The 56961-nt window shown below is 69.6% G+C and carries 47 protein-coding genes, 4 tRNA genes, 1 pseudogene, 1 CRISPR repeat array and 1 riboswitch (1 of these 54 only partly in view); of the genes and pseudogenes, 36 read left to right on the top strand and 16 right to left on the bottom strand.

Annotated elements, in window-relative coordinates:
- The 19 genes and pseudogenes from D3A59_RS26975 to D3A59_RS18800 all read left to right on the top strand — a co-directional run.
- Positions 1 to 710: the 3' end of a DUF7017 domain-containing protein gene (locus tag D3A59_RS26975; protein ID WP_157991593.1), read on the top strand. 943 nt of this gene lie to the left of the window's left edge; the window shows 710 of its 1653 coding nt (coding positions 944-1653); its start codon lies off the left edge, out of view; the stop codon is at positions 708 to 710.
- 158 nt (positions 711 to 868) lie between these two features.
- Positions 869 to 2065 (top strand): CRISPR-associated ring nuclease Csm6, encoded by a 1197-nt coding sequence (gene csm6, locus D3A59_RS18885; protein ID WP_157991592.1) that lies wholly within the window; start codon positions 869 to 871, stop codon positions 2063 to 2065.
- On the top strand, positions 2037 to 2984 hold the full coding sequence (cas6, locus tag D3A59_RS18880) for a CRISPR system precrRNA processing endoribonuclease RAMP protein Cas6 (protein ID WP_119156877.1): 948 nt from the start codon (positions 2037 to 2039) through the stop codon (positions 2982 to 2984). Before csm6 ends, cas6 begins: the two co-directional genes overlap by 29 nt.
- Before the next feature lie 142 nt (positions 2985 to 3126).
- The gene (locus D3A59_RS18875; protein WP_119156876.1) at positions 3127 to 4761 is read left to right on the top strand and encodes a Cas10/Cmr2 second palm domain-containing protein; all 1635 of its coding nucleotides are present in this window, start codon (positions 3127 to 3129) and stop codon (positions 4759 to 4761) included.
- Position 4762: 1 nt separating this feature from the next.
- Complete coding sequence (locus D3A59_RS18870) at positions 4763 to 5371, top strand: RAMP superfamily CRISPR-associated protein (RefSeq protein WP_119156875.1); 609 nt, start codon at positions 4763 to 4765, stop codon at positions 5369 to 5371.
- Positions 5368 to 6975, top strand: a complete 1608-nt coding sequence (locus D3A59_RS18865; protein WP_119156874.1) for a type III-B CRISPR module-associated Cmr3 family protein — start codon at positions 5368 to 5370, stop codon at positions 6973 to 6975. Before D3A59_RS18870 ends, D3A59_RS18865 begins: the two co-directional genes overlap by 4 nt.
- Positions 6975 to 8438: an RAMP superfamily CRISPR-associated protein gene (locus tag D3A59_RS18860; RefSeq protein ID WP_119156873.1), complete on the top strand. Its 1464-nt coding sequence runs from the start codon at positions 6975 to 6977 to the stop codon at positions 8436 to 8438. Before D3A59_RS18865 ends, D3A59_RS18860 begins: the two co-directional genes overlap by 1 nt.
- Positions 8435 to 8917 (top strand): hypothetical protein, encoded by a 483-nt coding sequence (locus D3A59_RS18855; RefSeq protein ID WP_119156872.1) that lies wholly within the window; start codon positions 8435 to 8437, stop codon positions 8915 to 8917. The genes D3A59_RS18860 and D3A59_RS18855 overlap by 4 nt, the downstream gene beginning before the upstream one ends.
- A gap of 1 nt (position 8918) precedes the next feature.
- On the top strand, positions 8919 to 10928 hold the full coding sequence (locus tag D3A59_RS18850; protein WP_157991591.1) for a TIGR03986 family type III CRISPR-associated RAMP protein: 2010 nt from the start codon (positions 8919 to 8921) through the stop codon (positions 10926 to 10928).
- Positions 10929 to 11148: 220 nt separating this feature from the next.
- Positions 11149 to 11716: direct repeats of the CRISPR family, unit length 35 nt; unit sequence GTTCTGGCTCCCCGATTTCCGAAGGGGATTGAGAC.
- 102 nt (positions 11717 to 11818) lie between these two features.
- Positions 11819 to 12370 (top strand): annotated as a pseudogene (locus D3A59_RS26970) (DUF262 domain-containing protein); the annotation flags it as partial.
- On the top strand, positions 12351 to 13307 hold the full coding sequence (locus D3A59_RS26965) for a DUF7834 domain-containing protein (protein ID WP_473206071.1): 957 nt from the start codon (positions 12351 to 12353) through the stop codon (positions 13305 to 13307). The pseudogene D3A59_RS26970 and the gene D3A59_RS26965, both read left to right, overlap by 20 nt.
- A complete protein-coding gene (locus D3A59_RS18835; RefSeq protein WP_119156868.1) occupies positions 13300 to 15411 on the top strand; it encodes a DUF262 domain-containing protein in 2112 nt (703 codons plus the stop codon). Before D3A59_RS26965 ends, D3A59_RS18835 begins: the two co-directional genes overlap by 8 nt.
- A 197-nt stretch (positions 15412 to 15608) precedes the next feature.
- Positions 15609 to 16109: a winged helix-turn-helix domain-containing protein gene (locus D3A59_RS18830; protein ID WP_119156867.1), complete on the top strand. Its 501-nt coding sequence runs from the start codon at positions 15609 to 15611 to the stop codon at positions 16107 to 16109.
- Between the two features lie 1161 nt (positions 16110 to 17270).
- Entirely contained in the window at positions 17271 to 18506 is a 1236-nt protein-coding gene (locus D3A59_RS25495; protein WP_157991589.1) for a hypothetical protein, read from the top strand.
- 1 nt (position 18507) lies between these two features.
- Positions 18508 to 18816 (top strand): hypothetical protein, encoded by a 309-nt coding sequence (locus tag D3A59_RS26790; RefSeq protein ID WP_336470425.1) that lies wholly within the window; start codon positions 18508 to 18510, stop codon positions 18814 to 18816.
- The gene (locus tag D3A59_RS18815) at positions 18807 to 19997 is read left to right on the top strand and encodes a tyrosine-type recombinase/integrase (protein WP_240636122.1); all 1191 of its coding nucleotides are present in this window, start codon (positions 18807 to 18809) and stop codon (positions 19995 to 19997) included. The genes D3A59_RS26790 and D3A59_RS18815 overlap by 10 nt, the downstream gene beginning before the upstream one ends.
- Before the next feature lie 596 nt (positions 19998 to 20593).
- The gene (locus tag D3A59_RS18810) at positions 20594 to 20857 is read left to right on the top strand and encodes a transposase (RefSeq protein ID WP_119156863.1); all 264 of its coding nucleotides are present in this window, start codon (positions 20594 to 20596) and stop codon (positions 20855 to 20857) included.
- Positions 20858 to 20937: 80 nt separating this feature from the next.
- A complete protein-coding gene (gene tnpB, locus D3A59_RS18805; RefSeq protein WP_336470424.1) occupies positions 20938 to 21270 on the top strand; it encodes an IS66 family insertion sequence element accessory protein TnpB in 333 nt (110 codons plus the stop codon).
- Positions 21271 to 21704: 434 nt separating this feature from the next.
- Positions 21705 to 22490, top strand: a complete 786-nt coding sequence (locus D3A59_RS18800; protein WP_119156862.1) for a hypothetical protein — start codon at positions 21705 to 21707, stop codon at positions 22488 to 22490.
- 370 nt (positions 22491 to 22860) lie between these two features.
- Here D3A59_RS18800 and D3A59_RS18795 read toward each other — a convergent pair.
- The 7 genes from D3A59_RS18795 to uvrC form a co-directional block, all read right to left on the bottom strand.
- Positions 22861 to 22936, bottom strand: a tRNA-His gene (locus D3A59_RS18795).
- Between the two features lie 66 nt (positions 22937 to 23002).
- Positions 23003 to 24931 carry a SurA N-terminal domain-containing protein gene (locus tag D3A59_RS18790; RefSeq protein WP_119156861.1) on the bottom strand — a complete coding sequence of 643 codons (1929 nt, stop codon included), beginning with the start codon at positions 24929 to 24931 and terminating at the stop codon, positions 23003 to 23005.
- A gap of 208 nt (positions 24932 to 25139) precedes the next feature.
- Positions 25140 to 25215: transfer RNA gene (locus D3A59_RS18785), tRNA-Val, on the bottom strand.
- A gap of 11 nt (positions 25216 to 25226) precedes the next feature.
- A complete protein-coding gene (locus tag D3A59_RS18780; RefSeq protein ID WP_119156860.1) occupies positions 25227 to 25499 on the bottom strand; it encodes an HU family DNA-binding protein in 273 nt (90 codons plus the stop codon).
- A gap of 193 nt (positions 25500 to 25692) precedes the next feature.
- On the bottom strand, positions 25693 to 26559 hold the full coding sequence (locus tag D3A59_RS18775; RefSeq protein ID WP_119156883.1) for a DMT family transporter: 867 nt from the start codon (positions 26557 to 26559) through the stop codon (positions 25693 to 25695).
- 53 nt (positions 26560 to 26612) lie between these two features.
- A complete protein-coding gene (gene pgsA, locus D3A59_RS18770; protein ID WP_119156859.1) occupies positions 26613 to 27179 on the bottom strand; it encodes a CDP-diacylglycerol--glycerol-3-phosphate 3-phosphatidyltransferase in 567 nt (188 codons plus the stop codon).
- A gap of 94 nt (positions 27180 to 27273) precedes the next feature.
- Positions 27274 to 29208, bottom strand: coding sequence for an excinuclease ABC subunit UvrC (gene uvrC / locus D3A59_RS18765; protein ID WP_119156858.1), 1935 nt, complete (start codon positions 29206 to 29208; stop codon positions 27274 to 27276).
- A gap of 100 nt (positions 29209 to 29308) precedes the next feature.
- Between uvrC and earP the strand changes: the two genes are divergently transcribed.
- The 4 genes from earP (at position 29309) to mnmC (ending at position 34056) form a co-directional block, all read left to right on the top strand.
- Complete coding sequence (gene earP, locus D3A59_RS18760; RefSeq protein ID WP_205665228.1) at positions 29309 to 30394, top strand: elongation factor P maturation arginine rhamnosyltransferase EarP; 1086 nt, start codon at positions 29309 to 29311, stop codon at positions 30392 to 30394.
- A gap of 96 nt (positions 30395 to 30490) precedes the next feature.
- The gene (gene efp, locus D3A59_RS18755) at positions 30491 to 31045 is read left to right on the top strand and encodes an elongation factor P (RefSeq protein ID WP_119156857.1); all 555 of its coding nucleotides are present in this window, start codon (positions 30491 to 30493) and stop codon (positions 31043 to 31045) included.
- A gap of 90 nt (positions 31046 to 31135) precedes the next feature.
- On the top strand, positions 31136 to 32095 hold the full coding sequence (locus D3A59_RS18750) for a heme-dependent oxidative N-demethylase subunit alpha family protein (RefSeq protein ID WP_119156856.1): 960 nt from the start codon (positions 31136 to 31138) through the stop codon (positions 32093 to 32095).
- A complete protein-coding gene (mnmC, locus tag D3A59_RS18745; protein WP_119156855.1) occupies positions 32092 to 34056 on the top strand; it encodes a bifunctional tRNA (5-methylaminomethyl-2-thiouridine)(34)-methyltransferase MnmC2/FAD-dependent 5-carboxymethylaminomethyl-2-thiouridine(34) oxidoreductase MnmC1 in 1965 nt (654 codons plus the stop codon). The genes D3A59_RS18750 and mnmC overlap by 4 nt, the downstream gene beginning before the upstream one ends.
- Before the next feature lie 3 nt (positions 34057 to 34059).
- On the opposite strand, the gene D3A59_RS18740 is transcribed toward mnmC, so the two are convergent.
- Genes D3A59_RS18740 through D3A59_RS18715 form a run of 6 tightly spaced genes read right to left on the bottom strand, consistent with a single transcriptional unit; the run spans position 34060 to position 39367 of the window.
- Positions 34060 to 35529: a DNA recombination protein RmuC gene (locus tag D3A59_RS18740; protein WP_119156854.1), complete on the bottom strand. Its 1470-nt coding sequence runs from the start codon at positions 35527 to 35529 to the stop codon at positions 34060 to 34062.
- Between the two features lie 33 nt (positions 35530 to 35562).
- Positions 35563 to 36576: a 2-hydroxyacid dehydrogenase gene (locus D3A59_RS18735; RefSeq protein ID WP_119156853.1), complete on the bottom strand. Its 1014-nt coding sequence runs from the start codon at positions 36574 to 36576 to the stop codon at positions 35563 to 35565.
- Complete coding sequence (locus D3A59_RS18730; protein WP_119156852.1) at positions 36573 to 37244, bottom strand: LutC/YkgG family protein; 672 nt, start codon at positions 37242 to 37244, stop codon at positions 36573 to 36575. Before D3A59_RS18730 ends, D3A59_RS18735 begins: the two co-directional genes overlap by 4 nt.
- A gap of 5 nt (positions 37245 to 37249) precedes the next feature.
- Positions 37250 to 37951, bottom strand: coding sequence for a nitroreductase (locus D3A59_RS18725; protein ID WP_119156851.1), 702 nt, complete (start codon positions 37949 to 37951; stop codon positions 37250 to 37252).
- A complete protein-coding gene (locus tag D3A59_RS18720) occupies positions 37948 to 38382 on the bottom strand; it encodes an acyl-CoA thioesterase (RefSeq protein ID WP_119156850.1) in 435 nt (144 codons plus the stop codon). The genes D3A59_RS18725 and D3A59_RS18720 overlap by 4 nt, the downstream gene beginning before the upstream one ends.
- Positions 38383 to 38425: 43 nt before the next feature.
- A complete protein-coding gene (locus tag D3A59_RS18715; protein ID WP_119156849.1) occupies positions 38426 to 39367 on the bottom strand; it encodes a histone deacetylase family protein in 942 nt (313 codons plus the stop codon).
- 230 nt (positions 39368 to 39597) lie between these two features.
- On the opposite strand from D3A59_RS18715, the gene phaP reads away from it, so the two are divergent.
- Positions 39598 to 40161: a TIGR01841 family phasin gene (gene phaP, locus D3A59_RS18710; RefSeq protein WP_119156848.1), complete on the top strand. Its 564-nt coding sequence runs from the start codon at positions 39598 to 39600 to the stop codon at positions 40159 to 40161.
- Positions 40162 to 40359: 198 nt separating this feature from the next.
- Here the strand turns inward: phaP and D3A59_RS18705 are convergent, their stop codons facing one another.
- Positions 40360 to 41343, bottom strand: a complete 984-nt coding sequence (locus tag D3A59_RS18705; protein WP_119156847.1) for a patatin-like phospholipase family protein — start codon at positions 41341 to 41343, stop codon at positions 40360 to 40362.
- A 315-nt stretch (positions 41344 to 41658) separates the two neighbouring features.
- Between D3A59_RS18705 and D3A59_RS18700 the strand changes: the two genes are divergently transcribed.
- From D3A59_RS18700 to D3A59_RS18650, 11 genes are all read left to right on the top strand, one after another.
- Positions 41659 to 43353, top strand: a complete 1695-nt coding sequence (locus D3A59_RS18700; protein WP_119156846.1) for a nitrite/sulfite reductase — start codon at positions 41659 to 41661, stop codon at positions 43351 to 43353.
- A 26-nt stretch (positions 43354 to 43379) separates the two neighbouring features.
- Positions 43380 to 43874, top strand: coding sequence for a DUF934 domain-containing protein (locus D3A59_RS18695; protein WP_119156845.1), 495 nt, complete (start codon positions 43380 to 43382; stop codon positions 43872 to 43874).
- Entirely contained in the window at positions 43871 to 44632 is a 762-nt protein-coding gene (locus tag D3A59_RS18690; RefSeq protein ID WP_119156844.1) for a phosphoadenylyl-sulfate reductase, read from the top strand. The genes D3A59_RS18695 and D3A59_RS18690 overlap by 4 nt, the downstream gene beginning before the upstream one ends.
- Complete coding sequence (gene cysD, locus D3A59_RS18685) at positions 44629 to 45600, top strand: sulfate adenylyltransferase subunit CysD (RefSeq protein WP_119156843.1); 972 nt, start codon at positions 44629 to 44631, stop codon at positions 45598 to 45600. The genes D3A59_RS18690 and cysD overlap by 4 nt, the downstream gene beginning before the upstream one ends.
- A 2-nt stretch (positions 45601 to 45602) precedes the next feature.
- Positions 45603 to 46913: a sulfate adenylyltransferase subunit 1 gene (locus D3A59_RS18680; RefSeq protein WP_119156842.1), complete on the top strand. Its 1311-nt coding sequence runs from the start codon at positions 45603 to 45605 to the stop codon at positions 46911 to 46913.
- Positions 46914 to 46915: 2 nt separating this feature from the next.
- Positions 46916 to 47716 (top strand): uroporphyrinogen-III C-methyltransferase, encoded by an 801-nt coding sequence (gene cobA, locus D3A59_RS18675; RefSeq protein ID WP_119156841.1) that lies wholly within the window; start codon positions 46916 to 46918, stop codon positions 47714 to 47716.
- A gap of 87 nt (positions 47717 to 47803) precedes the next feature.
- Positions 47804 to 48127, top strand: a complete 324-nt coding sequence (gene fdxA, locus D3A59_RS18670; protein WP_119156840.1) for a ferredoxin FdxA — start codon at positions 47804 to 47806, stop codon at positions 48125 to 48127.
- 85 nt (positions 48128 to 48212) lie between these two features.
- Complete coding sequence (locus D3A59_RS18665; protein ID WP_119156839.1) at positions 48213 to 49313, top strand: NAD(P)/FAD-dependent oxidoreductase; 1101 nt, start codon at positions 48213 to 48215, stop codon at positions 49311 to 49313.
- Positions 49314 to 49440: 127 nt separating this feature from the next.
- A riboswitch (TPP riboswitch) is annotated at positions 49441 to 49542 on the top strand.
- A 45-nt stretch (positions 49543 to 49587) separates the two neighbouring features.
- A complete protein-coding gene (locus D3A59_RS18660; RefSeq protein WP_119156838.1) occupies positions 49588 to 51768 on the top strand; it encodes a TonB-dependent siderophore receptor in 2181 nt (726 codons plus the stop codon).
- A gap of 62 nt (positions 51769 to 51830) precedes the next feature.
- Positions 51831 to 51906, top strand: a tRNA-Asn gene (locus tag D3A59_RS18655).
- Between the two features lie 225 nt (positions 51907 to 52131).
- Positions 52132 to 52207: transfer RNA gene (locus tag D3A59_RS18650), tRNA-Asn, on the top strand.
- Between the two features lie 48 nt (positions 52208 to 52255).
- On the opposite strand, the gene mdoH is transcribed toward D3A59_RS18650, so the two are convergent.
- On the bottom strand, positions 52256 to 54559 hold the full coding sequence (gene mdoH / locus D3A59_RS18645) for a glucans biosynthesis glucosyltransferase MdoH (RefSeq protein ID WP_119156837.1): 2304 nt from the start codon (positions 54557 to 54559) through the stop codon (positions 52256 to 52258).
- On the bottom strand, positions 54532 to 56148 hold the full coding sequence (locus tag D3A59_RS18640; RefSeq protein ID WP_119156881.1) for a glucan biosynthesis protein G: 1617 nt from the start codon (positions 56146 to 56148) through the stop codon (positions 54532 to 54534). The genes mdoH and D3A59_RS18640 overlap by 28 nt, the downstream gene beginning before the upstream one ends.
- A gap of 370 nt (positions 56149 to 56518) precedes the next feature.
- On the opposite strand from D3A59_RS18640, the gene D3A59_RS26960 reads away from it, so the two are divergent.
- Positions 56519 to 56932: a hypothetical protein gene (locus D3A59_RS26960; RefSeq protein ID WP_473206070.1), complete on the top strand. Its 414-nt coding sequence runs from the start codon at positions 56519 to 56521 to the stop codon at positions 56930 to 56932.
- The last annotated feature ends 29 nt before the right edge of the window (positions 56933 to 56961 follow it).

The raw sequence follows: 56961 nt of genomic DNA, 5'->3' as shown, positions 1-56961 counted from the left end.
TGGCGCTCGCGGCGCATGAGCTGCTGAGGAGCCAGGACGACCGGCCGCTCGTGTTCCGACCAGGAGTCGTCGACCATCAGAACCCGCACAAGTCGCTCGCGCATGTTGCGTTCTCGGCAGACGAGGGAAGCATTCTCCCCTATGGGAAGTTTGCAGGCGCGGAGCAGCTACAGCCTGGGCAGGTGGTGGAAGTCGGCTATGTGCAGGGCCACAAGGCCCCGGTCTGCTTCAAGGTCTCGACGGCAGCCGAGATCGAGGACTTCTGCCGCCGGATGTCCAGGGGAGGTCAGTCGACGCGAAGGGCAGGAATTCGGCTTTCTGAGGACAGTGCAGGGCGAGCACGTGTTCATCCCTCCTGCCCTCTTGACGAAGCTTCCATCCAGCCCATCCAACGAAGCGATCGGATGCATTGCCTCCATGTCCAGAGACAAGCAGGGCAAGGCGGGCTGGCGGGCACTCAGCTGGGCATGAGCAGGCAGGAAGTGCGGGAGGCCTGCGGCCGAAAGCACTCCGGTTTTCATGCAAAGACGGAAACCCAAGGTTCCCCTTCTGCTCGAGGGCCAAGGCAAGCAGGCGCAGCCCATTTCACCTGTCATCCGAAATGCTCAAGCTGCTCACGGGAAATGACGACAACCATCGTCGATCCTGCCGGAAACGCACGTTCAAGAATGGTGCCGATACGTTTGTTCCCGGAGCGCAGAGTGCGTTGAAACCGCCCTCTCGCGCACCTCGTCATGCGCAATTCCTGGATTTCACCAACTCGTTCACGCTGTCCGCCTACAGCAGCAGCCGACAACGTTGGGGAACCCTGTAAATTACTCGGGGTTACATTAAGCTACCCCTAGCAACGAAGAAGGGAGAGCAGAGAGTGAGCCTTGATCCGAACCGTCCCCACGACTACCCGCGCCGCGCCTTGGTGTGCATGGTGGGCTTGTCGCCTGCGGTTGTGACAGAGACGCTGTACGCGCTCGTCAAGCAGCAGGAGCCGGCCTTCGTGCCGACCGAGCTGCATGTGATCACCACCACGCGCGGCGCCGAGGGCGTGCACCGGCAGCTCCTGGCCGGCGGCGAGGGCCACTTCCACCAACTGCTGGCCGAGCACCTGCCGGGTCATGCGGTGAGCTTTGATCCTCACCGCAACGTGCATCTGGTGTGCGATGGCGACATACCACTGCCCGACATCGTCGAGCCCGCGCACCAGTGCCTGATGGCCGACACCATCCTGCGCGTGCTGCGCGAGCTCGCCGCCGACCCGCAGTGCGCGATCCACGCCTCGATCGCCGGCGGGCGCAAGAGCATGAGCTTCTACATGGGCTACGCAATGTCGCTGCTCGCCCGGGCCCAGGACCGCATGTCGCACGTGCTGGTGATGCCGGAGGACTTCGAGCATCCCGAGTTCTTCTACCCGCCACGCGTGCCGCGCGAGCTGTGCACGCGCGACAACAGGACGGTCAATACCCGCGACGCGCGCCTCGCGCTCGCGCCGGTGAGCTTCGTGCGCCTGGCTGATGGCGGCGCCGACTGGCTGCGCCAGACGCGCAGCAGCTTCGACGAGGCCGTGGCCTTCGCGCAGCTCGCGCTCACGCCGCAGCCAGTGACGCTGCACCTGCAGAGCGGCACGGTCGAGTCCGGCGGCTGCAGCGCGCGGCTCGAACCCGTGGAAATGGCCTGGTACAGCTACCTGGCTCGCCGTCGGCAGGCTGGCTTGCAGGAAGATGGCCTGCCCTTCGAGGGGGCGGTGAAGCTGCGCCGCGCCTTCGAAGACTGCGCAGGGCTGGAACTAGCCGCAGTGTGCAAGGCCTTCGCGGACTGTGGCTGCCGGGGCGTGCCCAGGTACGACGAGACTCATTCGCGCCGCTCCGATCTGGACCTCGCCTCCGAGGTGCGTGAGGTGGTCTCGCACATCAACCGCAAGCTCGCCGCCGCCTTCGGGCCGCAAGCGGCGCAGCGACTGATGGTGGCCGGCCCCGGCGAGCGCAAGAAGCGCGACGGCGTCTACGGACTGATGAATCTTGCGCCCGAGCTGCTCACTATCAATGCCCGGATCGCTGCCGATGCGCGCTGAGTCTGCGCTGCCGCCTGCGCGCAGCAAGGAATTGGAACGCCAGCTCGAAGGCCTGCAATGGCTGCAGATCGCCTTCGTGCACGAGGTGCAGGGTGACCTGTCTTGGCACGGCTTTGCTGGCAGCCTCTGGCACGGGGTGCTGGGCGCGGCGCTGCATGACATCGACGCCGGCGCCTATGCCGCCCTCTACGGCGCGCAGGACGACGACACGCGGCTGTGGTCGCTTGTGCCCCCCCTCGTCGAGGACGAGTGGGTGCCGGCGGGAGCATGCATGACGAGCCAGTTGCGTCTGGTCGGCCCGCTGATGCCACTGGCCGGCGCTTGCGTCGCCGCATTCGCAGCTTTCGGGCACCGGGGCCTGGGCAGCGAGCGTGTACCGGCCCGGCTGGTGGACGTGCAGCTTCACGGCCCCTGGGGCCCCTGCACGCTCAGCGACACTCCAGCCGCCGTCTGGTGTGGGCTCGACGTCTGGGACGACGCGCAGCATGGCGCCACCGACACGGCACTGGAGTTGCGCTGCCATACGCCACTGCGCTTCAAGCATCGGGGCGAAGTTTGCACAGAAGTGCCCGCGTTCGAGGACCTGCTGCGTCGCGCCATTGCACGAGTCGCTCGGCTGCTGAGCGCACAAGGTCTAGAGCAGCGTTTCATGGCCGAGGGCGAGAAGGCGGGCTGGCTTGACTGGGCAGGCCTGGTACCGCTGCTGCACAGCGAGGCCGTACCGGTGCGGGTGCCGCGCTACTCGGCCCGGCAACGCCGGGAGATGGTGTTCGAGGGCCTGGGTGGACGCTGGCTCTACGGCGCCCCGGCGACCCGGGCCCTGCCTTGGCTGAGGCTGGCGCAGTGCCTGCAGCTCGGCGCCAAGACGACCTTCGGCTTCGGTGTCATCGAGTGCGTCGCGGTGCAGGAGCCGGTATGAGGCGCGGCGGCATCCCGACAACGTTGCCGCGGAGCGAGTGCCGCATCCGGCCCGCACACACTGGAGGCCGCACCGGGACAGGGCCGGCACGTCAGGCCGGCGGCCTCTTTCAAGAGCATTCATCAGGACGCATCCGACAAGAATGAACAAGACCTGCCATTGCTGGGCTTTCGAGGCCGGCTCCATCCAGGGCTACCTGCACGAGACAGGGCGCTTGGTGGACGCAGTCGGCGCAAGCCAGCTCATCGACAAGCTCTGCGGCACGCTCGGCGCGCCGCAGCCCGGCGACGACCTGCTGAGCCTCGTGCTCGAAGCTGCCGGCATAGCGTCCCGCGACGTGAGCTTCTCGCGCCGCGGCGGCGGCTCCTTCATCGCCTTCTTCGGCTCGGGCGAGGCGCGCGAGCGCGCGCGGCGGCTCTGGACGCTCGCGCTGCAGGAAAACGCACCGGGCTTGCGCTGGTCCGAGGGACTGGCCGAACACGAGAGCCACCAGGAAGCCGCCCGCCTCGCGCTCGAGCGCAGCAAGGTCGCGGGCAACTTCGACGCGCCGCGCCTGCCCGAGGCCGGCCCGGGGGTGGCGCGCGTGCCGCGCACCGGACTCGCCGCGGTGGAGTTGCGCCGCTTCGGCCCGCGCGGCGAGGAGCTGCTCGACGCGGCCACCGTGGCGCGGCGCCGCCACGCCCGAGGCAACTCGCTTACGCAGAAGTTCTCGCCGGATCGCGAGCTCGTCTGGCCGCGCAACATGGAGCGCGACGAGGACGCGGAAGGCGACGCGGCGAGCTTCCCCTTCCTGGGCGACGACCGCGAGGTCGCCTTCCTGCATGCCGACGGCAACGGGCTGGGCGTGCTGCTGCGTCGGCTCGCCGACGCTGGCCGCGAGCGACCCGGGGCCTACGTGCAGCACTACGCCGCCTTCTCGCGCGCGGTGACGCTGGCGACCGAGCATGCGGCGCAGGCCGCCACGCGCGCGGTGCTGCTGCCGGCCACCGGCGCCTCGCGCGTGGTGCCAGCCCGCTCGCTCGTGCTCGGAGGCGACGACCTAAGCCTCATCGTGCGCGCCGACCTCGCGCTGCCATTCGCGCAGGCCTTCCTCGAGGCCTTCGAGCGCCACAGCCGCGAGGAGCTCAAGCGGCTGCCCGCCGAGCTCAGGCTCGGTCAGGGCCTCACGGCCGCCTGCGGGCTGGTCTTCGTCAAGGCGAGCCACCCCTTCATGGCAGCCGCGGCGCTGGCGGAGGATCTGTGCAAGCAGGCCAAGGACGAGATCAAGCGCGAGGCTCGCGAGCGCGGGCGCGACATGCCGCTGTCGGCGGTGGCCCTGCACCGCGTGACCACCGCACTGGCCGACGAGGCCGAGGGGCCGGGAATGCACTGGCAGGGCCGGATGGTGCGCGCCGGGCTGCCCGCCTACGTGCTCGGCGAGTCGCGCACCACGCTGCCGCGCCTGCCCGACCTGCAAGCCCTGGCCGCCGCGCTCGGCTCGGCCGCCGCGGCCCGCGGCCCCGCGCGTCGCATGCTGACGCAGATGCACCAGGAACCCTTCGTCGCACGCCGGACCTACGCGCGCTGGCGCCAGATGCTGCGGGACGACCCCGCCGGCGAGGGGCGGCAGCAGTTGCAGCGACTCGACGAGGCCCTTCAGCGCCTGGGCGTGCCTCCAGCCAGCGAACTGCCGCTGGTGCCACACGGCGAGGGTGCTTTCGCCACCCCCTGGCCGGACGCGCTGCTGCTGCGCGACCTGCTCGCTACGCCGCAAGGTCCCGCGGGTGAAGGAGCTTGAGATGAACGGACACAGAACCCTGGTGGTGGAATTCCTCGACACCTGGCATGTCGGCTCGGGCCGCGGGCGCGGCTCGCACCTCGACGCGGCGGTCGAGCGCGACGTGGACGGCCTGCCCTACCTGCCCGGGCGCTTGCTGCGCGGCGTGATCCGGGACGCAGCCGAGGCGCTGTGCGCCTGGGGGCACCTGCAGTCGCAGCAGGTCGCGGACCTGTTCGGCACCCTGCTTCCCGCCGAGGGCGCGAGCGGCCTCGCGCATGCCCGTCCCGGCCGGCTCCAGGTCTCCGACGCGCGCCTGCCGCCGGACGAGCGCGCTTGGCTGGGCAGCGCGGACGAGGAGGCGCAGGCCGCGCGCAGCGCCCTCTTCCTCGAGTCCTTCCAGACGGCGATCGACGAGCGCTACGGCACAGCGCGCAGCCGCACGCTGCGCGGCACCGAGCTGGTGGTGCCGCTGACGCTGCATGCCGAGCTCGGTGTGCAGGGCACGGCCGACGACATCGCACAGGGCTGGGCGCTGCTGGAGCGGTCGCTGCCGCTCGTGCGCGCGCTCGGTGCCCACAAGACGCGCGGCCACGGCCGCGTGCAACTGCGCTGGGGAGGCCAGGCATGACGATCCTCGAATATCCGCTGCGGCTCGAGCTGCTCGACGACGTGGTGTTCAGCCGCCGCAGCGCCACCGCGGGCGGCCACGAGTCGCTGGACAAGGTGCCGGGCTCGGCGCTGCTCGGCTGGGCGGCCGCGCAGCTCTACGAGCGCCTGGGCGAGCAGGCCTTCCTCGTCTTCCACTCGGGCGCGGTGCGCTTCCGTGACGGGCTGCCGTTGTCGCCCGCGGGCAAGCGCTGCGCGCCGGTGCCGCTGGCCTGGCACGAGAACAAGGCCGCGGCCGACGGCGGGGCCCGGCAGGACGGTCGCTGGTTGGCGGAGCGCATCTTCAACCTCGCCGCCGGCGGGCAGGAGCGGATGCCGCCGCTGTCGCAGCCGCGCCAGCTGCGCAGCGGCTATGTCGGCGGGGACGGCGCCTGCATGCGGCCGGCCACGCGCTACCGCATGATGACCGCCATCGGCGAGGCCGGCCGCGCCGCCGAGGGGCAGCTCTTCGGCTACGAGAGCCTCGTACGCGGCCAGCGCTTCGAGGCCCGCATCGGCTTCGAGGACTCGGTGCCCGAGGCGCTGCGCCGGCAGGTGCTCGACTGCTTCGAAGGCACGATCCGGCTCGGCCGCAGCCGCGCCTCGCAGTACGGCCGCGTGCGCGCCGAACTCGGGACGCCGCAGGCCGCCCCCGCCCCCACGGCCGGCGGCGAGCGCCTGCTGCTGTGGCTGATGAGCGATGCGTGGCTGCGCACGCCCGAGGGCCAGCCCGCGCTCGTGCCCGACGCCGAGGCGCTCGGCCTCGAGGACGCGCGGCTCGACCGCGCGGCGAGCTTCCTGCGCACGCGCAGCTACAGCCCCTGGAACGCGCACCGCCGCCGCCACGAGATCGAGCGCCAGGTGCTGTGCGCCGGCAGCGTGATCGCGCTGGAGCGCCCGGGCGGCTTCACCGCGCAGGAGCTGCAGCGGCTCGCCTCGGGCATCGGGCTCGGGCTGGCGCAGGGCCTGGGCGAGGTGCGACTGCAGTCGCCGCTGCTCGCGACGCCGCAGCCCGTCTTCACCGCGGTGTCCGTCCCGGCCGAGGCCGCGCCGACCGTGCCCGCCGCCCGACCCGCCAGCACGCTGATCGGCTTCCTCGCGCGCCGCTCCGGCGCGGCGCAGCGGGGCAGCAGCGCGCAGGACTTCGTTCGGCAGGCGCTGCGCAGCCTGGTCGAGGAGCTCGGCCGCATCCGCGCCTTCGTCGGCTGCGCCCCCGAGACGCCGCTCGGCCCGGGGCGCTCGCAGTGGGGGCAGCTCGCCACTTTCGCCCGCCAGGCCGACAGTCTTGCGGCGCTGCGGCCCCTGCTGCTCGACGAGGCCCACGGCGCCTGCCGCCGCGGCGACGAGACCTGGGACCGGCTGGGCTACCAGCGCGCGGGCGACCCGGCCCGCCGCTCGCTCGGCACCTGGATCGGGGAGCAGCTCGATGCACTCGGGGCCCACCCCGGCCTGCGGGGCGACGCTGAGCGGCTCTACGCCTGGCAGCTGCTGTGCGGCGAAGCCCGCAAGCTCGACCTGCACACCGGCGCCGCGGCGCTGGACACCGCCCGCGACACGCTGGGCGAATCAAGGAAGGAGACGGCCTGATGCGCGCTGCGACTCCCGTGCTGAACCTCTACCGCTGCGTGCTCGAAGCGGCCACCCCCTTGTCCATCGGTGCCGGTCGCGGCGACGGCGTGCAGGACCAGCTCCTCGCGCTCGACGCCAACGGCCTGCCATTCCTGCCCGCCAGCAGCCTCGCCGGCGTGATGCGCCAGGCGGTGGCGGACCTCGACGGCGCCGGGCCCGACGCGGCGCGCGAGCTCTTCGGCTACGCCGAGGGCTCGTTCGGCGCGGCCTCGCGGCTCGAGATCAGCCACGGCCACATCCACGACAGCCTCGACCGCCCGGTCGAGGCGCTGCTGGCCGAGGTGGACGACCCACTGCTGCGCCCGCTCGTCGAGCACAAGCCCCGGCTGCGCCAGCGCGTGCGCATCGGCCACCGCGGCGCGGCCGACCGCACCGGGCTCTTCAACCGCTCGGTACTGCCGGCCGGGCACCGCTTCTCGGTGGAGTTCGCGCTGTGGTCGGCCGAGCCCGCCCCGCGCGAGCACGCATGGCTCGTCGCGCTGCTGGGCGCGGGCCTGCTGCGCCTGGGCGGGCTTACGCGCAGCGGCCTCGGGCTGATGAAGCCCGTGCGGCTGCACCACCGCGAATGGCAGCTCGCTTCGGCCGCAGAACTCGCGGACTTCGCCGTGCTGCCGCGCAGCCTCGCCAGCACCGCGGGCCTACGGCCGCTCGCGATCGCTGCCGTCGACGGGCCGCACCGCCGCGCCGTGCTGGAGCTGGCGCCCGAGGCGGGTTTCCGCTTCGGCGACGGCGAGGTCTCGCTGCTGAAGAACCGCCGGCCCGGCGACAAGCCGGCGGACGACCTTCCCAAGACCGAGGCGCGCGTGCAGTGGAGCGAGGGCCGGGGACGGCTCGGCGAGCCGCAGCCGCTGGTGCCCGCGGCGAGCGTCAAGGGCGCGCTCGCGCACCGGGTGGCCTTCCATGCCGATCGGCTGGAGCGCCGCTGGGCCTCGCCCGCGCGGCTCAAGGATCACGACAAGGCGTTGCACAACCCGACCGTGCGGCGGCTCTTCGGCCATGCGGGCGACGAGACCGCGGACGAGCGGGGACAGGCCGGCGTGATCTGGATCGCCGACGCCTGGCTGCGGCCGCAGGACGTGGTCGCGCAGCGCCAGATGCACAACAGCATCGACCGCTTCACCGGCGGGGTGCGCGACGGGCTGCTCTTCACCGTCGAGAACCTGCATGGCGCCGCGCCCTGCGTGCTGCGCCTGGAGCTCGGCCTCGACCTGCGCCGCGCCCGCGCGCTCGGCGCGACCGCGCGCGACTTCGAGGCGTTGGAGCTGGCGCTCGAGGACCTGTGCCAGGGCCGGCTCGCGCTCGGCGCCGACAGCGCCGGCGGGCAGGGCTTCTTCAGCGGCACGCTGCGGTGGAACCACGCCAGCGCCCCGTCGGCGGAATTCGCCGCCGCCGAGGCGCAGAACCAGGAGGAACAACGATGAGCACCGTGCCGACACTGCTGGAAGACCTGCAGCGACTGCAGCAGGCGGTTGAGCGGGCGCAGGGCCCGTGGCTCGCGCCGCGCGTCGAGGCCTGCACGCTGAAGACCGAGACCGGCTGGGCGAGCTCGGCCGCGGAGGTGATGCAGCGCCTGCGCTCCTTCGGCGGCGAGGGCTGGATCGAGACCACCGCCGGGCTGGTGCTCGTCACGCGCGGCGAGGCGGCGGAGCCTGCTGCACCGGTGCTCGATGCCGAGCTCGCCGACGGCGCGCGCAGCCTGCACGTGCGCCAGGTGAACGCGCGCTGGCGCCTCACCTGGTTCGAGGAGACCGAAGGCGCCACGCACCTCGCCCGCACGCATACGCTGCTCGGCACCGAGCCCGCCGCCGCACGGCTGCGCTATCGCGTCTACCGGCCCGCCGATGCGCAGGCCGCGCCGACGCCCCTGGCCCGCCTCGCGGGCCTCGTCCAGGAGGGATGAGATGAACCAGTCCAGGATTCCCCCTTCGCACGGCGGCCGCTCGCGGGACGAGGGCCGGCCCGAGGCGCCCCGCAGCGGCGGCGCCGCCCCCCGCGTCACCTCGGCCTACAACTTCGCCCCGCTGGCGCGCCAAGTCGTGCTGCCGCACTGGCAGGACCGCGTCTCGCACGACGTGCCGCTGGAGGAGGGCCTCTCGGCCGAGCTCGTCGTGCAGCTCGAGGCGCACACGCCGCTGCTCGTCGGCGCCGAGCGCGCCGGCAGCGGGCCGCAGCACCCGGTGGAGTTCTTCGCGCACCCTGACGGCACGCCCGCGATTCCCGGCTCGGCGCTGCGCGGGATGCTGCGCAACGTGCTGGAGATCGCGAGCTTCAGCCGCCTGCAGCTGCTCGACGACCGGCTTCTGTCGATGCGCGACCTGCACGCGAAGGAGTACACATCACGCTTCGTGAAGCGTGCCGAACACGGCAGCGGTTACGCGGCCGCCTCACGTGCGGGCTGGCTGCGCTTCGACGGCGACAGGAAGCAGTGGGTCATCCACGAGTGCGAGGTCGGGCGCATCGAGCAGTCGGAGCTCGACTGGGCCAAGAGCGCGCTCGAGCCCGGCAAGACGCTGCATCAGCGCCTCGTCGAGGCCTGGGAGGCGGCCGGCCGCAGGGACAAGGACGCGCAGCGCTTCGCCCGTCTGAAGTACGAGGCCGTCGAGGGCAAGGTGGCCTTCACCTTCTACGGCGACCGCAAGCCCCAGCCCTACCGGCACCAGCAGGGCAAGCTGGAACTGCACTACCGCAAGCTGCGCCTGAAGAACGACTGTCCGGACAAAGTGCCCGGCTACCTCGTGCTGACCGGCCAGCCCGGCCGGCTCGACCGCAGCATCGACCCGAAGCAGCACCAGTCGGGCACCAAGCACATGGAGTTCGTGTTCATCCACGATCCGGCGAACACGCGGCAGCATGTCGTCGAGCCCGAGGTGATGCGCGGCTTCCTCTCGATCTACGAGCATTCCAGCGACCTGGAATATCTCCAGAGCCCCGCCTCGCCGCACGCCAAACGGGGCGTTCCGGTGTTCTTCCTGACCGAGCAGGACGCCAAGACCCGGCAGACGCGCGTCGCGAGCCTGGGGCTGTCGCAGATGTACCGGCTGCCGGCAGCGAGCTCGCTCGGCGCGATCGCCGCGCGCCAGCAGGCGCCGCGGCCGCAGGCCGGGCTGCGGCTCGATTTCGTCGAGACGCTCTTCGGCTACGCCACCGAGACCGACTCGCTCAAGGGCCGGCTGAGTTGCGGCGACCTGCGCCTGACGGGCACCGAGCGCGGCGACGCGCTGCTGGCCGAACCGCGCTTCATGGCCGAGACCGTGCTGGGCCAGCCCAAGCCGGGCTTCTACCCGAACTACCTGCAGCAGCCCGGCGCCGACGCGCGCGGCGACGTGGCCGGCGAGCAGCTGACGCCGCTGTCGCCGAACGCGGCGCTGCGCGGCTGGAAGCGTTACCCGGTGCGCCCGCTGGCCGAGGTGCGGCTGCAGCCCCCGCCCGGCCCTGGTCAGGCGGTGAACACCCGGCTGCGCCCGCTCAGGCCCGGCGTGCGCTTCGAGGGCGTGCTGCGCCTGCACAACGTGATGCCGGAGGAGCTCGGGGCGCTCGTCTGGGCGCTGGAGTGGGGCGGGCAGCCCGCGCTGCGCCACGCGCTCGGCCTGGGCAAGTCCTTCGGGCTGGGTCAGGTGAGCCTGAAGGTGGTGCGCGCGAACGTGCGCAGCAACGATCCCGGGCGGGAGCCTCCGCCGCTGGAGGCCTGCCGGGGCAGCTTCGAGCGCTACATGGAGGAGCAGGTGCCCGGCTGGCTCAGGAGCCCGTCGATGACGGAGCTGCTGGCGATGGCCGACCCGCGCCTGCCGCAGGCCAACCGCACCACGCTCGCGCCGCTGAAGCTGGAGATGCAGGGGGCGAACGGCTTCGCGGAGGTGAAGAAGCGCGACCAGCGAGCGGCGCTGCTGCCGTACTCCAAGCTCAGGGCCTGAGCGGGCGGGGCGCAGCGCCCGCCGGCCTGCGCCCTTCCTGCCAACAGGAGACCGTGAACGGGAACCGTTCGCATCGAGCTGTCAGCAGATTGATTTCAAAGGACTTTTCGGCATTTTTCGGGCGGTGCGACAGGGTCGATGCTGAAAAATGCGGCAAACCGGCCGCGCTGTCCGCAAACCCCTTGCAAGTGCTTGATTCCATAGGGGGTTACACGCTAGAGTTCTGGCTCCCCGATTTCCGAAGGGGATTGAGACGTTTGTCGCAGATAGTCGAGGTGCTCTTTTTCGTTCTGGCTCCCCGATTTCCGAAGGGGATTGAGACCAAATCACGGTGTTGGCCCAGCTTCTCATTCAGTTCTGGCTCCCCGATTTCCGAAGGGGATTGAGACGCCTCAAAGAAGCGCGTTGCACGCCTCTTCTGTTCTGGCTCCCCGATTTCCGAAGGGGATTGAGACAGCATCGCCCAGAACTGCGAGAACATCTTAAGTTCTGGCTCCCCGATTTCCGAAGGGGATTGAGACACTTTCTCTGTCTTTGGGAGTTCCGGCTCAGGGTTCTGGCTCCCCGATTTCCGAAGGGGATTGAGACTTGATGGTCAGCTCGCGGTTCTTGGCCGTGGTGTTCTGGCTCCCCGATTTCCGAAGGGGATTGAGACTTGCTGCGCTTCGGATAGGTGCCTTTCCTGGTTCTGGCTCCCCGATTTCCGAAGGGGATTGAGACTCCTCAAGGCGCTTCAGGCGCTCCTCGATCTTCGTTCTGGACCCCCGATTTCCGAAGGGGATTGAGATTTCTGCGGGTACGTTGCGGCTCCTGCCTTGGTCTTTCGCTGCCCGATTCACAAAGGAGAGGGAAACCGCGCAGTTCCCTCTCCGCACCGTACTCCTGACCCCATGGACGACATTCCGCCTCGCCCCGAATCGCCTCAGGAACTTCCCTTCCTGGAAATGAAAAATCCCCAAGTCAGAACCTTCGATGAGCTGCTCACGGCCGAGGAGCCAGCGCCCCTCGCGATCGACCAGTACCAGCGGGGATTCGTGTGGGGCGAGGACAAGGTCCGGCAGCTGATTGGCGACCTGAGGGACTACGTTGCCTCGGCGAGGAACACGCGCTACTACCTGGGCACGGTGCTGCTGCACCGCAAGGAAGGCCACCGCTACATCATCGACGGCCAGCAGCGCCTGACCGCGCTGTGCATCCTCCACTGGCATCTCCGCGGCGAACTGCCTCCCGGCACCGAGTTGAGCTACCGCTCGGTGGAGTCGCGGCACAACATCCACCGGGCGCTGGAATGCTTCCGCAAGGAAGCCGGTGCGCTGCAGCCTGACATCTTCCGCCACCTGTGCTTCACGGTCATCGAGGTCCCGACGCAGGATCTCGCCTTCGCGTTCTTCGACACGCAGAACCACCGGGGCGTGCGGCTGCATGCGACCGACCTGCTCAAGGCACATCACCTGCGGGCGATCCGGGCCGACGGCGGCGGCGACGCGCTCGAACTCGACGGCGCGCGGCGCTGGGAGCGCTTCCAGCAGCAGGACAAGCCGGTGCTCGACCTGCCGGGGGACTACGCGCCGGCGCTCTTCAACCTCTTCCTGTGGCGCGGGCGCCGCTGGGTGGGGCGCGACGTCGGGGGCGAGTCGCACGACGCGCTGCTGCACGAGTTCCAGGCCCGCGCGCGCAAGCCGCCGGAGGGCGCCGCCAGGGTGCCGCTGCATCTCGCGCGGCAACCGGCTGGGCAGCGCGCTGGTCTTCGGCGCCGGCGGCGGATGCACGCTGCAGACGCTGCCGCTGGCCCTCGACGGACGCGCGGCCGAGCTGCCCTTCGCGCTGCGCCAGCCGATCTCGCGCGGCCTCGGCTTCTTCCTGTACGCCGACAAGTACGCCGCGCTGATCCGCGAGCTGCTCGATGCGGACGCGCCGCAGACCGGCGGCTGGCGCGAGCTGTACCGGGCGGTCTTTCCCGAGATCTCGGTCTACCTGCGCGAGGCCTTCCTGCTGGCCTCGCTGATGTACGCGGACCGCTTCGGCTGCGAGCGGCTGCCGGAGTTCGGCCTGCGCCTGGAGCATGTGCTCGGCAGCATCCGCATCGAGCAGCGCTACGTGATGCGTGAGACCGCGCGCAACTTCTTCCGGGACGGCCGGCCCAACCTGCTCGACGTGATCGCCGCCGCCTTCACGCCCGACGAGGTGATGGAACACCTCGCCGCCGTCACCGGGGTCGAGGAGCGGTACGCGAGGCGCGACCGGGAGGTCGGCGTCGGCCGCGACGTGCGGGGCCGCTACAAGGCCGCCGTGTTGCGCTACTACGGGCAGCCGGACACGGCCGGCCTGCAGCACAAGCACCAGTGGATGAACGAACGCATCGAGGCCTCGAATGTCTGAACACCCCCTGCCCCCGGCTCCCCAGTCCGAGCTGCTGACGCTGAGCACGATCGTCGAGCGGGGCTGGCGCTTCCGGGTGCCGATCTACCAGCGCCTCTACGTCTGGGGCCGCGACCAGGTCCGCACGCTGATGACCGACCTGCTCGCGGCCTGCGAGCGAGGGGAGCCGATCTACTACCTCGGCGGCACGCTGGTCATGGACCGCGAGGGCGACCGCGGTGGCCGGGACTGCGTGCTCGAGCTAATCGACGGGCAGCAGCGCTTCACGACGCTCTGGCTGATCGCCCGGGTGTGGGGAGCGGGTCACGAGGAACTCGGGCGCTTCCTCCAGGTGAGCCGCGGCGACCGGCTGCTGCCGCGGCTGGAGTTCGCAATCCGCGATTCGGTCAACCGCTATCTCGACGGCTGCGTGCAGGCGACGGGCGCACCGGTGGCCGACTCGGCCGAGGACGCGCGCGGGCTGCAATCGATCCTCGACGCGGAGAACGAGATCCGCAGCTTCCTCGACAGCCGGGATCGTCGGGTCGGGCTGGAGCAGTTCGGCCGCTTCCTGCTCGATCGCGTCCGGCTGGTGCAGACACGGGTGCCGGCGCACACCGACCTGAACAAGCTGTTCGAGGTCATCAACAACCGTGGCGTGCAATTGCAGCACCACGATATCCTGAAGGCGCGGATGCTGGCGCTGCTCGACGAGGCCGAGCGCGCGTCCTACGCCCGGCTCTGGGAGGCCTGCGCCGGCATGAACGGCTACGTGGAGAAGAACCTCGCGCAGCTGGTCGCAGCGGGCGCCGGGTCGGACCGTCTGCGCGTCACCTCGCTTTTCGACAACGCGGCCAGCGAGGACGGCGCGGAGGCGCTGGCGAGCGCAAGCCGCGTCCTCGAGTTCCTGCGGCGCGTCGAGGCCCCGCAGCCGGGGCAGGCCGAGACGCTCTCGCTCGAGGCCATCCTCCGAAGCCCCCCTGCGGAGGCACGGCACCCTGCGCCCTCCACACCGCAGGACAGCCCCGCCGGGAACGAGGACGAGCCCGGCGCAGTGCGCAGCATCTTCGGCTTCCCCGTGCTGCTGCAGCATGTGCTGCGCGTCTGGCTGTTCCGCAAGGACCGCGAGGACCTTGACCGCATCGCCGACAAGGACCTGCTGGCCATCTTCGAGCAGCGCTTCTTCGGGGCCTCGGCGGGCGCGGAGGAAGCCAGGAGCTTCATCGCGCTGCTGTGGGAGCTGCGCTACCTGTTCGACAAGCACATCGTCAAGTGGGTGAACGACGGCGAGGAGGAAGTCCACCGCATCCGCAAGCTGCGGCTCGTCACATCCAATAACAGCACGAGCCTGCTGCGCGACCGGGACGAGCCCGAGGCCCTCAAGGCCTTCTCGCTGCTGCAGAGTATGCTCTACCACTCGCAGCAGATCACGACGCAGTATTGGGTCACGCCGCTGCTGGCCTTCCTGCATGGCGAGCCGTGCGCGTCCCCGGCGCGCCGCACTGCCTTCCTGCGGCACCTGGACAACCACCTGCTGTGCGCTGGGGACGAGCGCCCGCTGGTGCAGCGCTCGCGCGACTTCATCGCCGAGCCTTGGCTGTCGCGGGCGGCCCTCCGATGCGACGTCCTTGCAGAGCAGAGGCTCGGCGTGGCCTTCCCCCATTACTGGTTCTACAAGCTCGAGTACGTGCTCTGGAGCGCGTACTCGGATGCGACGGCGGCCAACGCGCTGCCCGCTTCCAGCCACATCACGTCGGAAACGCTCGCGCAGTTCCGCATCACCGCACGCAACTCGGTCGAGCATGTCTTCCCGCAGAACCCGCCCCCGGGGCGCGAGCGCACGGTCGGCGAGGAATGGCTTGATGCGTTCGGCAACCTGATGCTGGTGTCGCGCAGCGTCAATTCCGAGTTCGGCAACAAGTCCTACGAGGAGAAGCGGGCGCGGTTCCGAGACATGAGTCGACTGAGGCTCGATTCGCTCAAGGGCGCCCTGATCTATGCCCATGAACGCTGGGACGACCAGAAACTGCTCGCGCACCAGGAGGCGGTGATCGCTCTACTCCAGCGCCACCTGGACACCGACTGGCAGCAGAGGGCAGCCGTAGCGGCCGGTGCCAACGGCTGAAATGGGGGAGTCGGTCGGGGCACGGGCCGTCCGCCCCGATCGCACTGCGTCCCGGTCGGAGTTTTCGCTGGAATGAGGATCACTGGCCCCTCTGGGCAAAGTGCAGCAGTGTCCCCCCAGCGATCGGGTGTCACGCCCGCTGCCCCACCTGTCTGACGTTTGAATAGCGACCGCGACGACTGTCGCGCTCCACCATCATGAACTGGGTGCGCCGCTTCAACCTGGGCTCGCCCACGCTGGAGCACACGGACTCGGCCCGCTGCGGTCGGGTGCTGGGCTCCGGGCGCACGCTTGAGTCGGTTGAGGAGGCAAGGTTGCGCGAGATCGTGCGCGACGGGCGGCCCTCGGCGGTGTCGCTGCAGTTTACGCTGTGGAGTCGGTGCGCCGTACAAGCCGCCGTGAAGTCGCGCTTCGGTGTGGACATGCCGCTGCGCACCGTTATGGATTACCTGCACTCCTGGGGCCTTACCCCTCAGCGGCCGGTCAAGGCCGCCATCGAGCAGCGTCCCGCTGACATGCAGCGCTGGCTCGACGAGGAATACCCGGCGATCGAGCGGCGAGCCAAGGTCGAACGTGGCGAGATCTACTGGGGAGACGAGACTGCGGTGCGCCAGGACACGGCCTTGGTGCGGGGTTTCGCGCCAACGGGCCACACGCCCGAACTCCGTCACCGAGCCTATCAGGATTTTTGTGTGTGAGGCATAGCATGACCACTGGAGATCCCATGCCGAGCAGGAAGACGAAGGCGGAGTTGCCGCCGATCCCCAAGGAGCTCATTGACCACCTCGCTGAGTGCATCGATCACCTCGGCATCCCTGTCCTGGGGCAAGGCCGGCGTCCTGTAGTACGCCGCCCGCGACAAGCCCGCCGCCGTGCAGGCTCGCGTAATCGGCAGCCGGTGCTCGCTCACTAGGAGCTGCACCATTGGGCTGCTGCTGGGCTCGGGACGTTGTATGCAACGCACTCGTCCAACACCAGCGGTCAGAGGCTGTTGCTTCGGAGCAACTATCCGCTTGGCGATGGGTTCCCCACACGCATAGACTCCATCTCAAGCTCCCACAAAATAATATCAAGGACGGCCTGTCTCCCTGGGACCGGGCCACATCGACTCAGGCAGCGCATTCCCAACTGCTGCCTGGGGGCCACGCGGAGCAACCACGGGGGCCACCGTGACTTTGGGGTTCGACGAACGCTGTGTTCGTCGCCTTGAGTCGCGCGTGGCCCTTTGGCATTTCACCGTCTCTCTCGGCACGAACGCAGCTCAAAAGGAGCCTGCGTGCCTACGCTTGAGAACTTCAACGATGGAATCGCCCACATTCGCAGGGCGTTAAAAGATCCGACTCTGGCAACGACGCTGATCCCGCTAGAGCGCTGGATCGAACTCGGTAAGCGCCCAGAGCGCGATGCCCAGGGAATCGAACTAGGTCTCCATAAACTGGCCATCGATCTCAGCGCGCTGAGCGTACTCGGCGTTCTCCAAAATCTGCCAGCCGTGGAAATCGCAGAAGCGGCAACAGTGCTTACTTCTGCGACTCCGAAACTGTACTGCATCGCGCACAACTGCCTCTGGTGGGCTAAACAGATGAGGCCACCGCCGATCCGTTCCTGGCCACCGCTCTCGCCGGATTCCGACTCACTCCCCAACTGCTCTCGGCTTCCACCACTTTCGTGGTCAGGAGCGACAACCTGAAGTAGCACTGCGAGCGAGCACTTCAAGGATTCAAGAAGGTTCAAGGGCGTCAAGGATGTTCAACCCGTTCAACGGGTTCGACACAAACACCCAAACGACCTTGAACAGGATGCAACCATGGGTCAGCGAGGCATAGAACGTCCTTGCAAAACCATCCTCTGATCAAGAGATGAGCACTAAAGCCAAACGCCAAGGTTTTTTCGAAGTGAGTCTTAGCGGCCTCAAGGCTGCGAGCCAGAAGCACTCACAACCCGTCTTTCCCGCTGTCTACATCGCCCTCTGCTCCGGCGTCGACAATACCAAACAGGGTACCGTCCGCGGATGCACGCATGCCGAGCGAGCAGTGCAACGCCGACTGGCCAAGCGCCTCTTCCTGAAAAGTGAGATCGCAGCTGCCATCGCTGCCCTCGTGGAGCAGAAGCTGTTGGTGGACCTCACACCCAAGGACGAGAAGCGAAAGACAGGTGCAATGACTTACCAAGTGAGCCCGGACCGGATCACCGACCTAGTACCGGTCTCCCACGGCTTTATCGGGATAACGGTAACGGTAGAAGGAACGCGTCGGAACCACGAGTTGCACCCAGGGCCTGCCAATCTCGCGGGGATGCTCGACGCCTGCAGTCCGCTCCGTCACCGGATTAGTCTGGAGCAGGCACAAAGTGACGCGTTGCAGACATACTTCCATCTCCTAAGCCGTCAAAACTTCAAGGCCTACGGCGGAGTGGACCCGTGTGCAGTCTCTGGCCCCTACCGCAACTGTGCGAAGGGCGAAAACCCTGTCCACGAGACTAGCTTCATGCCAATCGGGAAAGGTCGAACCGCGCACGTTCGCTTCGCAGTAGCTCCTGAGAGGCTAGATCCAAACACCTATTTCGCGCAAGAAGTCTTAGCCGGAACGGCTGTCGAGGCGGCGTGCTCTGCCAGTCTGCACGAACGCTTGGCACACGCCATCAATCAACTCGTAAAGGCTCAACTACTTTATCGAGTCGGCGTTCTCTGGACCAACGATCCCCGCAAAGATCGCTCTGCAAAGCCGATCGCAACGATCGAGATCCGTGGAGGCTGGTTGCCCCGAGAGGCGGAGAAGGCGGAGGTCAGCGACGAAGAGACATACGAGTTTTCTGCGCGAAAAAGTATCGACAAGCTAATGCACGACTGGGGGGTCCTGCGCAAATCGGATCAATACACTTTCGGATCTGAAAGTGTGTTCGCCAACACCGATATTTACCGCTACGTCGTGCCGAATGAGTTGATGCGGCAGTGGGTCCTGCTGGATCAGTTTCGAGTGCGCTGGTGGGCTGCGACGGACGACAACTTGGCCGCTCTCGGCTTCGACAACCGACGATCTCGTATCTACCTCGACACTGTCGCCTACATGATTGCGGATGACACGGAGGCTTACTGAAATGTCATTCCCACGAGATGTGAACAGCGCAGCGCGCTCGCACGTCCCCCAAAGCATCGAGTCGCCAAAAGGCAGCTGCTTCCCCGCTGCTGTCGAAGAGTGCAAAGGCATCGTGATGGAGCACATCGCATTCGCGCGCTTCGTAACGGTCGACAAAGCTGCAGCGATGACTGGCCTGACGCCAAAGGCTATTCGCCGAAAAATCGAGAATGGAGTGTGGCTCGAGCATCACCAATGGGAGCGCGGCCCTGACGGTCGCATCTATATCGACATCATGGGCTACACGAAGTGGGTGAAACCATGGCAATGAAATGTGTTCCGGGTGTGGAGATTCGAGAAAACTCCATTCGCATCAGCTTCACCGTGGGGAAAATTCGGTACAAAAAGACCTTTGAGGTTGACGGAATCGTCATGCAACCCACTCCGCCAAACATCCGTGCCGCAGCGCGCTTGGTGGCGGACATCAAGACAGAGATTCGTCTAGGCGTGTTCGAAATGGCCAAACGTTTCCCGCACGACGCTGATGTACTTGCAGCAGCCGCCCACTTGAAGGCGACCAAGCGAACTGTAGGACAACAACTAGATCACTACCTGTCCATTGCAAAGATCGAGAAATCAACTCGCGCTGGATATGAAAGCGCCACTCGGTTCTGGAAGCGGTCAGCTCGGGAAGCAGGTGGGAACGTCAAAGTCGCCGAGACCCCAATCGACGAGCTGCTGTACAGCCATCTTCAGTACGCCATTACGAAGTTCCCCGGCAAAGGGAAGACTGCAAACAACTACCTTTCGGTGCTCTGTAAGGCAATGCACGTCGCCGTACTCGATGGCCTGATCGATGTGAACATCGCGGCAAACGAAGAGCTTCGGTCTGACTACCAGGAACCGGAACCCGATCCCTTCGATGTGCAAGAAGTCAGTCGCATCATCGACTACATGCATAAGCACTACCCTGAGCCGGTGGCTAATCTAACTGACTTCTGGGCACATGCGGGTCTCCGCACCAGTGAGATTTACGGGGCCCTTTGGCAAGCGGTGAACTGGGACCTCGGAACTATCCTGATCCACCGGGCGAACGTCCGTGGGGAGGAAAAAGAGCAGACAAAGACGAAGCGTCACCGGCACGTGCCTCTCAATTCGGTGGCCATTGCGGCGCTGAGTCGCCAGAAGCCCCACACCTACGTCGCGGGGCGCCACGTGTTCCTGGACCCCCGCTACGGAGCACCCTGGGATGAGGAGCGGGCCTTTCGCCGCAGCTACTGGACTCCTGCCCTAAAAGCGCTCGGGATCCGCTACCGCAGCCCCTACCAACTGCGCCACACCTTTGCCACCATGATGCTCATGGCCGGCGTAACACCCGCAGCGGCTGCTAAACGCATGGGACATTCTGTCCAAATGTTCCTCAAGCACTATGCAAAGTGGATCGATGGCGAACTTGATCAGGTGCAGAACCAGCGTCTTGAGGAGTTTCTAAAGGCTGCTAACGGCCGCTAATGGCGGCCATTTAAATCGGCCAGTTATCTCGGCACTCAACGGCGGTCATGCACGACGGTTTTCCTAGCAAATCTACTCAACCAGAACTTAACCACACAAAGGGAGCTATCAGATGTTCTGCATTTATGCTCATTACATCAAAGGCCAGCGGGTTCAACTTGCGCCATATGGTATCGAAGGAGACCCGATGCCCTGCCTAGTCTGGCGTGACCCCAACCCCGCCGCGCTCATTCGCCACTGCCGAGTCATGGCAACGGACGGCAAGGTTCTGACCGCGGGATCGGATTCCGATTTGCATAGCCTTGCTATCCAAACTGGACTCTTGGCAGACCAAGATGACTGGTACATCCCGTGAACGATCGGCAACCGGCAGACCCATTCGTGATGCCAATATAGTTTCGTAGGTCGCATCCATATATACGGCCTGCGTTGCTTTACTGCAGCCAACAAAACTGCTCCACGAAGCGTAGGCAGATGATGGAGGCGGCCAGCCGCAGCAGTTCTAGATGAGTGTTGAGCTGCGCGCGGCGATCCCATGTGGATGTTGAGGCTTACGTTGGGAAGGATTGTGTCCAGGTAAAAAACAGGTGGACACGATGGAAGGTGACAAACCCTTTACGTGGCGGCGCTACAGCGCGGCGGGGAAGGCTAGGGTGCTGGCCGAGTGCGACGCGCCGGGCGCATCGGTAGCCAAGGTGGCGATGGCGCACGGCATCAATGCGAATGTCGTGCATCGCTGGCGGCAATTGGCCCGCGAGACGCCCACATCCGAGCCGGTACGCCTGAGTGGATTCGTGCAGCTCGCGTTGCCTGCCCTGAATCCGGCGGTAGTGGCTGGGGAGCTGCGCATCCATCTGTAGCGGGGTGGAATCACCGTCACGGTCACCTAGCCGTTGGAGGCCGCGGCCGAGTCTACTGCCTAGCTGCACGATATCCTGGGGTGATCCGGGTCGATGTTGTGTGGTTGGCCGCGGAGCCGCTGGACATGCGCGCAGGCACCGAGGCCGTGCTGGCGAGGGTCGTCAACGTCTTCGGCGCAGCGCGCTCGCTCCACGCCTACCTGTTCGCCAACTGGCGGGCCAACCGCATGAAGGTGCTGGTGCACGACGGCATCGGCGTGTGGGTGGTCACGCGCCCGCTCAACACTGGGCGCTTCATGTGGCCCCGCGAGGGCAGCGCGACTATGACGCTCAGCCGCTCCCAGCTCGACGCCCTGATGCTGGGGCTGCCCTGGCAGCGCATTGGCGAGGCCGGCGTCATCATGGTGCTGTAGCGCCGCGGGAATCAATTGCCGGATGTGCCGATGGCGGCAAGGCTGCCTCCGGTTTTCGTCGATTGAAAGCGTGCCGGACCCTGGGAGGCTGCTCGACGCCCGGTATGATTGCCAAGTGTGCTCCGAGGTTTGTTGGCCCACCTCCCTTCTGGAGGCGTACGCACGGCCCCTCGCGAGGGACTCCCTCTTGGCAGGCTTTCTCATTTCTTGAGCGCCAGCAGTTCGTTACCCGAAGTAACGCTCGCCTCCTGGAATATCTGCGGTGCGCCAGATTGACTTGGCGCAAGCCTAGAAACGTCTTGGATCCCCGGGAGTCTGGTCAGACCCACATGTAAGTCAGCGTTACACCGTCGCCTCCCTGTTTCCTGAGAATTCGGCTTGGCGGTCGCGCCTCGGCGGCGTTGAGACTGCTTCAACCTTCAGGAAGCCTTTCCATGCCACTTCGTCTCCTTAACGTGCCACAGTCCTCAACGATGCTGGCGTTGCTCAAGAAGATGGTGCCGACATATACCAAGCTCGCTGGAAACCAACTGAGCACCTATGGCACCTTCGCGGTGCCATCGGGAGCAGATCTTCTTGTACACGGCATCTACGATAAGCAGCGCAGAGTGGAGGATGTGACGCGCTACAAAGTTCGCGTGTACTCCAGCGGGCTTGTCACAATCCAGTCGCTGACGGGAGACATCGGCACATTCTGCGACTGCCCCGTCGGATCGCTGGGCCTGCCAAAGATCGTGCTGGTGATTGAGTCGCCTGCGAGAACGGAGTACGACAACCACTTCAATCCGATCGCGCCGGCGCAAGGCGACACCGGAGACAGGATTGAGGAGTGGTTCGAAGAACTCCTTACGGCCCACGACGCCCTGGGTCTGCGTCCCGGAGAGTACGAGCTGGTGATCTGCAACCCCATCCAGTTTCAAGCGTCGATGATATGGATCCACGGGGAGTCCAGCCGCAGCAATCAGGCAGCGAGGCGGCTGCTCATCAAGGCCTGGACCGCCATGTACAGGGACCGAGGCGAGGGAGTCCAGTTCCTCCAGCGGCTCGAGCAATACGAACCGGCCGCCGTCATGCTGGCCTGCAGCACGCCAATGCAGAGCACCGTCATGAGGGATGTGCGCGCCCTAGCTAAGCGAAAAGGCTGGCGCGACCGGGTCGTCAAGTGCAGCGCACATCCGAGCTGCTGGAACGAGAAGCTTAGGATCGAGCGGGTGTTCTAGTTCGTTGGAACATCCCTTCGCGTTGCTCGCGAGCAACCGTGTCGCTCGCAGATCGCTCGCCTGCCCACCGCACTCCCCCGCCCGGTGGTACTCCTTCACCCACTCGCCATGCTCGTAAGGGGTGGACTAAGGGCCAAGCTCCTGGCGTAGTTGGTGATGCGCTTGAGGTCGCAAGGCGACGCCATCGGGAGATGGCACTTCAGCCATCAACTGCTCACTAGCACTGGGCGTGCGCGAGACTCGCATGCTGAGCGGACCTACAGACGGAACGCCGGAGGCGAAAACTCCGGAAGCACCTAGCAGATTTGCCCCCAGATTGCCCCTGAATGAAATCAAGGCCCCGCAGGGCCTTGATTTCATTAGCATTTTTTGGGGTGGCTGATGGGACTCGAACCCACGACAACAGGAATCACAATCCTGGACTCTACCAACTGAGCTACAGCCACCGCAGAAGAGAAAGAAATTATAGACCGGTTTTTGGCACCTTGGGAAGCCCCTCGTGCATTTTTTTCTTACCGCGCCGCATCGGCCCCGGACGGCGCCGACTTGACCTTGACCTCGGTGTCGAAGCGCTTCTTCAGCGCCTCGTAGTAGGCCTCGGCCTCGGCCGCGGCCCAGGCCTGCACGTACTGCGCCTGCATGCCGTCCTTCGCGCCCTCGGGCGTGTCGCGGCCGGCGATGCGGTTGACGCGCACCACAGCGTAGCCCTCGTTGCCGAGATCGACGCCAATCCATGCAGGCAGCGGCTCGGCCGGTGCGCGCAGCGCCGCCTCGATCAGCGGGCGCGGCAGGCCCTGCGACTGCATGCGCGAGACGGCCTGCGGCGCGCCGAGCGCTGCAGCCGCGGCCGGCTCGGCCTTCCATGCCGCGAGGCGCGCCTCGCCTTCCTTGCGCGCGAGGGCGGCCGCCTGGCGGGCGACGAGCAGCTCGCGCACGCGGTCCTTGACCTCCGCCATCGCGATCTTGCGCGCCGGCTGGTGCTTGAGCACGCGGGCGGCGGCGAGCTGGTTCGGCCCGATCTCGATCGCCTCGGTGTTGCGGCGGTTGCGCAGCGTCTCGTCGGAGAACAGCTCCTCGAGGAAGCGGGCGTTGCCGAGCGGGCCGTTCGCGCCCGGCGCCGGCGTGCGGGTCACGCCGCTGGCGGTCTGCAGCGCGAGGCCGAGCTTGTCTGCGGCCGGCTTCAGCGTGTCGGACTGCTCGTAGACCATGTTGGAAAACTGCTCGGCCGCCTCGGTGTAGCGCTGCTGCGCCAGCTGGCGGGTGACCTCCGCGGCGATCTCGTCGCGAACCGCCTCGAAGGGCTTGCTCTCGCCGCCGCGCGCGCCGGTGACTCGGATGATGTGGAAGCCGAAGTCGGTCTCGACGATGCCGCTGGTCTCGCCCGGCTTGAGGCCGAAGGCCGCCTCCTCGAAGGGCTGGACCATCGCGCCGCGGCCGAAGAAGTCGAGATCGCCGCCGTTGGCCGCGGAGCCCGGGTCCTGCGAATGCTTGCGCGCGAGCTCCTCGAACGAACCCGGGTTGCGGCGGATCTCGGCGAGCAGCTCCTCGGCCTTGGCGCGCGCCTTGTCGCGCTCGGCCGCAGGGGCCGAGCGCTCGGCGGCGATCAGGATGTGGCTGGCGCGGCGCTCGGCCGGCGTCGAGAAGCGTGCGGCGTTCTCCTGGTAGTAGCGGCGCAGTTCCTCGTCGCTGACCTTGATCGTCTTGCGCACCGCGTCGAGGTCGAGCACGGCGTATTCGATGTCGGCCTGCTCAGGCGCCTGGAACAGTGCGGCGTTCGCCGGGTCGGCGTAGAACTGCTCGAGCTCGGCCTCGGTCGGGTTGACCTGGGCGCGGAAGTCGCGCGGGTCGAAGCGCGCGACCTGGACCTCGCGCGACTGCAGGAAGGCGTCGAGCGCGATGTCGCCCACCGCCTTGCTCGCGTGCGCGCTGCCGCTCACGCCCTGCATCACCTGGCGCAGCATCAGCTCGCGCCGCATGTTGGCCTCGAAGCCCTGCGGCGTGAGGCCCTGCTGCGCGAGCAGCGCGTTGTAGGCGGCGATGTCGAGCGTGCCGTCGGGGCGGCGCAGCGCCGCGATCTGCGGGATCTCCATCAGCTGCCGCATCAGCCGCTCGTCGGTGACGATGAAGTTCAGCTTCTCGGCGGCGATCGCCATCACCCGGTCGCGCACCAGCGCCTCGAGCGTCTGCTGGCGCATCTCGGGCGTGTCGAGCATCTTGACGTCGACGTTGGGCAGCTGGGCGCGCATGCGCTCAATCTGGGTGCGGTGCGCGTTGTCCCATTCCGCCTGCGTGATCTTCATTCCGCCGACGTTCGCGACCACCGTGCCGCTCTCGTCGAGGTTGCCGTAGCCCTGCACGCCGAGGAACACGAAGGACGGGATGATCAGCAGCAGCAGCACGAAGAACAGGACGCGCGTGTTGTTGCGGACGAAATCAAACATCGGAAGTAGCCTCGAAACTCGTTGGACCGCAGGCAGGTGCCCTCGCGGCAGGCGGGGATGGAAAAAAGGCGAACCCACGGTTCGCCTTTTCCAGTTCGTCTTCCCGGTCGCCGGGCGTTGCCGCCTGGCCGGGAACGGGGACCGGATCCGTCGTCCCGCATTCTAGCCGGACGCTCCGGGGATCCCGGCTGCCTGCACGGCTTCCCGGTGGTGGGTGCTGAGGGGTTCGAACCCCCGACCTACGCCTTGTAAGGGCGCCGCTCTACCAGCTGAGCTAAGCACCCGGGAAATCGATTCAGTTGATGTCGTCCTTCAGCGCCTTGCCGGGACGGAATTTTGGCACCTTTGCGGGTTCGATGGCGATCTCCGCGCCGGTGCGCGGGTTGCGCCCGGTGCGACCCGCACGCTCGCTCACCGCGAAAGTACCGAAGCCTACCAGAGAAACCGAGCCGCCCTTGCGCAGCGTGTGCGTGACGCCGCCGATCATCGCTTCCAGGGCACGCCCTGCCGCCGCCTTGGAGATGTCCGCCTGCTTGGCGATGTGCTCGATCAGTTCCGACTTGTTCACAGAGAGATTCCCCATCAAGGCCTGGCGGCGCCTGCCGGCGACCCTCGCCGCCGGACACTCCTCGACACGGCCGACGGGCGGCCCGTGCCCCCGCTCCGTACCGGGCGGGCTGCGGATTCTATGCGCATTCCGCGGCGGCGTTCATGCGACATGCCCGGCCGCGTCGCGTGAACGCCGCACAGTGCCAAGCAGGTCACGCTGCGCGCACGGGCGCCGGGCGCACCACCAGCCAGACGCCCGCGGCGGCGAGCCCCATGCCGACGAGCGTCGTCGCGGTCAGCGCCTCGCCGAACAGCAGCCACGCGAGCAGCGCCGTGCAGGGCGGCACGAGGTAGAACAGGCTCGTGACCTTGGTGGCCGCGCCGCGCTGGATCAGCAGGTAGAGGAGCGAGCTGCCGCCGAGCGTGAGGCCCACCACCGACCAGGCCAGCGCCCCGAAGAAGTGCGGATGCGGCACGATCGGTTCCGTCTCGAGCAGCAGCGCCAGCGGCGCGCTCACCAGCAGCGCCGCGAGCAGCTGCACGGTGTTGGCGGTGCGCACGTCGCAGGGGCGCACGTGCCGCTTCTGATAGAGCGTGCCGACGGTGATCGACAGCAGCGCCAGCAGCGACAGCGCGAGGTTCAGTGGCGTGACCTCGCCGAGCCCGAGCTTGCGCCCGACCACGAGCGCGAGGCCGAGCAGCCCGCACGCGAGGCCGAGCCACTGCCGGCCGGTCACGCGCGCGCTGCCCTGAGAGGCCACCGCCGTCACCCACACCGCGGTCAGCACCGGCTGCACGCCGACGATCAGCGCCACGGTGCCCGCACCGATGCCGGCCTTGACCGCGGCCCAGACGCCGCCGAGATAGCCCGCGTGCATCAGCACGCCGGTGACGCCGAGGTGCCACCACTGCGCGCGCCCCTGCGGCCACGCGGCGCGCGCGAGCAGGATCCAGACGCCGAAGCAGAGGATCGACAGCGCGTAGCGCCAGGACAGGAAGGTCAGCGGCGGCGCGTAGGGCATGCCATAGCGCGCGACGATGAAGCCGGTGCTCCAGATCAGCACGAACACCCAGGGCATCGCGCGCACCAGCGCGGTTTCGTCGTCGCGGGCCACGCGCCCTTCCACCGCGCTCAAGACACGCGGGCGCGGATCTCGGGCAGCGCCTTGCGGAGGTAGTAGGCCATCGACCAGATCGTCAGCACCACGGCGAGCCAGATCAGCGCGGTGCCCCACAGGCGCGTGTCGACGACGCGGAAGAGCATGCCGTCGTAGAGCAGGAAGGGGATCGCGACCATCTGCACCGTGGTCTTGAGCTTGCCGAGCATGTGCACCGCGACGCTCTTGCGCGCGCCGATCTGCGCCATCCACTCGCGCAGCGCCGAGATCGCGATCTCGCGGCCGATGATGATCAGCGCGACGATCGCGTTGGTTCGGTCGAGCTCGACCAGCACCAGCAGCGAGGCGCAGACGAGGAACTTGTCGGCCACCGGGTCGAGGAAGGCGCCGAAGGACGAGGTCTGGTTGAGCCTGCGCGCGAGCCAGCCGTCGGCCCAGTCGGTGAGCGCGAAGACGATGAACATGACGGTGGCGATCGCGTTGCGCGTCGCGCTGTCCCAGGGCAGGTAGAACACCCCCACGATCAGCGGGATGGCGACGATCCGCGCCCAGGTCAGCAGCGTGGGGAGATTGAAGAACATGGCCGCGATTGTGCCCAAGTTCCCGTGACGCCGGCATGGCGAGCGGTGTGCCGGCGCAGCCCCCGGTGTACCGGCGTGCACTTCCGGCCCCGATTCAGTGCAGCGCGCGGTAGATCTGCTCGGCCAGGTCCTTCGAGATGCCGTCCACCGACGCGAGGTCCTCGACGCTCGCCTCGGCCACGCCGCGCGCGCCGCCGAAGCGCTGCAGCAGCCGCGCGCGCCGCTTCGGCCCGACCCCCGGGATCTCCTCGAGGCGCGAGCCGCCGGTGCGCACGCTGGCGCGCCGCGCGCGCATGCCGGTGATCGCGAAGCGGTGCGCCTCGTCGCGGATCTGCGCGACGAGCATCAGCGCCGCCGAGTCGCGCCCGAGGTAGACCTTGTCGCGCCCGTCGGCGAAGACCAGTTCCTCCAGGCCGACCTTGCGGCCCTCGCCCTTCTCGACCCCGACGATCAGCGACAGGTCGAGCCCGAGCTCCTCGAAGACCTCGCGCGCCATCGACACCTGGCCGCGCCCGCCGTCGACCAGCACCAGCTCCGGCAGCCGCGCCTCGCCGGCGCGCGCGGCCTCGGCGAGCTTGCTGTAGCGGCGCGTCAGCACCTGGCGCATCGCGGCGTAGTCGTCGCCCGGCGTGACGCCCTCGATGTTGTAGCGGCGGTACTCGCTCGGCTGCATCCTGTGGTGGTGGAACACGACGCAGGAGGCCTGCGTCGCCTCGCCCGCCGTGTGGCTGATGTCGAAGCACTCGATGCGGAAGGCGTCGCGGTCCTCGGGCTCCAGCCCCAGCGCGTCGACCAGCGCGCGGGTGCGCGACTGCTGCGAGCCCTCCTCGGCCAGCAGCCGCGCCAGCGCGATCTCGGCGCCCTTGACCGCCATCTCGAGCCAGGCCCGGCCCTGCTCGCGCGGCTGCTGCAGCGCGCTCACGCGCACGCCCGAATGCTGCGACAGCGCGTCGATCAGCCCCTTGTCCACCGGGTGGCTCAGAATCAGCACCGGCGGCACGCTGCTGTCGAGGTAGTGCTGCGCGATGAAGGCCTCGAGCACCTGCACCTCGGGGTCGGCGCGGAACTGCAGCTCCTCCAGCCCCGCGGCGCCGACCGCGGTGCCCTCCTCGACATGGGTGGGGAAGTAGGGCCGGTCGCCGAGGTGGCGCCCGCCCCGCACCATCGCGAGGTTGACGCAGGCGCGCCCGCCCTGCACGCGCACCGCGAGCACGTCGGCGTCGCGGTCGCTGCCGGTGGTCTCCACCGCCTGCTGGTGCAGCACGCGGTTGAGCGCGCCGATCTGGTTGCGCACCTCGGCGGCCTTCTCGAACTCCAGCGCGTCGGCGTGCGCCATCATCTGCGCCTGCAGCGCGTCGATCAGCTCCTGCTGCTCGCCGAGCAGGAAGCGCTCGGCGCTCCTCACGTCGCGCGCGTAGTCCTCCTCGCTGATCAGCCGCACGCAGGGCGCGGTGCAGCGCTTGATCTGGTGCAGCAGGCAGGGCCGCGTGCGGTTGGCGAACACCGTGTCCTCGCAGGTGCGCAGGCGAAACACCTTCTGCAGCAGCTGCATCGACTCCTTCACCGCCCAGGCGTTGGGAAACGGCCCGAAGTAGCGGTGCCGGCGGTCCACCGCGCCGCGGTAGTAGGCCATGCGCGGGTAGTCGTGCGCGGTGATCTGCAGGTAGGGGTAGCTCTTGTCGTCGCGGAAGAGGATGTTGTACTTCGGGTTCAGCGCCTTGATCAGGTTGTTCTCGAGCAGCAGCGCCTCCGCCTCGGAGCGCACCACCGTCGTCTCCATGCGCGCGATCTTGCCGACCATGTGGCCGATGCGCGTGCCGCCGTGGTTCTTCTGGAAGTAGCTCGAGACGCGCCGCTTCAGGTTGTTCGCCTTGCCAACGTAGAGCACCTTGTCGTCGGCGTCGAAGTAGCGGTAGACGCCGGGCAGCCCCGGCAGCGCCGCGACCTCGGCGAGCAGCCGCTCGCGTGCGGGATCGGCGGCCGGCGGGGATTCGGTCGACGGGGCCGGGGTCGGATCGTGTTCGCTCATGCACCGGGATTGTGCCGAGGCCGAGGCGCGAAGGGGTTTGGCGTCACCGGCAAAAGGCGTTTCGCGTCCGCGGCACGCGTCTGCCCCGACAATCCGGCGCATGCAGTGGGACATCTTCTGTCGCGTGATCGACAACTTCGGGGACCTCGGCGTGTGCTGGCGGCTGGCGGCCGACCTGGGCGGCCGCGGCGAGTCGGTGCGGCTGTGGGTCGACGAGCCGTCGATGCTGGCGTGGATGGCGCCGCAGGGCGCGCCGGGCGTCGAGCTGCGACGCTGGGACGAGGCCGAAGCCGCCACAGACGCGCCGGGCGACGTGGTGGTCGAGGCCTTCGCCTGCGACCCGCCGGCCGGCTTCGTCGCGCGCATGGCCGCGGCGCCGCGGCCGCCGGTCTGGATCAACCTCGAGTACCTCAGCGCGGAGGACTGGGTCGAGCGCGTGCACGGCCTGCCCTCGCCGCAGCTCTCCGGGCCCGGCAAGGGGCTCGTCAAGCACTTCTTCCACCCCGGCTTCACGGCCGCTACCGGCGGGCTGCTGCGCGAGCCCGGGCTGATCGAGGCGCGCGCGGCCTTCGACGCGCCGGCCTGGCTCGCGTCGCGCGGCCTGCGCTGGGAGCCCGACGAGCGCCGCGTGAGCCTGTTCTGCTACGACAACCCGGCGCTGCCCGCACTGCTCGACTCGCTGCAGGACGCGCCGACGCGGCTCTTCGCCGCGACCGGCCATCCGGCCCGGCAGCTCGGCGAGCTGCTCGGCGTCCCCGCCCGCCCGGGCGACAGCGCGCGCCGGGGCATGGTGACGGTGGATTTCCTGCCGCCGCTGCCGCAGCCCGACTACGACCGGCTGCTGTGGTCCTGCGAGCTGAACTTCGTGCGCGGCGAGGATTCCTTCGTGCGCGCGCAGTGGGCAGGCGCGCCCTTCGTCTGGCAGATCTATCCGCAGGACGACGGCGTGCATGCCGTGAAGCTCGACGCCTTCCTCGAGCGGCACCTCGACGGCGCCCCGCCCGTGCTCGCCTCGGCGGTGCGCACGCTGTGGCACCGCTGGAACGGACTGGCCGAGCCGAGCGGTCCGCTGCACTGGCCGCAGCGGCTGGACTGGACCCTGCACTGCCACCGCTGGCGCGATCAACTTGCCGAACGTGCGGACTTGTGCAGCCAGTTGCTCGGCTTCGTGCGCGCCAAGGGGTAAAATGGCGGGCTTTGCGCGCGGGACCTCGTCCCGGCGAGACTGGCTCAGGGCATTCTTGCGAGCGCGCGTTCTCCACAAGACGGAATCGTTTCACTCATGAAAATCGCTCAGGAAATCCGCGCCGGCAACGTGATCATGCAGGGCAAGGACCCGATGGTCGTGCTGAAGACCGAATACAGCCGCGGCGGCCGCAACGCAGCCACCGTGCGCATGAAGCTCAAGAGCCTGCTGAACAACTCCGGCACCGAAGTCGTCTTCAAGGCCGACGACAAGATGGACCAGATCATCCTCGACAAGAAGGAGTGCACCTACTCCTACTTCGCCGACCCGATGTACGTGTTCATGGACACCGAGTACAACCAGTTCGAGGTCGAGGCCGAGAACATGGGCGACGCGATCAACTACCTGGAAGACGGCATGCAGGTCGAGGTCGTGTTCTACGACGGCAAGGCGATCTCGGTGGAAATGCCGACCTCGGTCGTGCGCGAGATCACCTGGACCGAGCCGGCCGTCAAGGGCGACACCTCGGGCAAGGTGCTCAAGCCCGCCAAGATCTCCACCGGCTTCGAGATCCCGGTGCCGATCTTCGTCGCCCAGGGCGACAAGGTCGAGATCGACACCCGCACGCACGAGTACCGCAAGCGCGTCTGAGCCTTTTCAGCCGCACCGGACAAAGGCACCCGCGGGTGCCTTTTTCTTTGCCGCGACCGCCCCGTCCCGGCGCCTGCCTACCATTGCCGCATGGCCTTCGACTTCGACGCCGCCGTCACCGCGCCCTTCCGGATGCAGCCCGGCCTGCGCCGGATGGCCGAGGGCGCGCGCGCGCTCGTGCCGCTGCACTTCGGCAGCCCGGTGCTCGCGGCCAAGCTCGCGGTGCTGGAGCGGCATGCCGGCGACGCGCTGCTGTGCGCACCGGGCTTCGACGCGGCGCCGGCCGTCGGCGCGCTGGCACGGGAGGCCGAGCGGCAGGCGCCGGGCGCGCTGGCCGGGGATGAGGGCGAACTGCGCGCGCTCGGCTGGCGGCTCGACCGCGAGGACCGCGTCCACCCCGACGCTTGCGCCGGCCCGATCCCCGATGCCGGCGAGCACGCGCGCATCGGCGCGCTGCTGCGCGCACTGCCCGCGCCGCTGCGCCGCCTCGCGCTGCCGAGCCTCGCGCTGCACGAGGACTTCGCGGTCGTCGACGGCGCGCGCGCCACCCTGCCCTGCCTCGCGGTCTGCCTGCCCTCGCACTGGGACCCGGCGGAGAAGCTCGGCCGCCGCTTCGCCGAGGTGCATGCGCCGGTGGCCGACAACCGGCTGCTGCTGGCCGCCGGCGAGCACCTGATGCGGCTCGTCTGCGGGCCGCAGCGCTGGGAGCGCTTCGTCTGGAACGTCACGACGCTGGCCGCGCTCGACGCCCATCCGCGGCGCCAGCGGCGGCCGCACTGGACGGACGATCCGGACCCGCAGGCCGTGGCCGCGCAGGCCTTCTTCCGCACCGAGCACCAGACCTTCCTCCCGCTGCCCGGGCGGCAGCAGGCGCTGTTCATGATCCACGTCGAGGTGCGCCCGCTGCGCGACGCGCTGCAGTCGCCCGCGCGCGCCGCCGCGCTGCGCGATGCGCTCGCGACGATGAGCGACGCCGTGCTCGCCTACCGCGGCCTCGCACCCGTGCGCGACCGCCTGCTCGCCTGGCTCGACGTCCGATCCCGCCCATGACCGCCCCCATCGTTCCCGCCCGCCTCGACTTCGAGGCCGACGGCGTGCCCTGCGTGCCGGAGTCCGGCGACGTCCACCCCCCCGCGGCCGGCGCGCTGGCGCAGGCGCAGCACGTCTTCCTCGGAGGCAACGGCCTGCCCTCGCGCTGGCAGGGACGCGAGCGCTTCACGGTGCTCGAGGCGGGCTTCGGCCTCGGCCACAACTTCCTCGCCACCTGGCGCGCATGGCGCGACGACCCCCGGCGGCCCAGGCGGCTGCACTTCGTCTCGATCGAGAAGCACCCGCTGCGCCGCGAGGACCTGGCGCGGGCGCACGAGGGCAGCGCGGTGCCCGAGCTCGCCGCGCGGCTCGTCGCGCAATGGCCGGCGCTCACCCCCAACCTGCACGAGCTGAGCTTCGACGATGGGCGCGTGCGGCTGCTGCTCGCCTTCGGCGACGTCGCGGCGCTGCTGCCCGAGCTCGTGGTGCAGGCCGATGCCTTCTACCTCGACGGCTTCGCGCCCACGGAGAACCCGCAGACGTCGGCCGCCCCGGTGCTGAAAAGCCTCGGCCGCCTTGCCGCGCCGGGCGCCACCGCAGCCACCCCGAGCGCCGCGAGCGCGCTGCGCGAGGGCCTCGCCGCCGCCGGCTTCGAAGTCGAGACCCAGCCCGGCTTTGCCGACAAGCGCGAGATGACGGTGGCGCGCTTCGCACCGCGCTTCACGCCGCCGCTGCCCTGGCTGCCATCCGGGGTGCCGGCGGCAGGCGCGGCGCCGGGCAGCGAGGTCGTGATCGTCGGCGGCGGCCTCGCCGGCTGTGCCGCGGCGCATGCGCTGTCGCGCCAGGGTCTGCGCTGCACCGTGCTCGACCGCCGTGACGCGCCGGCGCAGGAGACCTCCGGCAATGCCGGCGGCCTGTTCCACGGCATCGTCAACGCGCACGACGGCGCGCATGCGCGTTTCCACCGCGCCGCGGCGCTGCACGCCGAGCGGCTGCTGCGGGAGCTGCGCGCGCGCCATCCCATCGCCGGCGGCTTCGACGGCCTGCTGCGGCTCGACACGGAGCCCGCCGACGCGATGCAGCGCACGCTCGACGCGCTCGGGCTGCCACCCGACTACGTGCGCGCGCTCGGGCCCGGCGAGGCGAGCGCGCTCGCCGGCCTGCCGCTCGCGTCGTCCGCCTGGTTCTATCCGGGCGGCGGCTGGCTGCGGCCCGGCGACTATGCGCGCGCGCTGCTCGCCGAAGGCGGCGAGGCAGTGCGCTGGCGCGGCAGCGTGGAAGTCGATGCGCTGCGAGAGGGCGCGGACGGCTGGGAGCTGCTCGACGCGCAGGGCGGGCTGCTCGCGCGCGCGCCGCGCGTCGTGCTTGCCAACGCGCACGACGCGGCGCGGCTGCTGCAGCCGAAGCACTGGCCGGTGGGTATCGTGCGCGGCCAGACGACGCGGCTGCCGGCCGACACGCCGGGGCTGCGCGCGCCGCTGCGGGCGCTGGCGGGCGCCGGCTACCTGCTGCCGGCGCACGAGGGCGAGGTGCTGTGCGGCGCGACCTCGCAGTCGCGCGACCGCGACCCGTCGGTGCGCGAGGCGGACCACGCGCACAACCTCGCGCAGCTTGCGCGGCTCAGCGGCGCCACGGTCGCCCCTTCCCCGGAAGTGCTGCGCGGGCGGGTCGGCTGGCGCAGCGTCGCCGACGACCGGCTGCCGGTGATCGGTCCGGTGCCCGACGAGGTGGCGCTCGCGTCGGTGGCGCGGCTGGAGCAGCCGCGCTTCGTGCCGCGCCGCCCCGGCCTCTTCGTCTACACCGCGCTCGCGTCGCGCGGCATCACCTGGGCCGCGCTCGGCGCCGAGGTGCTCGCGTCGTGGGTCGCCGCCAGCCCCTGCCCGATCGAGCTGAGCCTGCGCAACGCGCTCGACCCGGCGCGCTTCGTCAGCCGCGCGGTGCGGCACGCGCAGCGACCCGGCCGGGCTGCCGCGCCGGGCTGAGCCTCAGGCCGGCTCCTCGTCGGCGACGTCGAGCAGCGCCTCCGCCGGCAGCAGCGCCTGCACCTGCGCCTCGGGCAGCGCCTCGACCGCGCGCAGCTTGCGGTTCATCGCGCGCGTGCGCACCTCGGCGCTGTCGATCACCTTGCTCGCCTCGTCGAGCTTCTTCTTGGTCTTGGCCAGCACCTCGCCGAACTTGCCGAACTCGGTCTTCACCGCGGCGAGCACCTCCCAGACCTCGGCCGAGCGCTTTTCGAGCGCGAAGGTGCGGAAGCCCATCTGCAGGCTCGACAGCGTCGCGAGCAGCGTGGTCGGGCCGGCGAGCGTGACGCGCCACTCGCGCTGCAGGCTCTCGACCAGCCCGGGGCGACGCAGCGCCTCGGCGTACAGGCCCTCCGTCGGCACGAACAGGATCGCGAACTCGGTGGTGTGCGGCGGCGCGAGGTACTTCTCGCGGATCGTGCGCGCCTCCAGCCGCAGCCGCGCCTCGATCGCCTTCGCGGCCGCCTCGACCGCCGCCGGGTCGGCGCGGTCCTGCGCCTCGAGCAGGCGCTCGTAGTCCTCGCGCGGGAACTTGGCGTCGATCGGCAGCCACAGCGGCACGCCGTCGTCGCGCCGGCCGGGCAGCCGGATCGCGAACTCGACCCGCGCGCCGCTGCCCGGCACCGTCTCGACGTTGAGCGCGTACTGCTCGGGCGTGAAGACCTGCTCCAGCAGGCCGGCGAGCTGGACCTCGCCGAAGATGCCGCGCGACTTCACGTTGGTCAGCACGCGGTGCAGCGAGCCGACGTCGCGCGCGAGGGTCTGCATCTCCCCGAGGCCGCGGTGCACCTGCTCGAGCCGCTCGGCGACCTGCCGGAAGCTCTCGCCGAGGCGCTGCTCGAGCGTCGCGTGCAGCTTCTCGTCGACGGTGGCGCGCATCTGCTCGAGCTTGCGCTCGTTGTCGGCGGCGAGCTGCGCGAGCTTGTGCTCGACGGTGGCCCGCACCTCGCCGAGCCGGCGCTCGTTGGCGTCGGACAGCTCGCGCAGCTGCGCCGCCTGCGCCTCCGAGAAACGGCGCAGCGCGGCGTCCTGCGCGTCGCGCGCCGACTGGGCCTGCGCGGCGAGCGCCTGCGTGGACTGCTGCAGGCTGTCGGCCACCGCCTGCTGCATCGCGGCGAGCTGCGCGCGGAAGGCGTCGAGCTGGCCATTGTGCGTGCGCGCCGCATTGCCCTGCTGCGCGATCAGCGCCTGCTGGAACAGGTTCAGCGCCTGCGCCAGCTCCTGGCGCGTGCCCTGCGCGCTGCGGTCCACGTCGGCGCGCAGCGCGCGCTCCACCCGCTCGGCACCGCCCTGCACCTGCCGCGCGAGCGCGGCGTCGAGTTGAGCGAGCGCGTCGGCGGCGAGGCCGCCCTGCCGCTGCCGCGACAGCAGCCACAGCAGGCCGAGCAGGTTCGCGGCGCCGAGCGCCAGCAAGATCCAGAAGGTCCAGTCCATGCGGCGGATTGTCGCCGCAGGACCGGGCCGTTCTCAGCCTCGCAGCAGCTCCGGATTGAGCGGCGTCGGCGGCCGGCCGGCCTGCGGCCCCCGCCCGAGCGCGGCGATGAGGTTGTCGGCCGCGAGGTTCGCCATCGCGAGCCGCGTGCGCAGCGAGGCGCTGGCGATGTGCGGGGTGAGCACCACATTGTCGAGCGCGAGCAGCCCCGGGTGCACCGCCGGCTCGCCCTCGAAGACGTCGAGCGCGGCGGCGGCGATGCGGCGCTCGCGCAGCGCGGCGGCGAGTGCCGCGTCGTCCACCACGCCGCCGCGCGCGACGTTGGTCAGCGTCGCGCTGGGCTTCATCAGCGCGAGCTCCGCCGCGCCGATCGCGTGGTGCGTCTCGGCCGAGTACGGCACGACGAGCACGAGGTGGTCGGACTCGCGCAGCAGCTGCTCCTTGCTCACCCGGCTCGCGCCGAGCGCCGACTCGGTGGCGGCGTCCAGCCGCGAGCGGTTGTGATAGAGCACGCGCATGCCGAATCCGAGCGCGCCGCGCCGTGCGATCGCCTGGCCGATGCGGCCCATGCCGAGGATGCCGAGCGTCGCGCCGTGCACGTCCAGGCCGAGCAGCGTGTCGAAGGACCAGCTCGTCCAGCGGCCGCCGCGCAGGTAGTGCTCGCCCTCGGTCAGGCGGCGCGCGGCGGCGAGCACTAGCGCGAAGGCGAAGTCGGCGGTGGTCTCGGTCAGCACGTCGGGCGTGTTGGTCACCAGCACGCCGCGCGCGGTGCAGGCCGCGACGTCGATGTTGTTGAAGCCGACCGCCATGTTGCAGACCGCGCGCAGCTCCGGGCAGGCGTCGAGCAGCGCGGCGTCGATGCGGTTGGTCGGCATCGTGTAGGCGCCCTGCTTGCCGCGCAGCCGCGCGGCGAGCTGCGCCGGGCTCCAGTCGGCGTCCTCGTCGTTGGTCTCGACCTCGAAGTGCTCGCGCAGCCGCTCGACCACCTCCGGGAAGACGCGGCGGCACACCAGCACCGCCGGGCGCTTCGCCTGTTGTTCCGGACTCATGCCTCTTCTCCTCCCCCGACGATCACCACGTGCACCCGGTAGGGGCCGTGCGCGCCGAGCACGATGGTCTGCTCGATGTCGCCGGTGCGCGAGGGCCCGGAGACGGTGTTGAAGCCACGCGGCAGCTGCCCGAGTTCGCGCCGCATCAGCTCGAAGGCGTCCTCCTGGTGCGGCACGATGCGCCGCGCGTCGAGCACGACGACGTGCGTCTCGGGCAGCAGGTGCGCCGAGGCGGGCGTCCCGGGGCCGGAGGCGAACACCAGCGAGCCGGTCTCGGCCACCGCGCAGAAGCAGCCGGTGATGCAGACCGCGTCGTCGTCGCGCGGCGCGCGGGGCTCGAAGGCGATGCCGGCCGCCGCCCAGTCGAGCGGCGCGAGCGTCGCGTAGCCGGCGGCATGCAGGGGCAGCGCCTGGGCCTGCAGGTAGCGCGCCACCGCGGCGGGCGCCTCGGCCATCGTGGCGACGGCATCGAGCGTGGTCTGCATGCGCGACGCCATCTCGGCGAACTGCCCGGCGGTGCTGCGGCCGAACGCCGGCTGCGGGCCGCGCGGGCGGCTCGCGAGCCAGGCCTCGGCCTCGCGCCGCTCGCTCGCGTGCATCGCCTCGGCGCGCCCCTGCCGGTTGCGGATGCGCGCCAGGATGCGCTCTCGCGCACTCGTCGTGTCCATCTCTCTCACTCCTCGTGGAAACGCGCGAACCCGGCCACCGGCTCCCGCTCGGTGACGAGCGAGTTCTCGACCGCCTCGGGATCCGCATGACCCAGCGCCATGCCGCACACCAGCATCTCGTTGCCGGGCACGCCGAGGTGCTCGGTCACGATGCGGTGGAAGGGCGTGAAGGCCGCCTGCGGGCAGGTGTCGAGGCCGCGCGCGCGCGCCGCGACCATCACGTTCTGCAGGAACATGCCGTAGTCGAGCCAGCTGCCCTGCCCCATCACGCGGTCGATCGTGAACATCAGCCCCACCGGCGCGTCGAAGAAGCGGTAGTTGCGGCCGTGCTGCGCGTGCATGCTCGCCTTGTCGCCCTTGGCGATGCCCAGCAGCCCGTAGAGGTCCCAGCCGACCTTGCGGCGCCGGTCCACGTAGGGCGAGACCCATTCGCGCGGGTAGTAGTCGTACTCCTCCTCGTGCCCGGCCGCGGCGGCCGGGTCGTCCCACACCGCCATCAGCTTCGCGCACAGCGCGTCCTTCGCCGGCCCGCTCAGCACGTGGACCTTCCAGGGCTGGGTGTTGGTGCCCGAGGGCGCGCGCGCGGCGACCGCCAGGATCTCCTCGATCGTGCGGCGCGGCACCGGCGTCGGCAGGAAGGCGCGGATCGAGCGGCGCGAGGTGATGGCCGCGTCGACGGCGGCGATGGCTTCGGGGGTCGGCCTCATTGCAGCTTCTCCAGGGCGCGGACCAGGGTGGCCGGCAGCGGCGCGGGGCGGCGGCTCGCGCGCTCGACGTAGACGTGCACGAAATGGCCGCGCGCGGCGGTCTCGGCGGAGTCGGCCGCGAACAGCCCGACCTCGTAGCGCACGCTCGAGCCGCCGATGCGCGCGACGCGCAGCCCCGCCTCCACCCGCTGCGGGAAGGCGAGCGGCGCGAAGTAGTTGCACTGCGTCTCGACGACGAGGCCGATCACCTCGCCGCCGTGGATGTCGAGCGCGCCCTCGCGGATCAGGTAGTCGTTGACCACCGTGTCGAAGTAGCTGTAGTAGACGACGTTGTTGACGTGGCCGTACACGTCGTTGTCCATCCAGCGCGTCGTGATCGGCAGGAAATGGCGGTAGGCGCCGCGGGGCTCGGGCCGGGGTCTCGCTGTCATCGTCGCAGGTCTCCTCTTCGGTGGTGCTTGTTCGTCTTGTTTCTCAGCCGGCGCTCGCGCGCGGCCCGTCGAGCCAGTGCCCGAGCGCGGTCGCCACGGTGCGGAACTGCACCGCCACCGTGTCCTCGATCACGTGCCCGTAGCCGCCGGCCATCGACACCGCGACCGGGATGCCGCGCGCGCGGGCCGCGGCGAAGACGCGCGCGTCGCGCTCGGCCAGGCCCGCCGCGCTGAGCTTGAGCCGGCCGAGCCGGTCGCCCTCGTGCGGGTCGGCGCCGGCCAGGTAGAAGATCAGGCCGGGGAGCCGCTCGCCGTGGCGCGTCCAGAGTTCCGCCAACGCGGCGTCGAGCGCCTCCAGGTAGCGTTCGTCGCGGCAGCCGTCGGGCAGCTCGACGTCGAGGTCGCTCGCCTCCTTGCGGAAGGGGAAGTTGCGCTCGCCGTGCAGCGACAGCGTGAACACGGTCGGGTCGTCGCGGAAGATCGCCGCGGTGCCGTTGCCCTGGTGCACGTCGAGGTCGATCACCGCGACGCGCAGCAGCGCGCGCCGCCGCCGGTGCCACTCGGCCTGCATCAGCCGCGCCGCGACCGCGACGTCGTTGAACACGCAGTAGCCGCTGCCCTTGTCCGAGTACGCGTGGTGCGTGCCGCCGGCCAGGTTCAGCGCCACGCCCTCCTCGAGCGCCGTGCGCGCCGCGGCGATCGTCGCGCCGACCGAGCGGCGCGATCTCTCGACCATCGCCGGCGACCACGGAAAGCCGATCTCGCGCTGCTGCGCCGCGCTCAGCAGCCCCTCGCTCACCGCCTCGACATAGGACGGCTCGTGCGCCAGCGCCAGCTCGCCGTCGCTCGCGGGCGGCGGCTCGAACAGCCGCACGCCGGGCAGCTCGGCGGCGACGCGCTCGCGCAGCAGCCGGTACTTGGCCATCGGGAAGCGGTGCCCGGGCGGCAGGGGCAGCACGTAGGCGTCGGAATGGAAGGCCTTCATGGTTGGGGCCGATTGTGCCGCGTGGCTCCTCCCCTGCCCGGACCCGCACGCGATGCCCGCCCGATGAAACGCCCGCCGCGACTTCCCGGACTTAGGGGACACCCCCTAATTTGCTGCATTGCACCATGCGTTTGCTTGCATTGCCGCAAGATGTGCCTATACTAGGAATCATGTTGCAGTGCACAAAAACTGCTTCCCTCATCCACCACAACGCCCCGGAGGACGTAAAAATGATGACCGCTGAACAACTGCTGGCCGCCCAGAAGACCAATCTCGAGACCCTGTTCGGTCTGACCCAGAAGGCCTTCGAGGGCGTCGAGAAGCTGGTCGAGCTGAACGTGCAGGTGGCCAAGACCACGCTGAACGAAGCCGCCGACCACGCCCGCGCCGTGCTGGCCGTCAAGGACGCGCAGGAACTGCTGGCGCTTCAGGCCAGCCTGCTGCAGCCGAGCGCCGAGAAGGCCGCCGCCTACAGCCGCCACCTGTACGACATCGCCACCGCGACCAACGCCGAAGTCGGCCGCGTCGCCGAGGCGCAATTCGCCGAAGCCCAGCGCAAGTTCATGACGGCCGTGGACTCGGCCGCCAAGAACGCGCCGGCCGGCAGCGAGAACGCCGTCGCGCTGATGAAGTCGGCCATGTCCGCCGCGAACAACGCGATGGAGAGCGTGCAGAAGGCTGCCAAGCAGGCCGCCGACGTCGCCGAAGCGAACTTCCAGGCCATGGCCAACAACGCCGTCAAGGCAGCGGTCAAGCCGGTCGCCGCGGCTGCCAAGCGCGCCACCACCGCCTGAGATCGACGGGCCGCCCCGCGCGGCCTGAAGACGAGAAGAAGGGCATGCGGCCCTGCCGCATGTTGCAGCGAGCGATCCGAACAGACAGGCCCGGTGCTCCGGCAGCGGGCCTCGATCGAAGGAGTGTCTCCTCGGTACCTTCGAGAATCGTTCAGGTACCTTTCAGCCCGGCGGCTTCGGCCCCGGGCTTTCTTTTTTTCAGCGTGCCGCCGTGCCGCTCTCGCGTGCGGCCAGGCGCGTGCGCAACTCGGCCAGCGCCTGCTGGGCCGCCTCCCGCCCGGCCTGGATCGAGCGCTTGCGCGCGCTGAAGTCCGCACCCGAGACGCCGGCGAGCTTCGGCCGGATCACGACGTCGGCCTCGCGCAGCTCGAACTGGTTGATGCTGTTGCCCATGATCGCGAAGGTCTGCAGCAGCATGCGCATCGCGTCACCGACGGCATTGCCGTCCGGGGCCGAGGAGATGTCGACCGCGATCACGAGATCCGCACCCATCTGCCGCGCATAGCGCACCGGCACCGGCGCGACGAGGCCCCCGTCCACGTACTCGCGTCCGCCGACACGCACCGGCTGGAACACCGCCGGCACCGCGCTCGAGGCGCGCACCGCGCTGCCGGTGTCGCCGCGCTGGAACAGCACGCCCTGGCCGCTGGCGAGGTCGGTGGCGACGATGCCGAGCGGCAGGCGCATCTGCTCGATCGGCTTGCCCCCGGTCTGCTGGCTGACGTAGCGCGCGAGCGCCTCGCCGCGGATCACGCCGCGCATCGGGAAGGACCAGTCGGTGATCGCGGTCTCGTCCATCGTGTCGGCGAGGCCCGCCAGCTCCGTCGGCGTCTTGCCCGACGCGTAGAGCGCGGCGACCAGGCTGCCCGCCGAGGTGCCGACGACCAGGTCCGGGCGGATGCCGTTCTCCTCCAGCACCTGGATCACGCCGATGTGCGCGAAGCCGCGTGCCGCGCCGCCGCCGAGCGCGAGCCCGATGCGTGGCGGCTTGGCCGGCACCTTCACGCTCGGAAGCGGTCCGGCGGGCTCGACTGGCCGCGCCGGCGGCAGCGGCACGCTCGTGCAGCCGGCCAGCACGGCGGCGGCCGTCAGCAGGCACCACCGTGCCGCAGTGCGGCGGCCCACGGAAGGAATGGAAGAAGCGGGAGCGGCGGAACGGGACGGCCAGGCGCGAAAGTTCATGGCGCGCGATTCTAAGGAGTGCTTCGCCTGCGCCTCTGCCCTCGCCGCCTCTTCATAACCAAATGCAATAAACAATTAACGAAACTGTAGTTCCACTCCATAAAGAAGCCACTTACATTTCATGCTCGCTTTCCTGTCCCCGGCGTCGGGCCGACAGGCAGCAGGCGGCTTCCCCGGGGTACGGACGGACTGGATGGCGGTGTTGATCGGTTTCGGCGCGGGCTCGCTCGCCACCGCAGGCTGGAAGGTCCTCCATTGATTTAAAGTGCCACCTCCTTTGGGCCGGCCCTTCGATTTCCAAGCAGAAACTCCACGATGTACCAGTACACCGAGTTCGATCGACAGTTCGTCAAGTCCCGCGCGGCGCAGTTCCGCGACCAGCTCGAGCGCAACCTGCGCGGCGAGCTCGGCGACGACGAGTTCCGCGCGCTGCGCCTGCAGAACGGCTGGTACATCCAGCGCCACGCGCCGATGGCCCGCATCGCCGTGCCCTACGGCGAGCTCAGCAGCCGCCAGATGCGCCAGCTCGCGCGCATCGCGCGCGAGTTCGACCGCGGCTACGGCCACTTCACGACGCGCCAGAACCTGCAGTACAACTGGATCCCGCTCGACAAGGCCGCCGACGTGATGGACCTGCTGGCCGAGGTGGACATGCACGGCATCCAGACCTCGGGCAACTGCATCCGCAACATCACGAGCGACTGCTTCGCCGGTGTGGCGGCCGACGAGATCGTCGACCCGCGCCCCTACTGCGAGATCATGCGCCAGTGGTCCTCGCTGCACCCCGAGTTCGCCCACCTGCCGCGCAAGTTCAAGATCGCGGTCAGCGGCGCCCGGGAAGACCGCGCTGCCATCGCCTGGCACGACATCGGCCTGCAGCTGGTGAAGAACGAGGCCGGCGAGGTCGGCTTCCAGGTGCTGGTCGGCGGCGGCATGGGCCGCACGCCGATCACCGGCACCGTGATCCGCGACTTCCTGCCCTGGCAGCAGATCCTCGTCTTCATCGAGGCGATCGTGCGCGTCTACAACCGCTACGGTCGCCGCGACAACATGTACAAGGCGCGCATCAAGATCCTCGTCAAGGCCGAGGGTCCCCAGTTCGCCAAGGACGTGGAAGAGGAATTCCGGAAGATCCTGACGCTCGACGCGGACGGCGCGGCGCACATCATCCCGCAGTCGGAATTCGACCGCGTCGCGGCCTGCTTCGTCGTGCCCGCCGGCGTCGAGCCGGGTGCCTTCCGTGCCGAGGTGCCGGCCGATGCGCCGGCCGGCTTCAAGCGCTGGATCGAGCGCAACGTGCATGCGCACAAGGTCCCCGGCTACCGCTCGGTGACGCTGTCCTTGAAGCGCGTGGGCCAGGCGCCCGGCGACGCGACCGACGCGCAGATGGAGCTCGCCGCCGACCTCGCCGACCGTTACTCGCTGGGTGAGCTGCGCGTGTCGCACGACCAGAACCTGGTGCTGCCCTGGGTGCGAGAGAGCGAGCTGCTGGCTGTCTGGGAGGCCGCGCGCGACGCCGGCTTCGCGACGCCGAACATCGGCCTGCTGACCGACATGATCGCCTGCCCGGGCGGCGACTTCTGCGCGCTGGCCAACGCCCGCTCGATCCCCGTGGCCGAGGAGATCACCGAGCGCTTCCAGGACCTCGACGAGCTCTGGGACATCGGCGACATCGACCTGCACATCAGCGGCTGCATCAACTCCTGCGGCCACCACCACAGCGGCCACATCGGCATCCTCGGCGTCGACAAGGACGGCAGCGAGTGGTACCAGGTGACGCTCGGCGGCTCCGACGGCTCGACGCTGAGCGGCAAGTCGGTTGCCGGCAAGGTGATCGGCCCGTCGTTCGCCGCGGACGAGGTCGCCGACGCGATCGAGGCCGTGATCGCCACCTACCGCGAGCAGCGCGCCGCGAGCGAGCGCTTCATCGACACGGTGCGCCGCGTCGGACTCGACCCGTTCAAGGTCGCTGCCAACGCCACCCGCCGCAGCACCGCGCAGCACGCCTAAAGAGAACGCCGAGAGGACCCGTGACCATGAAATTCATCGACACCCATCACGACCGCTGGCACCGCGTGGAAGGCGAGGACGGCCCGCAGCCCCACCCCGTCGCCGCAGCCGACCGCCTGCTGACGCTCGAGCAGTGGCATGCCGTGCGCGACACCTGGCCGGCGGGCCTGCCCACCGGCGTGATCGTGCCCAACGACGTCGACATCGAGACGCTGGAAGCCGACCTGCCGCGCCTGTCGCTCGTCGTGCTGAACTTCCCGAAGTGGACCGACGGCCGCGCCTACACCCAGGCGCGCCTGCTGCGCAGCCGCTATCGCTACGGCGGCGAGATCCGCGCGGTCGGCGAGGTGCTCGTCGACATGATGCAGTTGCTCGCGCGCACCGGCTTCGACGCCGTGGTGCTGCGCGCCGACCAGAAGCGCGAGCACGCCGAGCGCGCGCTGCAGTTCTTCCCGGCCTTCTACCAGGGCGACGTGCACGACAACCGGCCGAAGTTCGCCCGCGAGGGAGCCTCGGCATGAGCGGCGGCGGCGCCATCGGGCTCTACGCCCGCCACACGGCCGGCTTCGAGGAGCGCGTGGCCGAGACGCTGCGCCTGCTGCAACAAGCCGCTGCCGAGCACCCGGGGCGCATCGTGCAGGCGACGAGCCTCGGTGCCGAGGACATGGTCGTCACCGACCTGATCGCGCGCCACCGGCTGCCGATCGCGATTGGCACGCTCGAGACCGGCGCGCTGCACCCGCAGACGGTCGCGCTGATCGACCGCATCACCGAGCGCTACGGCCTGCCCGTGGAGGTCTACAAGCCGGTCCAGGAACAGGTGATCCAGTTCGTGCAGCGCCACGGCGACAAGGCGATGTACGAGAGCATCGAGCTGCGCAAGGGCTGCTGCCAAGTGCGCAAGCTCGAGCCGCTTTCCCGTATGTTGAAGGAGCGCAGCGCCTGGATCACCGGCCTGCGCCGCGAGCAGTCCGCCAACCGGGCCGCCGTCCCCTACCACGACCAGGACGCCGAAGGGCGCCTGAAGCTCAACCCGCTCGCCGACTGGAGCTGGAACGACGTCTGGCACTACATCGCCGCGAACGAGGTGCCCTACAACCCGCTGCATGACGAGTTCATGCCCAGCATCGGCTGCGCGCCCTGCACGCGCGCCATTGCCGTCGGCGAGGACTTCCGCGCCGGCCGCTGGTGGTGGGAGGACGAGAAGGCCAAGGAATGCGGCCTGCACGCCTCGAACGACAACTCGCAACAAGTCTCGATGATTGGAACCCGGCCATGACTGCCGCTCTTACTGTGGAACAACTGCTGCCCGACGTGGACCATCGCCACCTCGATGCGCTGGAAGAGGAAGCCATCTTCATCCTGCGCGAAGTCGCCGGCGCCTTCGAGCGCCCCGCCCTGCTGTTCTCCAGCGGCAAGGACTCCTGCGTGGTGCTGCACCTGGCCGAGAAGGCCTTCAAGCGCAAGATCAGCGCGCCAGGCGAGCGCCCGCGCTTCAAGGGCAAGCTGCCCTTCCCGCTGGTGCACGTGGACACCGGCCACAACTTCCCCGAGGTCATCCAGTTCCGCGACGAGCGCATCGCCGAGATGGGCGAGCGCCTGATCGTCGGCCACCTGGAGGACTCGATCAGGAACGGCACGATCCGCCTCGCGCACCCGCTGGAGTCGCGCAACGGCCACCAGACCGTGACGCTGCTGGAGACGATCGAGGAGCACCGCTTCGACTGCATGATCGGCGGCGCCCGCCGGGATGAAGAGAAGGCGCGCGCCAAGGAGCGCATCTTCAGCCACCGCGACAGCTTCGGCCAGTGGCAGCCCAAGGAGCAGCGCCCCGAGCTGTGGAACCTGTTCAACACCCGCATCAAGCCGGGCGAGCACTTCCGCGCCTTCCCGATCAGCAACTGGACCGAGCTCGACGTCTGGCTCTACATCGCCCGCGAGAACATCCCGCTGCCGAACATCTACTACACGCACCCGCGCCAGATCTACCGCCGCAAGGGCCTGCTGGTGCCGGTGACGGACGTGACGCCGCCGGGGGCCGACGACGTGGTCGAGACCGTGGACGTGCGCTTCCGCACCGTCGGCGACATGACCTGCACCTGCCCGGTCGAGAGCAACGCCGCGACCACCGTGGACATCGTCGCCGAGACGCTGCAGGTGACGGTCTCCGAGCGGGGTGCCACCCGCATGGACGACCGCACCTCCGACGCCTCGATGGAGCGCCGCAAGAAAGAGGGTTACTTCTGATCATGAGCACCCAAGCACAACACATCGACGCCGGCGAGGAGCTGGCGCACAAGGCGCTGCGCTTCCTGACCGCCGGCAGCGTCGACGACGGCAAGAGCACGCTGATCGGCCGCCTGCTGTTCGACAGCCGCGGCATCCTCGCCGACCAGCTCGACGCGCTGGAGAAGCGCGCCGCCGGCGCCCCGATCGACCTGTCGCTGCTGACCGACGGCCTGGAGGCCGAGCGCGAGCAGGGCATCACGATCGACGTCGCCTACCGCTACTTCGCGACCAAGAAGCGCAAGTTCATCATCGCCGACGCGCCGGGCCACGAGCAGTACACCCGCAACATGGTGACGGCCGCCGCCGGCTCGGACGCCGCGGTGGTGCTGGTCGACATCACCAAGCTCGACACCTCGGTGGACGAGGTGGTGCTGCTGCCGCAGACGCGCCGCCACAGCCTGCTGGCGCGCCTGCTGCGCGTGCCGACCATCGTGTTCGCGATCAACAAGCTCGACGCGATCGAGACCGGCACCCAGGCCGCCTTCGAGGCGGTCGCCAAGGCGCTCACCAAGTTCGCCCTTGAGGCCGGCATCACCGTCAAGGGCATCGTGCCGGTGTCCGCGCTGCGCGGCGACAACGTCGCCACGCCCTCGGCCAACTGGGAGTGGTACAGCGGCCCGACGCTGCTGCAGATCCTCGAGAACCTGCCCGTCACCGACGAGGCCCACGACGGCAACCTGCTGGTTCCGGTGCAGTACGTCGCCCGCGACGACGGCGAGGGCACCGGCCACCAGCACCGCGTGATGTGGGGCCGCATCGCCCACGGCGCGGTGAAGGCCGGCGACACGGTGCAGATCTTCCCGAGCGGCGAGACCGCGATCGTCGCCGCCGTGCGCCATGCCGGCGTCGAGGTGGACGGCTGCGAGGCGGGCCAGTCGGCCGGCATCGTGCTGGACCGCCAGGTCGACGTCTCGCGCGGCGACTGGATCTTCACGCCCGGCAGCGCCCCGACCACGCAGGAATTCCGCGCGACGCTCGCCTGGCTCGACACCGAGCCGGCCGTGGTCGGCCGCAAGTACTGGGTGCGCCACGGCAACCGCTGGGTGCAGGCGCGCATCACCGGCATCGACCACCGCCTCGACATCCACACGCTCGACGAGGTCGAGGCGCACCAGCTCGGCGTCAACGAGATCGGCCTCGTGACGGTCCAGACCCAGCAGCCGCTGCCGGTCGAGGCCTACGAGGCCAACCGCGTCGGCGGCTCGCTGATCGTCGTCGACCCCGCGACCAACCGCACCAGCGGCGCGCTGCTGGTCAAGGCCGCGGCGTAAGGATGGCGGCGCCCTCGCCTGCCGCGCCCACCGGCCGGGTGGTCTTCGTCGGCGCCGGCCCCGGCTCGGCCGACCTGATCACGCTGCGCGGCCTGCGGGCGCTGCAGCAGGCGGAGGTGGTGCTGTTCGACGCGCTGGCGGACCCGGCGCTGCGCGACTACGCGCCCGGCGCCGAGTGGATCGACGTCGGCAAGCGCGGCTTCTCTCATCGCCCCGGCAGCGACGCGAGCGGGCAGCCGCGCATCAATGCGCTGATCGTCGAGCACGCCCTGCGGGGCAAGCGCGTCGTGCGACTGAAGGGCGGCGACCCGAGCATCTTCGGCCGGCTCGAGGAGGAGCTGCAGGCGGCCTACGCCGCGGGCCTGGAGTGCGAGGTGGTGCCCGGCGTCACCGCCGCGCTCGCGGCTGCGGCCGGCACCCGGTTGCCGCTCACGCGCCGCGGCACCGGCCGCAGCGTGACGCTGACCACCGCGATGACGCGCGCCGGCTCGCTGCAGCCCGGCGAGGCGCTGGCCGCGCGACGCGACACCGAGGTGCTCTACATGGCGGGCAAGCAGCTCGCGGCGCTCGCCGAGCAGCTGCTCGACGCGGGCTGGCCGTCCGACACGCCCTGCAGCGTGGTGTCGCGCGCCGGCTGGGCCGACCAGCTGCACACCGCGCACTGCATCGACAGCCTGCACGAGGCGGGCGAGGCCCATGCGGGACGGCCGACGGTGGTCGTCGTCGGCGCCGGCGCCCGGCCCGTGCCGGCGGCCGACGAGATCTCGCCGCCCTCACAATTGACGCCTGTCAACGTCCAGTAGAAACCCTGAAGCAGTAAAATCGACCGTTTGTCGCCGGGACTCGACACCCGGCTCCCAGCGGCCACACAACCCGATCCGAGACGTTTTATGACCCACGTAGTGACCGAAGCCTGCATCCGTTGCAAGTACACCGATTGTGTGGACGTGTGCCCGGTGGACTGCTTCCGCGAAGGCCCCAACTTCCTCGCCATCGACCCGGACGAGTGCATCGACTGCGCGGTCTGCATCCCCGAGTGCCCGGTCAACGCGATCCTGCCCGAGGAGGACGTGCCCGGCGACCAGCAGTCCTACATCGCGCTCAACGCCGAGCTGTCCAAGCTCTGGCCCAGCATCACCAAGCGCAAGGAACCGCTGCCGGACGCCGAGGAGTGGAAGAACCGCACCGGCAAGCTCGGCGAGCTCAAGCGCTGATCCCGGGCGACGCCTTCCCTTCCCCACGCATCCCGCCCACCGCCGCCGCGGCCCGCCCGCGGCGGCACTCCTCGCGGAGCCGCCCTTGAACGACGACGCGTCCCTGCCGACCGCCGAAGCGCGGCCCGCCGCCCCGATCGAGACCGATGCCCTCGTCATCGGCGCCGGGCCCGCCGGCCTGTTCCAGGTGTTCGAGCTCGGACTGCTCGAGATCGGCGCCCATGTCGTCGACTCGCTGCCCTACGTGGGCGGGCAGTGCATCGAGCTCTACCCCGACAAGCCGATCTACGACATCCCCGGCGTGCCGCGCTGCACCGGCCGGGAACTGGTCGCGCTGCTGACGCGGCAGATCGAGCCCTTCGGCACGCCTTTCCACCTCGGGCAGCAGGTGAGCGTGCTGCGCCGCCGCGAGGACGGCCGCTTCGACGTCGAGACCTCTGCCGGCCTGCGCTTCCTGGCGCGCACCGTGATCGTCGCTGGCGGCGTCGGCTCCTTCCAGCCGAGGCGGCTGACGGTTGAGGGCCTCGAGCGCTTCGAGGGCAGCCAGGTGCTCTACCGCGTCGCGAACCCGGCCGAATTCGCCGGCCGCCGCGTGATGGTGGTCGGCGGCGACGAGACGGCGCTCGACCGCGCGCTCGAGTTCGCGCAGGACGAGGGCCCGCAGCGCGCTGCGAGCGTCACGCTGCTGCACCGGCGCAACGTCATCCAGGCGCCGCCGGGCAAGCTCGAGACGATGCGCGCGCTGTGCGACGCCGGCCGGCTGCAGTTCCTCGTCGGCCAGGTGAGCGGCGTCGAGGCGAGCGGCGAGCGGCTCGACGGCGTGCAGCTCACGGACAGCGAGGGCAAGGCGCGCGTCGTGCCGCTGGACGTGCTGCTGGTGCAGCTCGGCGTGAGCCCCAAGCTCGGCCCGATCGCCGAGTGGGGCATGGCGCTCGAGCGCAAGCAGGTCGTCGTCGACACCGAGAAGTTCGAGACCAGCGTCCCGGGACTCTTCGCGGTGGGCGACATCGTCACCTACCCCGGCAAGCGCAAGCTGCTGCTCTGCGGCTTCCACGAGGCGACGCTCGCTGCCTTCGGCATCGCCGCGCACCTGCTGCCCGGGCAGCGCATCCCGCTCGAATACACCACCACCAGCACCCGGCTGCACAAGGTGCTGCGCGTCGCGGCGCCGCCCGCCGGCGACTGAGCCGGCCCGGCCCTCGCGCTGCATCCAGGCCCGCCCACCCGGCGGGCTTTTTGTTGCGCGTCGTGGACAGGCGCCCTGCCCTGTCGCGCGATAATCCGCCCCCGCTGACCGGCCCTGGGCCGGATTCCGCATTCGCTGGGGGTGTCGGGCCGCCTGTCGGCCCGGCTGAGAAAGTCCCTTGGAACCTGATTGAGATCATCCTCGCGCAGGGAAGCGATCCGCTGGGGCTCGGCCGCCCGCGGCGCCGACCTGCCGTCGCTCGCGAAAGACCACGATGGCCACCCATTCCTCCGACCTGCCCGCCTCGCTGCGGCGGCAGGCTCCCGTGGCAGCCGCCGCGCTGCTGGCGCTGCTGCCCCTGTCCCAGGCACTCGCCCAGGCCAGCAGCGAGCTGCCCACCGTCACCGTCACCGGCCGCAACCCCGCCGCCCGCGCCGCCGTCACCGGCTTCGGCGAGCGCCCGCTGGCCGAGACGCCGCTGCAGGCGAGCGTCGTCACGCAGGAGCGCCTGAAGGAGCGCGGCGCACAGCGCCTCGCCGACCTGGTGTCCCTCGATGCCGGCGTCAGCGACGCCTACAACGCGGCCGGCTACTGGGACAACCTGACGGTGCGCGGCTACGCGCTCGACTACCGCTACAACTACCGCCGCGACGGCCTGCCGATCAGCGGCGAAACCAGCATCCCGCTGGAGAACAAGTCCGCCGTCGAGGTCCTCAAGGGCACGAGCGGCATCCAGGCCGGCACGAGCGCGCCTGGCGGCCTGGTGAACTACGTCGTCAAGCGGCCCGAGGGCCGGGTGCGCTCGCTCGAGCTCGGCTGGCGCAGCCGCAACACCCGCGGCGCGAGCCTCGACATCGGTGAGCGCTTCGGCGAGGGAGAGGCCTTCGGCCTGCGCGTGAACGCAGCCTACGAGCATCTCGACTCGCCGCTGCGCAGCGACGAGGGGCACCGTCGCCTGCTCGCCCTTGCCGCCGACTGGCGCCTGAGTCCCGACACGCGACTGGAAGCCGAGTTCGAGACCAGCCGGCGCAGCCAGCCAAGCCAGCCGGGCTTCAGCCTGCTGGGTCCGGACGTACCGAACGCCCGCAACATCGATCCGCGCACCAACCTGAACAATCAGCCCTGGTCGCTGCCGGTGGTGATGGAGGGGAACACCGCATCGCTGCGCCTGCAGCAGCGTCTCGATGCCGACTGGAGCCTCGTCGCCCATGCCGGCACGCAGCGCCTGCATACCGACGACCGGCTGGCCTATCCCTTCGGCTGCACCGACGCTTCCGCCTACTACGGCGACCGCTACTGCCCGAACGGCGACTTCGATCTCTACGAGTACCGCAGCGACAAGGAGCGGCGCCAGACCGATGCGCTCGATGTCGGCGTCCGGGGACGCTTCGCGACCGGCGGGATGAAGCACGAACTCGGCGCCGGCGTGCTGCTGTCGCGCCACGAGACCCGGCTGCAGGCAAGGGTCGAGGATTTCGCAGGAACCGGCAACATCAGCGGGACGGTGACGGTGCCCTCCTCCCCCGGAGGCCTCGCGCAGAACACCAACCGCACCGAGGAGTCCACCGAGCTGTACCTGCGCGACGCGGTGCAGCTCGCCCCGGGCTGGGACGCTTGGCTCGGCCTGCGCCATACCCGCATCGAACGCGAGAGCGTGCGCACCAACGGTTCGCGTCGCACCGAGTACACCCAGTCCTTCACGACGCCCTGGCTGGCGCTGAGCCATCGGCTCTCGTCGGGACAGTTGGTCTATGCGAGCTGGGGCCAGGGGATCGAATCGGAAGTCGCCCCGAACCGGGCGCGCTACACCAACCGCGGCGAGGCGTTGCCGGCGCTGAAGAGCCGGCAGACCGAGTTCGGCCTCAAGTCAGCCGGGCAGCCGCTCGCCTGGCAATTCGCCTGGTTCGACATGCGCCGTCCCGTGGCCCAGGGCGTCGGAAGCGATTGCGGCAGCGACACGCCGGGCAACACCTGCACCCTGCAGGCCGATGGCGACGCCCGCCACCGGGGTGTCGAGGCCGGCGGCACGCTGCGCTCCTCGCTGTGGGAACTCGGCGGCAGCGTGATGGTGCTCGACGCCCAAAGGCGCGGCAGCGCGGTGCCGGCCGTCAACGGCCAGCGCCCCCCCAATGTCCCCGAGTTCACCGCCAAGCTGCAGGCCGGGCATCGCGTTGCAGTCGTGCCGGGGCTGCGACTGCTGGCCGGACTGACTCACGAAGGGGACCGCATGGTGGAGCCGGGGGCAGGCAGCGCGCGCATTCCCTCGTGGACCCGGATCGACCTTGGCCTCTCGCACGAACAGCGCGTCAACGGCACGCTGCTGACCTGGCGGGCTGGCGTCGACAACGTCGCGGACAAGCGGGCCTGGAGGGAATCGCCCTACCAGTACGAGCACATCTACCTCTACCCGCTCGCGCCGCGCACCTGGCGGCTGTCGCTGCAGGCCGATTTCTGAACGGGGAGCGAAAAAACCGCTTGCAAGACGCTTGAAAGTCTGCCTATAATTTCATTCTCAGTTCCCCGATAGCTCAGTCGGTAGAGCGCCGGACTGTTAATCCGTAGGTCCCTGGTTCGAGCCCAGGTCGGGGAGCCAAAAAACTGAAAAAAGGCCTTGCAGCGATGCAAGGCCTTTTTGCTTTGGAGTGCAACGTCACGTGTCCCGACTGACACTCCAACAGCTTGCCAGAAGACGCGAGGATCCTCCGCCGGCCGGCTCGGGCCCTCACGCCCCACGTCCCCTTGGTAGCGTTTCAGGCAAAGAAAGAACGTTTGGGGCTTGCACAATCTTCAAAAACCGTCATAGAATCACAGTCTCAGTTCCCCGATAGCTCAGTCGGTAGAGCGCCGGACTGTTAATCCGTAGGTCCCTGGTTCGAGCCCAGGTCGGGGAGCCAAGGAACTGAAGAAAAAGGCCTTGCAGCGATGCAAGGCCTTTTTCGTTTTCAGCGTCCCGCGGCCTCTGCCCTCAGCACGGCCTGGGGAAGGCCTCCCGGCGGAGGCAGGACCGGTGCGCGATCCTCGGTCAGCACGAAGCGCGAGGCCTCGACGTTGCGCATCGCCCCCCAGCGGCTGCGCAGCATCTCGAGCGTGTGCGGCTCGCTCAGGCAGCGCAGGCGCTCGGTGGCCGGCAGCCTGCCCGGACCGTCCTCCTGCGCGTTCAGGCGCCGCATCATCGCGCGCCGCGTCAGGGCGCGGATGCCGCGTGCGGTGTGGCGCGGGCCGGGCGCGGCTCGCACCACGCTGAACAGCCAGGGATCGTTCATCAACTCGTTCCAGCCCGGCAAGGGCCTGCTCCGGCGGGCATGGGCCCAGGCCTGGCGCAGCACCGCGGGCGCCCAGGTCTCCTCCGGGATCAGCAGCAAACGCTCGCGGCGCAAGCGCGCGCCGATCTCCGAGCGGCTGGTGAACACCGCGATCGGCACCGCCAGCAGCAGCGGCAGCACGATCGGGGCGAACCACAGCAGGGCCGAGGCATCGACCTGCACCGCCGCGGCCATCAGCAGCAGCACGCCCAGGCTGATCGGGCCGAAGCGGCGCGCCGCCTCGCTCCAGGGCACGTCCTCGGCCTCGCGCGGGGGCGACTTCCAGTCCAGCCGCAGCCCGGTCAGCGCGCCCAGCACGAAGATCGTGTGCGCGACCATCCGCAGCGGCGCCTGCAGCATCGACAGCCCCGCCTCGATCAGCGTGCTCTGCGCGAGGCGCAGGGAGCCGCCGTACTGCCCCTGCTCGCGGCGCATCATCGCTGCGGCCATGCCGAGCATGCGCGGCAGCGCAAGCATCACGAAGGTGGCGCTCCAGAGCGCCAGCCCCTGCGTCGACAGGCCTCCCGTGCCGGGCAGCAGCGGGTCGCCCCCCATCAGCCACAGCCCGCCGCCGATCAGCACGAAGGCCATCCACAGCGGTGCCGACAGGTAGGCCATCACGCCGGTGGCGAGCATCGCGCGATGCACCGGATGCAGGCCGGGCTCGGTGATCAGGCGCGCGTTCTGCAGGTTGCCCTGGCACCAGCGCCGGTCGCGCTGCAGCTCGGTCAGCAGGTTGGGCGGATGCTGCTCGTAGCTGCCCGCCAGGTCGTGCACCAGCCAGACCTGGTAGCCGGCCCGGCGCATCAGCGCCGCCTCGACGAAGTCGTGCGACAGGATCTCGCCGCTGAGCGAGCCCTCCCCCGGCAGCGGCGCCAGCGCGCAATGCCTCATGAAGGGCTCGACGCGGATGATCGCGTTGTGGCCCCAGTAGTGCGACTCGCCGAGCTGCCAGTACTGCATGCCGATCGCGAACAGGCGGCCGGTCAGGTGCGATGCGAACTGCTGCGCCCGTGCATGCGGCGTGTCGAGCCCGCAGCCCTGCGGCGCGGTCTGGATGATGCCGGCGCGCGGGTTCGCCTCCATCAGCCGCACCAGCGTCAGCAGGCAGTCGCCGCTCATCACGCTGTCGGCATCGAGCACGACCATGTAGCGGTAGTTGCGCCCCCAGCGGCGGCAGAAGTCGGCCACGTTGCCGGCCTTGCGCTTGGTGCGGCGCTGGCGCCAGCGGTAGTGGACATGCGAGCCGGCCTCGCCGAGCGACTCCCGCAGCTCGGCCCAGGCAGCCAGCTCCGCGACGCGCAGGTCCGGGTCGCTGGTGTCGGACAGCACGAACACGTCGAAGAGCCGCGCGCCGCCCGCCGCCGCGAGCGACTCGCAGGTCGCCCGCAAGCCGGCGAACACCGTCGCGACATGCTCGTTGCAGATCGGCATGATGATCGCGGTGCGGGCGTCGGCCGCGATCGGCCGGCCGTCCACCGACTTGCGCGACAGGCCGTGCCGGTCGCCGCGCACCAGCACCACGAAACCCATCACCGCCGTGAAGAAGCCCGCCGCGACCCAGGCGAACAGCAGGCTGAAGAGGCCGATCTGAACCACGCGCAGCGGCAGGCTGTCGCCGTCGGGCTGCGCGCCGGCGAGCAGCGCGGTGGCCATCGCCGCCGACGCGGCCACGAGCAGCATCAGCGTGCGCCGGCGGCGCTCGGCGACATGCTGTAGCGAGGGATGGGTGCCGGTGCCCGCGCAGCGGATCGCCGGCTCGCGGCCCTGCAGCATGTCGGCGAGGCCGCGCCAGAAGCCGTGCCACGGCCTCGCCACCATGCTGCCGCGGTGCAATGGCGGCATGCTCGGCCCCGCTCCACCGCTCGGCGGCCTCGCGTTGGCAGGAGCACGGGTGCGGCTCCGGCGGTCCAGGATCAGTTCGGTGGAATGAGGGACGTCCATGTTTCGGTAAGGGCATCCGCCCCGCGTTGGAGGAAAGCGCGCAGTTCGACCGGCTGCGAGGCGTCCAGGCGCTGCACGCGCAGCGTCATGCGCCAGCCGCCGGCAGCGTCGTTGCGATAGGCGTTGCGCTCGAGCAGCCGCGCGTTCGGGCCGACCGAGACGACCGGCTCGACCCCCGCATCGCCGGGCAGTGCGTCGAGCGCCGGGCCGGCGAAGTCGACGATGTACTGGTGCTCGCCGGGCGCCGGCTCCTCGAAGCCGCGGCCGGTGCGCGTCTGCACGGTCCAGCCATTGGGCGGGCGCTGGTCCTCGCGGCCCTGCCAGCGCAGCCGGTAGTTCATCTCGAGCGGCCGTCCCGGCGCCGGGAGCCGCTCCGGCACCCAGTAGGCGACGATGTTGTCGTTGGTCTCGTCGGGGGTCGGCAGCTGGACCAGCTCGACGCGACCCGGGCCCCAGTCGTTGAGCGGCTCGACCCAGGCGCTCGGGCGCAACTCGTAGCGCGCCTCGACGTCCTCGTAGCTCGGGAAGGCCCGGTCGCGCTGCATCAGCCCGAAGCCCCGGATGCCGCGCATCGCGAAGGAGTTGACCTGCGTGCGCGACGGATTCAGCAGCGGCCGCCACAGCCATTCGCCGTCGGCGCTCGCGATCGACAGACCGTCCGAGTCGTGCACCTCGGGTCGGAAATGCCCGGCGAGCGGCTGGTTCTCGCCGTACATGAACATGCTGGTCAGCGGCGCGATGCCGAGCGTCGCGACCGGGCCGCGCAGGAACACGCGCGACTGCACCTCGAGCTCGGTGGGCTTGCCCGGGCGCAGCACGAAGCGGTAGGCGCCGGTCGCGCGCGGCGACTCGAGCAGCGCCAGGAAGCTCAGCGAGTCCGCGCCGGACGCGGGGCGCTCGATCCAGAACTCGGTGAAGCGCGGGAACTCCTCGCCCTGCCCGCCCACCGTGTCGATCGCGAGGCCGCGCGCCGACAGGCCGTAGCGCTGCTCGCGCCCCACGGCCCGGAAGTAGCTGGCGCCGAGGAACACGACCACCTCGTCCTTGTACTCGGGCGTGTTGACCGGGTAGTGCACCCGGAAACCCGCGAAGCCGAGGTCGCCCCAGCTCTGGGGGTCGAGGCGGTTGCGGCCGTAGTCGAAGTCGGCGCGGTCGAAGGCGATGTGCCTCACCTCGCCCTGGGGCGTGATCTCGTTGATCCGCACCGGGTCGGTGGCGAACTTGCCGAGATGGAAGAACATCAGCTCGAAGGGCAGGCCCTCGCGGCGCCACAGCGCCCGCTCGGGACGGAAGCGGATGTCGCGGTACTGGTCGTAGCTCAGCTCCTTCAGCTCGAGCGGGAGCGCTGCGGCGGTGGGCCGGTGCGGCTGGCGCGCGAGTCGCTCGGCGCGCCGCGCCAGATCGTCGAAGCCGAAGGCCTGCACCGCGCCGGCAAGGGCCCAGGCGGCGAGCCCGAGCAGCAGCTTCGCACCCCGTCCGCGCGCCCCGCATTCCGCCCCGGCGAGATGCGCGTGCGGCAAGGAGCGATCACGGCGCAGTGGCCGGGGGGAGGAAAAGACGGAGTGCAAGGCAGTCAGGCGGAATCTCATCGTCGACAGGTTCTGGGTCATGGGCGGCTGCGGCAGGATCGCCGTGCACCGCAAGCGTCATGTCCCTGCTGGCGCTGCCGATTTCAATGCAAGCCCGACACCCGCGCGGTAACAAGCCGTGGGGTTTTCCCGACATGTAACAGCGCCGGCGACACGACGCGCTTGCAAGAAACGGCACACCGAGAGCCAACGATGTGCCTAGACGCGGCATTTCTCCCTGCGGGCAGGGAAATTACCAAGTTGCACCATGCCTGCAACTGGTGTTGGTTTTCACGCCGTCCGGATCTCCCGCAGTCGTTACACATGAGAGGCATGTGAGCACTCGTTCGTCGCGCGAATGGCACAGCCCCGCTTCCCGGGGGATGCGGGAATGGCGAAAAACGCTGATTCCAAGGGCAAGGACGGCAGCTTTCACCGCGCGCCCGGTCGCAGTGCAATTTCAGCGACAGATGCGCGAGGGGCCGCGTTCGAGGTGCAGATGGTCGCGATGGGCGACGTTGTAGCCAGGGCCCAGCACGCCATCGAAGAAGCGGCAGGCGCCGCGATGCACCTCCCGCAGGAAGCGCGCGGCGACGTCGTCGCCCTCGTGCCAGTGCTGCTGCACCCGGATGCGCCGGCCGTCGGCGAGCACGAAGCCTGCCACATCCAGTGCATCGGCCGTCGCGTGGCGACTGCGCCGTCCCTCCGTTCGACCGTAGACATTGCGGCAGGCGTAGCTGCCGTAGTGCTCGAGCCCGACCAGGGGCTGGCCGAAGGTACGTATTCAGCCGGGGTGCTGAACTGAGGATCAGCCGGCGGGCTGGGGCAGGAGGC

Origin of the sequence: Caldimonas tepidiphila, assembly GCF_003569765.1 — a bacterium.
Lineage (GTDB): Bacteria > Pseudomonadota > Gammaproteobacteria > Burkholderiales > Burkholderiaceae_C > Caldimonas > Caldimonas tepidiphila.
The sequence above is the reverse complement of the archived record's forward strand: the minus strand, read 5'-3'. Positions and strand labels throughout refer to the sequence as shown.

Coding starts and splice junctions, on each gene's coding strand:
- cas6 (WP_119156877.1), top strand. CDS start 2,037: ATGCCCGGATCGCTGCCGATGCGCGCTGAGTCTGCGCTGCCGCCTGCG.
- D3A59_RS18875 (WP_119156876.1), top strand. CDS start 3,127: ATGAACAAGACCTGCCATTGCTGGGCTTTCGAGGCCGGCTCCATCCAG.
- D3A59_RS18870 (WP_119156875.1), top strand. CDS start 4,763: ATGAACGGACACAGAACCCTGGTGGTGGAATTCCTCGACACCTGGCAT.
- D3A59_RS18865 (WP_119156874.1), top strand. CDS start 5,368: ATGACGATCCTCGAATATCCGCTGCGGCTCGAGCTGCTCGACGACGTG.
- D3A59_RS18860 (WP_119156873.1), top strand. CDS start 6,975: ATGCGCGCTGCGACTCCCGTGCTGAACCTCTACCGCTGCGTGCTCGAA.
- D3A59_RS18855 (WP_119156872.1), top strand. CDS start 8,435: ATGAGCACCGTGCCGACACTGCTGGAAGACCTGCAGCGACTGCAGCAG.
- D3A59_RS18850 (WP_157991591.1), top strand. CDS start 8,919: ATGAACCAGTCCAGGATTCCCCCTTCGCACGGCGGCCGCTCGCGGGAC.
- D3A59_RS26965 (WP_473206071.1), top strand. CDS start 12,351: ATGCGACCGACCTGCTCAAGGCACATCACCTGCGGGCGATCCGGGCCG.
- D3A59_RS18835 (WP_119156868.1), top strand. CDS start 13,300: ATGTCTGAACACCCCCTGCCCCCGGCTCCCCAGTCCGAGCTGCTGACG.
- D3A59_RS18830 (WP_119156867.1), top strand. CDS start 15,609: ATGAACTGGGTGCGCCGCTTCAACCTGGGCTCGCCCACGCTGGAGCAC.
- D3A59_RS25495 (WP_157991589.1), top strand. CDS start 17,271: ATGAGCACTAAAGCCAAACGCCAAGGTTTTTTCGAAGTGAGTCTTAGC.
- D3A59_RS26790 (WP_336470425.1), top strand. CDS start 18,508: ATGTCATTCCCACGAGATGTGAACAGCGCAGCGCGCTCGCACGTCCCC.
- D3A59_RS18815 (WP_240636122.1), top strand. CDS start 18,807: ATGGCAATGAAATGTGTTCCGGGTGTGGAGATTCGAGAAAACTCCATT.
- D3A59_RS18810 (WP_119156863.1), top strand. CDS start 20,594: ATGGAAGGTGACAAACCCTTTACGTGGCGGCGCTACAGCGCGGCGGGG.
- D3A59_RS18800 (WP_119156862.1), top strand. CDS start 21,705: ATGCCACTTCGTCTCCTTAACGTGCCACAGTCCTCAACGATGCTGGCG.
- D3A59_RS18790 (WP_119156861.1), bottom strand. CDS start 24,931: ATGTTTGATTTCGTCCGCAACAACACGCGCGTCCTGTTCTTCGTGCTG.
- D3A59_RS18775 (WP_119156883.1), bottom strand. CDS start 26,559: ATGCCCTGGGTGTTCGTGCTGATCTGGAGCACCGGCTTCATCGTCGCG.
- pgsA (WP_119156859.1), bottom strand. CDS start 27,179: ATGTTCTTCAATCTCCCCACGCTGCTGACCTGGGCGCGGATCGTCGCC.
- uvrC (WP_119156858.1), bottom strand. CDS start 29,208: ATGAGCGAACACGATCCGACCCCGGCCCCGTCGACCGAATCCCCGCCG.
- earP (WP_205665228.1), top strand. CDS start 29,309: ATGCAGTGGGACATCTTCTGTCGCGTGATCGACAACTTCGGGGACCTC.
- efp (WP_119156857.1), top strand. CDS start 30,491: ATGAAAATCGCTCAGGAAATCCGCGCCGGCAACGTGATCATGCAGGGC.
- D3A59_RS18750 (WP_119156856.1), top strand. CDS start 31,136: ATGGCCTTCGACTTCGACGCCGCCGTCACCGCGCCCTTCCGGATGCAG.
- mnmC (WP_119156855.1), top strand. CDS start 32,092: ATGACCGCCCCCATCGTTCCCGCCCGCCTCGACTTCGAGGCCGACGGC.
- D3A59_RS18740 (WP_119156854.1), bottom strand. CDS start 35,529: ATGGACTGGACCTTCTGGATCTTGCTGGCGCTCGGCGCCGCGAACCTG.
- D3A59_RS18735 (WP_119156853.1), bottom strand. CDS start 36,576: ATGAGTCCGGAACAACAGGCGAAGCGCCCGGCGGTGCTGGTGTGCCGC.
- D3A59_RS18730 (WP_119156852.1), bottom strand. CDS start 37,244: ATGGACACGACGAGTGCGCGAGAGCGCATCCTGGCGCGCATCCGCAAC.
- D3A59_RS18725 (WP_119156851.1), bottom strand. CDS start 37,951: ATGAGGCCGACCCCCGAAGCCATCGCCGCCGTCGACGCGGCCATCACC.
- D3A59_RS18720 (WP_119156850.1), bottom strand. CDS start 38,382: ATGACAGCGAGACCCCGGCCCGAGCCCCGCGGCGCCTACCGCCATTTC.
- D3A59_RS18715 (WP_119156849.1), bottom strand. CDS start 39,367: ATGAAGGCCTTCCATTCCGACGCCTACGTGCTGCCCCTGCCGCCCGGG.
- phaP (WP_119156848.1), top strand. CDS start 39,598: ATGATGACCGCTGAACAACTGCTGGCCGCCCAGAAGACCAATCTCGAG.
- D3A59_RS18705 (WP_119156847.1), bottom strand. CDS start 41,343: ATGAACTTTCGCGCCTGGCCGTCCCGTTCCGCCGCTCCCGCTTCTTCC.
- D3A59_RS18700 (WP_119156846.1), top strand. CDS start 41,659: ATGTACCAGTACACCGAGTTCGATCGACAGTTCGTCAAGTCCCGCGCG.
- D3A59_RS18695 (WP_119156845.1), top strand. CDS start 43,380: ATGAAATTCATCGACACCCATCACGACCGCTGGCACCGCGTGGAAGGC.
- D3A59_RS18690 (WP_119156844.1), top strand. CDS start 43,871: ATGAGCGGCGGCGGCGCCATCGGGCTCTACGCCCGCCACACGGCCGGC.
- cysD (WP_119156843.1), top strand. CDS start 44,629: ATGACTGCCGCTCTTACTGTGGAACAACTGCTGCCCGACGTGGACCAT.
- D3A59_RS18680 (WP_119156842.1), top strand. CDS start 45,603: ATGAGCACCCAAGCACAACACATCGACGCCGGCGAGGAGCTGGCGCAC.
- cobA (WP_119156841.1), top strand. CDS start 46,916: ATGGCGGCGCCCTCGCCTGCCGCGCCCACCGGCCGGGTGGTCTTCGTC.
- fdxA (WP_119156840.1), top strand. CDS start 47,804: ATGACCCACGTAGTGACCGAAGCCTGCATCCGTTGCAAGTACACCGAT.
- D3A59_RS18660 (WP_119156838.1), top strand. CDS start 49,588: ATGGCCACCCATTCCTCCGACCTGCCCGCCTCGCTGCGGCGGCAGGCT.
- mdoH (WP_119156837.1), bottom strand. CDS start 54,559: ATGGACGTCCCTCATTCCACCGAACTGATCCTGGACCGCCGGAGCCGC.
- D3A59_RS18640 (WP_119156881.1), bottom strand. CDS start 56,148: ATGAGATTCCGCCTGACTGCCTTGCACTCCGTCTTTTCCTCCCCCCGG.
- D3A59_RS26960 (WP_473206070.1), top strand. CDS start 56,519: ATGGCGAAAAACGCTGATTCCAAGGGCAAGGACGGCAGCTTTCACCGC.